This window comes from Polaribacter sp. HaHaR_3_91, assembly GCF_019278525.1.
Taxonomy (GTDB): domain Bacteria; phylum Bacteroidota; class Bacteroidia; order Flavobacteriales; family Flavobacteriaceae; genus Polaribacter.
In genome coordinates this window covers 2,747,672-2,800,000 of record NZ_CP058986.1, presented here as the reverse complement: position 1 = coordinate 2,800,000, position 52,329 = coordinate 2,747,672, and the positions used below count along the sequence as shown (strand labels likewise).

Below are 52,329 nucleotides of genomic sequence, written 5' to 3'. Positions count from 1 at the left end.
TATAAATTTTATCAAATAATTCTTTATAGATCTCTTTGATTATTGCACGCTTCATTTTCATTGTTGGAGTTAGATGTCCATCTTCAATTGACCATACCTCTGGTGTTAGTTCAAAACGTTTTATTTGCTCCCATTTACCAAAGTTTAAGTTACATTTATCTACTTCTTTCTGAATACGTTCAATTACAATATCCGAACTAGCTATTTCTTTGTTTGATAAACCAATGTTTAAATTTTTATGCTTAATCCATTCTTTGATAAAGTCGAAGTTTGGTTGTATAAATGCTGCCGGCATTTTTTCTCCCTCTCCTATAACCATTACCTGTTCTATAAATAAAGATTGCTTTAATTCACCCTCTAATAATGGTGGAACAACATATTTTCCTCCAGAAGTTTTAAACATCTCTTTTGTTCTACCAGTAATTTTTAAAAAACCTTCGCTATCTAGTTCTCCTTTATCACCAGTGTAAAAATATCCTCTTTTTAATACGTTTTCAGTTCTTTCTGCATCTTTGTAGTAACCCAACATTACATTTGGTCCTTTTACTAAAATTTCACCGGTTTCTGCAATCTTCACTTCTACATTATCTATTACTTTACCAACTGTACCAACTTTAAAACCTTTATTTCTTTGGTCATTTACTGAGATTACAGGAGATGTTTCTGTTAAACCATAACCTTCCATTATTGGCATGCCTGCTGCTGCAAATACTCTTGTTAATCTTGGTTGAAGTGCCGCACTACCAGAAACCATGATTTTTAATTCTCCTCCTAATGCTGCTTGCCATTTGGAGAAAATTAATTTTCTAGCTAATTTTAACTGAGTTTCATACCACCAACCATTTACACCATATGGTTCATATTTTAAACCTAAATTTACTGCCCAAAAGAACAATCCTTTTTTTACGCCGGTTAATGCTTCTCCTTTCAAAATTATTTTGTCGTAAATTTTTTCATATAAACGAGGTACCGCAGTCATTACATTGGGTTTTATTTCTTGTGCATTTTCAGATAATTTTTCAATTGATTCTGCAAAATAAATAGAAACTCCACAATATTGATATAGGTACAAAATCATGCGTTCAAAAATATGACAAATAGGTAAAAAACTTAAACCAATAGATTTTCCATAATCAAAAGGAACACGTTTTTCTGAACTTAAAACATCACTAACTATATTTCTATGAGATAGCATTACACCTTTGGGTTTACCTGTTGTACCAGACGTATAAATTAAAGTAGCTAAATCGTCTGTGTTTACATTGTTTTTTCTTTCTTCAACAAGATTTTGAGAGCTAGTATCTTTACCGGATTCTAATATTTCATTCCAGCTTTTTTCACCTAATATATCATCAAAAGTATAAATAGCTTTTAAACTTGTTTTACTTTTTATCTTATTAATCTTTGTTAGAACTTCTATATCTGATACAAAACAGTAAATAGATTCTGAATGATTTAACACATATTCATAATCTTCTTCTGAGATAGTTGGATAAATCGGTACATTTTGGGCACCAGTTTGTAATATTCCAATATCGCATATGTTCCATTCTGTTCTATTCGTAGATGAAATTACGGCTATTTTGTCGTTTGGTTTTACACCTAAGTTTATTAATCCTCTACTAATTTGGTTTGCTTGATCAATATATTGTTGTGTTGTAATAGATTGCCAATTACCACCGACTTTAGAACTAAATGCTTTTTCTAAATTATAGGTTTCTAATTGGTAATAAGGAAAATCGAATAATCTTGTAACTTCTACTGCCATATAATCATATTATAATTGAAGTAGGCAAATTAGGTATTTTAGATTGAATTAACAAATACTTATTATAAGAGTTTATTATTAAGAATAATTTAATTTTGATAGTACTATATATCTAAAATACTAATTAATAGATTGTTTGTTTATGAGTATTGTATTCTACTTATTATGGTTTATATATTCTTCAGGGTGAATCTATCCTGGTAATATTGATAATATTTTATTGTATAAAAAAAAGCTAGCTTTTATAAAAAAAAAGCTAGCTGAATACGGTTTTGGTTAGCCCCCTAATTCCAACCTCTTCCATTATGGGTGCAATTTATAATTTATTGTAGAAATTAAAGCAGGTATAAATACCTATTTTATGTTTTATAATGATTTATTGATGTTTTTACCCTTTATTTAGGTGTATTTCGAATCTATTTCATAGCCAAATTTCATGTTTTTTATGTTGAAACTACTAGATAATTTCATGTATTTAAATTTTGATATGTCGTCAAAGACAGAATTATTAAAACTGATATTATTAAAATTTATATATTTAAAGGTGCTATTACTTTTAAAAGTACTTGCTGATAAGTCTGTTTATTTTCATAGTTCTAATTTCACCAACTAGCTTTTTGTTAGAGTTTTCTTAAGGTTTGTTTTACAATTTAGTAATCTTGTTTAATATAATTTTTAAAATAGTTTGAGGTAAATAATTTAAAACCTTTAGAAAAGTGAGATTCATCATAATAATCATACATATAAAATAAGTCTTTCAAATCTATCTGATCTTTTTCATATTTTATCATTAAGTTAAAAAAACATTTTATTTTAATATATTTTCCAGGTATTATACCTACATTTTTTTTAAGCTAAATTCTTTCTAATTATTTTTTGACTAATAAGTATAAATTTGACTAAATTTTTAATGACTGGTTTCTGTTATTCTATGGAGAATCACATTTATATATTAAGTTGTTATTACTCTCTTTTAGTTTGTTTTAGAATTAATTAAAAGCTTTTAAAATGTTTTTAGCTATTTTTAGTTAGATGTATTCTTAAATTATTAAAAAAAGAATAAATATTTTATGAACTTTTAAATGCCTAAATAAATTATTTGAAATTTTTATTATAATGCTTTTAAATAAGAAAGCTTACACAAGTAATTTAAGTATTTTTGCAGCTTATAAATTTAATAGATTTTATGATTAAAAAGCACGTAAAACAGCTTTCATTTAGTTTAATATTATTAAGCCATTTAGGTTTTTTAGCAGCAATATTATATGAAAAACAACAGAACATTTATGTTTCTGTATTTGTTGTTTTGGTCATTGTATTACTTTTAATTAGATATAAAAAAACATCATTAAAAGCTAAAAATCATGATTTAGAACATGTGTTAACTGTTGCATTTGTTTTTTTTGGAGCAATTATTACATATGTTTTAAGTGTTTCATTTAAATTAAGCAGTGTTTTAGCAGCAAGTTTAGTTGGTTTGGTTGTTAGCTTTGTTCCTTCATTTTTTAAAAAGGATAATTTTATAAAAGGTATGCCTACTGCAGTTTATTGCGGAGCTTTTGTTGGAATGACAAATGTTGATATTGCACCAGATTATATATTTATAGCACTAGCAAGTGTTATAACTGGTTTTTTGTTAGTTGGTACAAAAGATGCTTTTCATGGTTTTGGTGGTAAATTAGGAACCTTAGCTTTTGGAGGTGTTACCCTTGCTTTTTTTATCACTTTTATAATTTCTAGATGGCTATAGATAACCTTATATTGTTAATAGTAGGAGGACTTTCTTCTGTAGTTACATTCCTTTTACAAGTAAAATTTAAACAAGGTCCGGTTAGGTCATCTTCTTTAGTTGGTGTTTTAGTAGGAGTGTTTGTTTTAGTGTTTCCTAATTTATTGTCAGCTTACTTAACAGAAAATTTGCCACTAGTTTGTTTTGGAGCTTCTTTTATAGGTATGGTATCCTCTAAAATTATGTCAGATTATTTGTTAATAGGTTTCTCAGGAGTCGTTTTTACACTTATATATTTTAATACAAGTAACTTTTTTAATGGCTTTGGTGGTGGTTTGGGCTCTGCAGCTTGTATTGCTCTATTAGTTACTTTAAGTATTCCTGTATTAAAGAAAAAAAGAAAATTAAGCAACGGATTTTTGTTATTAAGAAGGCAAATGCGCTCTAGAATGAAAAAGAAAAACTACAAATAAATAGATTAAAAAAAGCAGCTTTTAGGTGGTTCTAAAAACTGCTTTTATATATGATACACTAAATTGAATAGAACTTTTAATGAGATTTATAATGATGTTCTTTCGGTTTTCTTTCTCTAAAAGTACCCGCAAAAAGTAGTCCACCAATAATAGCCATTAATATAAAAGTAACTTCTTCAAATAAGTTTGCAGAAGCAGTAATAGATGGATTGAAAAATGAATTACTTAGTCCCATAAAAGATTTACTACCAGGAACTAGCATGATAATTCCTTGTGTTAAGTAAACAGATTTTGGTGTTTTAGAAATTCTACCAAATATACGGCTGATACCAACAACTGTTAAAGTACCAATAAAAGTACTTACCAATATTCCTAAACCAGACGATAAAAAAACGGTTATAAAAAAGGCAAAAATACCTGTTAAAATTCCAAAAAACATATCCTTTTTTCGCACTTGAAAAATGGGTAAAGTACATATAGAAAATATTGGTATTGCGCAAAAAATTGTCCATTGTGGCATATTAGATTCATAATGAGTTAAATCAATATCAAGTAAAGAAGTCATTAAGCCTAAGCCTAATATTACACCAAAAAATTGTTTAAATAAAACAACCATTGCATCAAAGAGTTTTGCGCCACCAGCAACCAAACTCTTAGAGGTTATTTCCTCTAATGCGGTTGTAATAGCCAACCCTGGAATAAAGATAATTATAGAAGCTAATATGGTTAAACCTAAATTAAAATCAGGGAAAATAAATGTTAATAGGCAAGCAAAAATAGTTACCACTAAAGCACATAAAGATTCTAAAACACTTTCTACATATTTAGATTTGTTTGCTAAATAAACAAATAGATAAGTAAGAGAACCTAAAAGTATTGAAAAAGCAAAAGAGATCCAATTGGTACCAATCATTAAGCTAAAAGAACCAGCAGCAAAGGCATAGGCTAAAGTTAAAATAAAATGATTTACCTCTTTTGTTTTTGCATGAATAATCTTTAATTCTTTGTCTATTTCATCCACTTCCATCCCTGAATCAATAACCTTATTGGTCAATTCATCAATTCTAGAAAAAGCACCTAAATTTAAAGATCCTGGGGGAATGCATTCAACATAATTATAAGAGTTCTTTTCATCATAAAAAACATAATTTACCCAAGTAGGTAAATCCATAAAACTCCCTGTAATGCCTTTTGTTTTGGCAACTTGTGTTAAATATGATTGAATTTTATAAGAAGGAATACCGTATATGTGTAACGCTTTTCCTATTTCAACTATAAATTGATATTTTTTTGGAACTCTCATTTTTATTAATTAGATAGGGTTGTTATTTTCTATTTTTAGAGCCAAAAAAAGGGCTTTAAAAAAGCCCTTTTGATCTACTTTTTTAAATAAATTATTTTGTCAACCAGTTTTTTGCATTTACAAATGCTTCTAACCAAGGCGTAATTTCATCTTTTCTATTTGTTGGGTAATTGGCCCAGTTCCATTGAAAAGTAGAACGCTCAATATGAGGCATTGTTACTAAATGTCTTCCAGACTTGTCACATAGCATTGCTGTGTTAAAATCAGATCCATTTGGGTTATTCGGGTATCCTGCGTAACCATATTTGGCAACAATATTATAGTTTTCTTCAGATTCTGGTAAGTTAAATTTACCTTCTCCATGAGAAATCCAAACACCTAATTCTGTTCCTGCTAAACTAGATAACATTACAGAATTGTTTTCTTGAATCTTTACAGAAGTAAAAGAACTTTCATGCTTATGAGAATCATTATGACCTAATTTCCCATGAACTTTATGTTCTGGGTTAATCAATTCTAATTCCATCCATAATTGTGCTCCATTACAAATACCAACAGACAACGTATCTTCTCTTTTAAAGAAGTTTTTTAAAGCAGTATTTGCTTTTTCGTTGTATTTAAATGCTCCTGCCCAACCTTTAGCAGAACCTAAAACATCAGAATTAGAGAAACCACCAACAGCACCAATAAACTGAATGTCTTCTAATGTTTCACGACCAGAAATTAAATCTGTCATGTGTACATCTTTAACATCAAAACCAGCTAGATACATTGCATTTGCCATTTCACGTTCAGAATTAGAACCTTTTTCACGAATGATAGCAGCTTTTGGTTTGTCTTTTCCTATTACAGGTAATTCCCCTGTAAAATTCTCAGGGAATTTATAAGTTAAAGGTTGATTTTTATAATTATAAAAACGATCTTGAGCTAAATTATTAGCGGTTTGTTTTTGATCTAATAAGAAAGAAGTTCTATACCAAACATCTCTCATTTCAGTAACATCAAAAGAGAAATTATCTTCGTTGTTTTTAATAGTAACTGTTCCTGAATTATTTGCTGCTCCAATATTAAAAAACTCAATATTATTTTCTGATAAAATCGTTTCTACAGAAGCATCTGCTTGAAAAACAATTCCTGAGTTTTCTGAGAATAATACTTTTATAGCATCCTCTTCATTTAATGCAGAAATGTTAAAATCTGCACCTAAATTTACATCAGCAAAACACATTTCTAATAAAGTAGTAATTAATCCACCAGAAGCAACATCGTGTCCTGCAGTAATTTTATCCGCTTTAATTAAATCTTGAATCGTGTTAAAAACAGTTTTTACATACTCAACATTGGTAACATCTGGCGCTTCATTTCCAATGGCATTTAAAGTTTGGTTGAATGAACTTCCACCTAATTTAAATTCGTCTTGAGAAATATTTATATAATAGATGTTTCCTCCATCAACATGCAAAAGAGGCTCTACAACTTTAGTAATCGCATTACAGTTACCTGCTGCAGAGATAATTACAGTTCCTGGAGCAATTACTTCTCCATCAGTATATTTTTGTTTCATTGATAAAGAATCTTTCCCTGTAGGAACATTGATTCCTAAACCTATAGAAAATTCTGAAACGGCTTTTACAGCTTTGTATAAACGAGCGTCTTCACCTTCATTTTTACAAGGCCACATCCAATTTGCAGACAATGAAACACTTTTTAAATTGTCTTTTAATGGTGCCCAAATTAAGTTGGTTAAAGATTCTGTAATTGCATTTCTAGAACCAGCTTCTGGACTAATCAACGCAGAAATAGGAGAGTGCCCAATACTTGTAGCAACACCTTCTTTTCCTTTATAATCTAATGCCATTACACCAACGTTGTTCAACGGAATTTGTAATGGTCCAACACATTGTTGTTTGGCTACTTTACCACCAACACAACGATCTACTTTATTTGTTAACCAATCTTTACAAGCAACAGCTTCTAACTGTAAAACTTGTTTTAAATAGATTTCTAAATTCTTTGTTTTATAACGAGGGTTTTTATATTTTCTGATAACAGTTTTATCTGTTAAAACAGTTTTTGGAGAAGAACCAAACATGTCTTCTAAGGCTAAGTCCATTGGTTTTACACCTGTAGATTTAGATTCGAAAGTAAAACGATCATCACCAGTAACTACACCAACATCGTAAATAGGAGAGCGTTCTCTATCTGCAATTTTATGTAAAGTTTCTAAATGTTTATCAGCAATTACTAATCCCATTCTTTCTTGAGACTCGTTACCAATAATTTCTTTTGCTGATAGGGTAGGATCTCCAATAGGTAAAGCATCTAAATCTATTTTACCACCTGTATCTTCTACCAATTCTGATAAACAATTTAAATGTCCACCAGCTCCATGATCGTGAATAGAAACAATAAAGTTTTCATCGCTTTCTACCATTCCACGAACTGCATTTGCAGCACGTTTTTGCATTTCCGGATTCGAACGTTGTACTGCGTTTAGTTCAATTCCTGAAGCAAACTCACCGGTATCTGCAGAAGAAACTGCAGCTCCACCCATTCCAATTCTGTAGTTTTCACCACCAAGAATTACAATTTTATCGCCTTCTTTTGGCGTGTCTTTTAAAGCTTGGTCTGCTTTTCCGTATCCAATTCCACCAGCTTGCATAATTACTTTATCGAAACCAAGTTTTCTTGCAGGAGAATCACTTACAGAAGAATTTTCTTCGTGTTCAAAAGTTAAAACAGAACCTGTAATTAAAGGTTGACCAAATTTGTTTCCAAAATCTGATGCTCCGTTAGATGCTTTTATTAAAATATCCATAGGAGTTTGGTATAACCAATCTCTTGCTTCAAATTTATTTTCCCAATATCTTGTATTCTTAATTGAATCTATAGACGCTTCTAAACGAGAATACGAAGTCATATAAACAGCTGTTCCGGCTAAAGGTAAAGAACCTTTTCCACCAGCCAATCTATCTCTAATTTCTCCTCCAGAACCAGTTGCTGCTCCGTTAAAAGGCTCAACTGTTGTTGGGAAATTGTGTGTTTCTGCTTTTAATGAAATTACAGATTCAAAATCTTTAGTTTGATAAAAATCTGGTTTATCCGCCGTTTTAGGCGCAAATTGTTCCACTTTAGGTCCTTTTACAAAAGCCACGTTATCTTTGTACGCAGAAACAATATCATTCGGAAATTGTTTAGAGGTTTCTTTTATCATATTGAATAGGGAAGTAGGTTGTTCTTCTCCATCAATAACAAATGTTCCGCCAAATATTTTATGACGACAGTGTTCTGAGTTTACTTGGCTAAAACCAAAAACTTCAGAATCTGTTAATTTTCTACCTATTTTAGTAGCAACACTTTCTAAGTATTCAACTTCTTCATCACTTAAAGACAATCCTTCTTGTGCATTGTAAGCAGCAATATCTTCGATGTCTAAAATTGCTTCTGGTTTAATTTCAATTGTAAATGAATCTTGATGTAAACCATTGAATTTTTCAGAAATCATTGGGTCAAAATCAGAAAATTCTTCTGTAGATGCAGTAAATTCTTCTATTCTAATGATGTCAGAAATCCCCATATTCTGAGTAATCTCAACAGCATTGGTACTCCAAGGCGTAATCATTGCGGCTCTTGGTCCAACAAAAAAAGCATCTATTGTTGTTTCTTCTATTTTTGGTTGATCGGCAAATAACCAAGTCAATTTAGCAATAGTTTCTGTAGTTAATTTTTCTGTTGTTTGAACAGCGAATACTTTGCTGTTTATATTTCCAAAGAAATGAATCATTATTATGTTTTATTTGGGTGTTGTTGTAAAAATGCAAATTTACTTTTTTTCAACTTAATTCTAATGAATTAATTCAGTGAAATTTAAGAGTAATTTACGTAGTTATAAAACATAAAAAAAAGGCGCCTTTTTTTACAAAGACGCCTTTTTCTATAAATCTAAATGTAAGCTTAATTTTTTATCAATTTTTTAGAAATAGATTGGTTGTCAGAATTTATTTTCACTAAGTATATTCCTTTGCTAAGACTAGAAACATCCATACTATTATTGTTTGTATTTACATTTAGTGTTTTAATTAATTTTCCTAAAACATTGTAAACCTTAACCTCTGCACTTTCTGTTAATTTAAAATACACTTTATTGCTGTCTGCTGGATTTGGGTACATTTTAAAAGAGTTAAATAGATTTTCTTTTGTACTTAAAGTAGAGTAGCATGTCCAAGTTAAATCGTCTATGATTACACGTTCACCTTCAGAGCTAGATTCATTTAGAACAACAGTTACATCTCCAGAAATATTAATATCTGAAATTGTTGTAGTTTGAATTTCATCACCATAAGGTAATGTACCTACTATATTTCCGTTCACTAAAACATTTAATGTACCAGAACCTCCTGAAAAAGCACGTAAAGTTGAAGCTGTTAAACTTCCTATTCCGCCTGCAAATGTAGATGAAGTAAGTGAACCCGTTTTACTGTCTCTAACATCAAAGGTAATTGCTCTACCATTTAATTCTTGATCTGTTCTAGCTAAAGTAGCAGTCCATTCTAAGCCATTATCACCTGTCCAAGTTCTAGTAGAATATGAGCTACTGTTAGTTGGTATCAATTCAAAAGTTTCTTCACCACAAGATGTTCCTGTATTTTCTGTTCCTGTTATAGCTTGTGTTATAGCTGATTGTTCAGAAGCATTTCCTGCAATATCTTTTGCAGAAACAGTTACATTATAAGTTGTTGATGCAGTTAAACCTGTAACCTGGTATTCTGTATTTTGTACTGTTTCTTTTAAAGATCCATCTATAAAAATATCATAACTAGCTACACCAGAATTATCTGTTGAAGCTGTCCAGTTTATTTTAAAACCAGAACTTATTTGATTAGAAATAGTAATATCTGTAGGTACTGATGGAGGTGTTACATCTGTTAATGTGGTAGCATTTTCAGCTACAGATTGAGCCGATTTATTATTTGCAATATCTTTAGCTAAAACAGTAATACTATAAGATGAATTTGGTGCTAAATTAGTTAAAGTGTATGTTGTACTTGCTGTGTTACCTTGTAATACCGCATTTGCATAAACTTCATATTTTGTTACTGCTTCATTATCTGTAGAAGCTGTCCAAGTTACATCTATAGTTGAAGTTGTAATATTGCTAAGAGAAACATCTGTAGGTACTGTAGGAGCTTCTGTGTCTGGAGTTAAATAGATTCCCCAAGAATCTAAAGCATTATCTCCTCCCCAAATTCTTGTAGCTAAGTAAGCATTGTCTATAAAAGGGTTTCTATTTCCTTGTGCATAAGTTTCATTAGAATCATGGTAGGTATTTCTTTGTCTTTCAAAATCTGATACAGGATCTTCTACATTCCACTCTAAGAATAAATCGATCATTTCATCATCTGGACCAACAAGGTTTCCAATACCAACACCAGTAGGTTTACATTGGTCACCATAGCGAATGTACATATACATCATCATTCTAGCAACATCTCCTTTCCATTCATCACCAGGATACCATCCTCCAGAAACTGGACCAGCATTTCCAGAACCATCTGCAAATTTTAGACTCCCCCTTTGACCATTAAAACCAACATCAGATGGACGTAAATGATGTGCATCTGCACCAGGTCCAGCAGTACCTAGATTAGGCGTTCCTAGAGACTTTGCATAGGTGTGTTCTCTATTCCAGTCATTAGAACCACCTCCGTTTTCATAGATACCTCTTGTTCTAGCAGTTGTGCCAGATGTAGAATAACCATAAATTAATAATACTTCTTGGTCATTTTCTGGGTTTACATCTGTTGCTTGTAAAGCTGGCCAACCATAAGAAAGTATGTTTGTATGAGCTGTTATTGTTTTATTAGCTAGTTCTTCTTTTAAATCTAGTTCATATTTTGTTAAATCTACATCGCTATAATAAGATTCTGCTTGAGCATTTATTAAGAATGAAGAGAATAATAAAAGTATAAGTAACGTTTTTTTCATGTGTTTTATGTTTTATTGAGTTTGAAAAATAATTTAATTTTTAATCAATTTTTTAGTGATAAATTGTTTATCAGAATTAATTTTAAGTAGGTAAACACCCTTAGATAAATCTGATATATCAATTTTATTTTTACTTTGAGTAACATTAACAGATTTTGTTAATTTTCCTAAAACAGTATAGATATGAATCGTAGCGTCTTCTGTAATATTAAAATAGATGCTATTTCCATCTGTTGGGTTTGGAAACATTTTAAAAGTTTTAAATGTATTTTTAGAAATACTCAAAGTAGAAGTAAAACTACCCAAACCGTCTGCAGTATTTGCAGGAAAAGGTGTCCATTCTCCTTGTAAATCAAAAGTTGTATTTGGTGCACTTATATCGCCATTTCTTCTTAATGTTTTGTTTGCTGCAAAATTAGCGCCGTTACCAAATTCTCCTATTATATCTATTAATATGTTATCTTTAAATAAACCAATGGCGTCATTACCTGTAAAGTTTATAGGTTGCCCCCAGTTCGTTTCTTCAATAACTGGTTGTACCAAATCTACCTGACCAATGGTATTTGTTTCTGAATAAGTTTGTAATTCTGGAATAGAGTTCTTTCCATTTCCAATTACAAAAACATCTCCGGGAACAATATTTTTAACAGTTCCGCTATCTAGTGCTAGTGGAGATACCCATTCGCCAGTATCATTTCTATCTAGTTTTATTACATAACCAGATAAACTTACTGTACCTCCAGTTAAATTAACAATTTCCAATGCTTTGTTTGTTCCTCCGTCTCCTTCAAAATATTCAGAGAAAAATAATTCTGAAGCAGAGCCACCAGATGCTCCATCTGTTGTAGTTGCATTTATGGCAGTACTTTGTGCCGATTTATTATCATCTTTATCTTTTGCTAAAACCATAATACTATAAGTAGTAGATGTTGCTAAACCAATAACAGCATAAGTAGTTGTAGTAGATGTTTCTTTAAAGTTTCCATCAATAAAAATATCATAACCGGCTACTTCGTTGTTATCTGAAGATGCAGACCAGTTTATATTAAAAGAACTATCTGTTATGTCTGTAATGGTTACGTTTGTAGGAATTGATGGTGCTTTAGTATCTGCTAAGGTTGTACCTACCACTTCATTACTTGCTTCAGATTTGTTAATTAAATCTTTAGCAATTACTTTAAAATTATAAGTTGTATTTGTTTCTAAACCTGTAATAGAGGCAGAGGTAGCTGTTGTTGTTTGTTTTGTTAAAACATTATTAACATACACTTGGTATTGTACAACGCCAATATTATCTGTAGAAGCAGTCCAAGAAATATCTATAGAAGTTAAGGTTTGGTTGCTTAAAGTAACATTAGTTGGCGCAGTAGGAGCTTCTGTGTCACTACTTGTATAAATTCCCCAAGTATCTTCAGCATTATCTCCTCCCCAAATTCTAGTAGCTAAAAACGGATTGTCTATAAATGGATTTCTATTTCCTTGAGCGTACGTATTAGAAGTATTTTCGTGATACGTGTTTCTCCTTTTTTCAATACCTGAAATGGGATCTTCTCTATTCCATTTTAAGAATAAATCAATCATTTCATCTGGTGTAAATTTAGTATCACCAACCCCAACATTTGTTGGTAAACATTGGCTGCCATAACGAAGATACATGTACATTATAATTCTAGAAACATCTCCTTTCCATTCGTCTCCAGGATACCAGCCTCTTGTGTCTGCTCCATCAGGGCCATTGTAAGTAATAGAAGAACGTCCTGAGTTTCCACTACCTAGTGCAAATTTGTAGTTATTTCTTTCTGAGTTTCTATTTTTGTCTGCGGGTCTTAAATTATGCGCATCTGTTCCTGCACCTGGGTTGTCTGTAATTAAACTTGGGTTAGCAAGCGATTTAGAGAATACGTGTTCTCTATTCCATACAAAAGTAGCACCTGTACCAGCATCTTGCAAAGAATTATCTCTAGTTTTGTCATTAGTAATATCGCTGTCAGTACCATCTTCCCAACCGTAAATTAAAACAACATTGTCTGGTTCTGCGGTATCTAGATCTGTAATTTTAGAAGCTTCCCAAACACCAGGTGTATAGGTTAACATATTAGAATGTGTACTAATAATTTTTGCAGCTAAGGCGTCTTTTAAAGCAATACCAGTTAGTTGTAAATTTACATCATCGTAATAATCTTCTTGAGAAAAAGATATAAAAGATGTAATTGTTAAAATAAAAAGAAGTAGTTTTTTTACCATATAAAATGAAATTAAGTTAAAAAATAAATACTTTCTTTTTCAGCAATTTAAGGGTTACATCAGCAATAAATATAACCCTTTGTTGTATTATTTTCTTTCTAAAAGTGCCATATAAAATCCGTCGAAACCAGAAATATGCGCTAACACTTTTTTATCAGACACAAAGGTAAAATCTTTTCCTGCATCTGATGTTAAGAAATGATTAACTTGCTCTTGGTTTTCTGATGGTAATACAGAACACGTAGCGTACACCATTTTTCCACCTGGTTTAACCATTGTAGAGTATTGTTGTAAAACGTCTTGTTGAATTTTTTTAATATTTTCTATAAATTCTGGTTGTAATTTCCATTTAGAATCTGGGTTTCTACGAATAACACCTAAACCAGAACAAGGAGCATCAATTAAAACTCTGTCTGCTTTACCTTGTAATTTTTTAATAGGTTTTGTAGAATCTATAACACGCATATCAATATTGTGTGCTTTGTTTCTCTTTGCTCTCACTTTTAATTTACGCAATTTACTTTCGTAAATATCCATGGCAATAATTTGACCTTTATTTTCCATTAAAGCAGATAAATGTAAAGTTTTACCTCCAGCACCTGCACAAGTATCAATAACTTTCATACCTGGTTTTACGTCTAAATAGGCAGCAACAAGTTGCGATGAAGCATCTTGAACTTCAAAATAACCACTATGAAAAGCTTCCGTTTTAAAAACATTAGCTCTTTCTGGTAAAATTAAAGCATCAGGGTGATTTGGTACAAATTCTGTATTTACGCCTTCTGCTTTTAATTTTTTCTGAAGAACTCCTCTAGTAATATTTAAAGTATTGGTTCTTAAAATTACACTTGCTTGTACATTTAAAGCTGCAATTTCTTTTGTCCAAATTTCTTCACCTAATTCTTTAGCACACATTTCATCCATCCAATCTGGAATAGATTCTCTATATTTTCGGGTTCTAGATAATTCTGCAAAACGTCCTTTAATTCTTCTTTCTGGTACATCACCAATTTGGTTCCAATCTGGTAAAGCAATTCCTCTTAGAATGCACCATACAGAGAACAACCTCCAAATATTATCTCTGTCATACGGAGCTTTTACTTCTGCAATTTCGCTATATAAACGATTCCAACGAACAATGTCGTATATGGTTTCTGCTACAAATTTACGGTCTCTTGCTCCCCAACGTTTATCTCGTTTTAAAGCTTTTTCTACTGCTTTATCAGCATAAACACCTTCATTAAATATATCTCTTATGCTGTCAATAACTGCAAAAGTTAAGTTTCTGTGTAATCTCATTATTTCTTTTGAATATAAGGCACAAATGTACAAAATCTGCCTTACGAATCATTAGTTTTGATTCATTTTTAACGTTAGATACGTTTTAATAAGGTTTAGTATTATTTATAGAGTTTTGTGTATTCTTTTATTATTGATAATTGTTATCATAAATGAATCTGTTTTAAATAAAAACAAAGGAAAGTTAAATAGATATCGATTTAACTTTCCTTTGTTCTAAGCAATTATTTAATGATTAATTTTTTAGCACTTTTTATGGTATATATACCATATGAAACGGCTATGATAATTAGTGTTAAAACGCCAGTATCGATTTCTAGACCTGGAGGTGGTGGTGGAGGATTGATTGGGGGAGTTTGGATGAGTACAATCATGAGTTGAGTTAGGTTGTTTAGTTATTGGTTGTGTGTCATTTATTTATCAAAATAGAACTTTCTTATCTATGATGCCTTTATCTGTATTTAACCTTACGATGTAAATATCCGTTGGTATTTGATTATTAATTGCTAATTGGTAAGAGTTTTTTGAGTTCTTTAATTTCCCCAAAAATTGGTTTTTTTACCAAGGGTATTATATAATTCTACTTTATATAAAGTTACTTCTGGTTTTTTAGAAATAATTACGTTTTGATTTTGAAAAGAAACTGCTATTTGACTATGTAATAATAAATCATCAGTATTTTTATACTCAAATCCTAATTTAATAATTGGTAATAATTCTGGAGTGCTTGTTGTTTTTAATTTATTAGTCCTGTAATCTTTTTTAACGAATTTTCTATTGTATTTAAAATAGGAACGCTTTCTTCACACAGTAAAGAGGCTGTTTTTATAGGTGTTATGTTCGCATAAGTTTGTGGAATGAACAACAATGATAGGGTTAAGGTTAAAAACAAAATTTCTTTTTTGTTTGTGAAGTATTCAGTTTTAAAAAAATCAGGTACTTGAAAAATTAATTCTAATAGGTTTTTATCTTTATTCATTTTTTTGGGGGATTAAATTAAATAAACATTGTCTAAATATAATAAAATAATGTTTATTCTGGTTGATTGTTTGGGTATAAATCATTAGATATTATTTAATTATTGTATATTTTTTAAAAAAGATAGATTTTATTGAGAATTTAATAATAAGAATGTCAAGAATAACTGTTACATATATTCTTAATCTGTACTGTGTGTATTTTAAGAGTTAATTATTTATTTCAAAGGAAATTTTAAACAAAAAAAAGCTGAATAATGTTATCATTATTCAGCTTTAATTAATAAACTTTATTCTTTTAACTCTTATTCTACAACTACTTTTTTACTTGTAATCCCCTTATTAGTGTCCATTTTTACAATATAAACACCTGTTGGTAATTGTTTGTAGATGTCTAGTTGGTAGTCACTTTTTTGTTCTTTAATATCCCAAAGAATTACTTTTTTACCAAGAATATTAAATAACGCTATGTTATTAATTTCTACATCATTGTTCTTAAAAATTACAATTTGGTTATTTTTATTGTCGGCATATACATTTGTATAGGTAGACAATAGCTCGTTTTCAATACTAAGTACAGCATCTTGTACAGTGGTAAATGCTAAAACAAATCTATCTGTGTAAGTACCTTTTTTTAACTGATATGTAGCACTAGCGTCATTTATTTTTTGTGTTTTACCTGTTAATTTGTCTTTTATATATATATCTTGATTGATGTTTTTTATTTCATCGATATTTATAGTAATTACACTATTTTGGTTCACAACAACTTCTAAAGGAACTTCTAATTCATTTGAAATTTGTTGTACACCTGCAATAACGTAGCTACTAGTGTTGTTAGGAAATTTCCAATAGAAGTCCGTTGGGTTAATATCATACATTTCAGAATCATATCCTTTTTCATGCTCAAACGAGTTTGTTTGGTTAAAAGAAATACCTATTTGGCGATGTAAATTGTTTCCTAATGTATTAGAATAATTCATACCCAACTTTAAGATTGGTAAGCCTAAGTTTGATGACTTTTCTGTTGTTTTCTTTTCACTTTTAAAGAATACAGATTCTCCAGATTCTTTTGTTATGTATTCTCTTTGGCTATTGTTAAAAACAATTTTTCCGTTTGTTGTATTACCTTCAATGAAAAAACCTTGTCCAACAGCAATATACGGTTCTGGAGTCTTGTATTTATCTGCGTATTCTTCGCCACCTGTACTCGGAGCACAAGATATTTGTCCGTCTTCATCTTTAAAAACTATTTTGTCAACAAAAATACTATGGCCATCAGTACTAGAAGTCAATGTAACATTACTACCAGCTTCCATGCATAAAGCAATTTTAAGCTCTTTATATAATAGACCAGTGTTAGGGAATGTAATTTCTCCTCTGTCTACATTGTTAATTTTAATTTTTAATGTTTTATCATAAAAAGATGCGTAGGTTATTCTTAATGAATCTACACCTCTAGAAATATTAGGAAACGTAATATGGTCTTCATTATTTAAAGAAACTACAGAGAAACCTATCATTGGTATTGATATTTCAAATCCATCTCCTTCAAGAGCATCTTCTGCTTCTAAAGTATAATTTACGGGTTCATTTTGGCTAGTAGCGTTTGCTGCAGTACCCATTGTTTTATTTTGAGTAGCGTAACCACCAATATAACCTGCAAAATTATGCCCTGCAGTTCCTTCATCCTCATCTTCTCCTACATGTTGCCAAAAGTATAAGGCACCTGTTATAGAATCTTCGTTATCTTCTATAAATTTTCTAGCATTCATTGCAGATGGAAAAGGATTACCAATTAAGTAAGATTGTCCAGGGTTTATTTCATTAATAGTATTAAACTCACCATCATTTGGTGTACCTACAAATGTGTAGTTTTGTTCTTGTCCGGGTCCTTTAAATATGTAACCATCTCCTTTATTTATAGCTCCGTCTTTATATTTATGCTCCCAATTAGATCTACCGTTGCTGCCTGCAGCATATGTGTATACCCAATAATCTGCTAAAGAAATATCAGTACCATTAACAGCACCATCATAGCCAGAAACATAAGTAATTTCTTTTGGAGTATTAGTTATTGTTCCGTTTCTAAGAACAGTTTCTAAAGTATAGGTGTTTTCTCCTAAAGTAGTTACTGGAGAACTCATATAGTTATAACGATACTTACTAGGTACTTCAGATTTTTGATCAACAAAAAGTAAACCAGAACCAGATACTGTACTTAAACTTGTATGTGTTTGTACTAATTGAGAAGTACCAGATAAACGTATGTTTCCATTTAATTCGATATCATTAGTAACTACTAATAGATTATTTGTTACTAATAATTCTTTAGAAGTGTCTATTTTTAGTTTTCTAGCACTTAATCTATCTGTTGTATGGTTGTAATCTTCATCTATTATAACATAACGAGATCTGTCAGGAAAACCATTATCCCAAGTTCCGTCTAAATTTCTAGTAGTTTCTTTAATTCTATGTAAACCAAGTAATGTGTTTGCATCGGTATTAGAACTTAGTATTTCTGATATTAATAAATCTTGCGGATGTCTTCTTTGGATAATATCTGTAGATATAGCACTATTTACTACATCATAAGTAGCTATTGCATCATCTATAAATACTACCCATTCAGTAGCGTCATAATCTTTATTAGTACTAGTCGTTTCATCTATTCTTACAAATGAAGTTTTGTTGGTAATATTTGAAACAACATCGTATCTGTTTGCCCATGAATAAGTTCCTGAAGCAGCTGAAAGTGTAATGATATCATTAGTTGTGTCATCTAAATCTGTTAACTCATTATTTGTAATTATTGTAGCTGTTGCATTTACATGAGAAACTGTATTTACTGAGTTTTTAAACAATACAGATTCGCCTACTTTTAAAACTGAGTCTACAATATCAGAGACATCTGGTGTAACACCTGTTTGATCGCCTGTAGTATCCTTATATAATTGAATTTTAATAGTATTAGCAGGGATATCTGTAGTTCCTATATTTGTAATTTCAATCCATTTTTCTATGCCAAATTGATATACTTGTGTTATCATAACATCTGCAGCTTCTGGTGCATCTCTATAATCAAGATCACCAGTAGTTGGATTAGTAGGGAGAAGTCATTGTCTTCATCACCAAAAGAATTTTCTAATGTTATTAGGTTTATTACAGTGTTATCTGGGTTTAAACCATCATTTACTGTAGCTCCAGTAATACTAGAATCATCATTGTCATCGAAGTTGTCATCTAAACCATCTTGGTCTACATCATTTCCGCTTAGGATATTGTCTGTATCTCCATTTTCAAAAATATCTGGAATACCATCATTATCTGTGTCTGTATCTAAGTAATCTGGAGTGTCTATACCATCTGTGTTTGTTGGTGTAAGACCAATTGTAGTAACGTTTTCATAAGTGTCATCTACACCGTTTTTATTGATGTCTGTTATTTGGCTACCAACTCCGCTTGGTGCAATATAATCTGCAGTAGTTTGTGCTTCTATATTATCTGGTATACCATCATTATCTGCATCAATATCCAAATGATTTAAAATACCATCATTATCTGCATCACCTTTAGGGTATGAGTTCGGGGTTCCGTTTCCATCAGTATCTTCTCCTGTTAATATTAAAACATTGTCTTTGTTTTCTGAAACACCATCTTGCCCAATATCTCCATCAACAGTATCATTAAAACCATCGTTGTCAGTGTCTACAAAGTCATCAGCTAAACCATCACCGTTTGCATCTTTACCTCCGGCTTCTATAACATCTGGAATACCATCGTTGTCAGAATCTAAATCTTGAGTATTTGGTATTCCATCTCCATCTGTATCTAGGTTTGCAATAGCGATTCCTCCATTATTTACATCATAATGATCATCTAAACCGTTACCATCTGAGTCATTTACTAAGGTACCGTCAGTATTTATATCATCTATTTTACCATTTCCGTCAGTATCTACTCCTCCAGCTTCTACTAAATCTGATATACCGTCGTTATCTGAATCTAAATCTAAAGAATTAGGAATACCATCATTGTCTGTATCTGCACAGTTATTAGCGAAAATAGTTACAAGATCTAAAGCAGCTCCTATACCTATAGATCCACCTGTAGGAGGTGTTGCCTGAAATTCTATTGTTGTTTCTGTGTCATTAGCAACAAAAGCAGTGCTATAGCGATACCATTTTTTAGGACCAATAATTCCGTTTACATTTCCTTCTGCAATACTACTTAGTGTTTTGTTGAAAATACTTACGTTAGAGGTGTTTTTAATGTTTAAATCTAAAGTAACTTCCTGTCCTATAGAATGGCCAATATCTTCTCCCCAATAAAAACTAAGGGTATACGTTGTACCGGGAATTGTAGTAATAGTTTGTGAAAGTATGTTACTAACTCCTCCTGCACTTTTATCGTTGTTACCAAGAACATCTAAGTATTGTTTTCCGTCATATGCATCTGCAAAGATATTAGTAGACCAACTTGGAGATTGACCACCAACCCAACCATCTAGGTTTTGAGTGTAATTCCATCCTTTTAGTGTATTTGTATTAAATGTAGTTCCTATAAATGTACCAGATGCATCTGTGTAACCATTAGGGAATTCTGTAACACTAGAAAAATCTTGAAGTTCGAAACTTCCGTTTATAACTAAGTTTCCACAACCTTCATCAGTATCTAAAATACCATCATTATCATCATCTAAATCAATACTGTCTATAACACCATCTTTATCTGTATCTATACAAGACGAGGTTCCAGAAATTGTAATTGTTAAATTACAATTAGCATCATTTATATCTGTAACAGTTACTGTTTTGTCTAAACCATCTGCACCGTTTGTTATTATAAAAACTGTATCGGTATTATAAATACCTGTAGTAGCAGTTGTACCTGATATTACATAAGAAGCACCTATGTTACTTCCTTTTAAATTTAATGTAAATTGTAAATCGTTTTCATTAGTGCAAGTACCAATTATAGTGTCTGGTTCTGTTAAAGAACAAGGTATTGTTCCGTCTAAATTAGCACAAGTTTCTTCTGTATCTTTTGGGTTTTTACAATCTGTACCCGTACAGTTATATGTTACTGTATTATCTATAGTTCCGTTTTGTATTGGAGTACCACTAAAAGAATATGAGAAATCTAAATTAGGACCAACATTACCTGAAATAGGGGATTGGCTACCAATTTTTATATAACCCGTTTTAGACTCTGATGTTAATGGACCAGTAACGTCTCCACCTCCTTGTATTTTTTGATTAACCTCTGCGTAGCCTTCATTATAAAGTTCTCCAGTTAAATTGATATCTCCATTTACATATAATTTTCCGTAATTTCTAAAAATAGCAGATGATACACCTAAAGATAAAGCACCACCTGTAATGTTAAAAGTACCAGTATTAACAACAAGTCCATTATTATTAAATGCTTGTTTTGATGTAAGTACACCACAGTTAACAAAAGTAATATTAGCACCAATTTGAGAGTTATTTGTAATAATCATTTCATTTTGATTTCTAATTTGACTAAGACCTACAGAAGATGCATTCATTTCTGTACCAATAATTACTTTACCAAGGTTATCAAATTCATTTTCAGTAGCGCCTCCAAACTGCAATGATTTACTGATGTTTATTGTACCTTCATTGTAAATTTTATTTTTAGCACCATTAAAACTAATAGTATTTAAAGCAGTAAGTTTTCCTTTACTACCTATTTCTATTGTAATATTAGCACTCAACTGTGGATTTTGATCGAAAATTAATTCACCGTTTTGTATTATAAAAGAAACATTTCCTGTTGAGGTTGCATTGGCTACTTTTAATGTGCTACCATCAGAAATACAAATTACTGCGCCATCGTTAAATTTTGCACCACTTCCGTTACTAACGCTAATATTACCTATAACACGGGTAACACCAGACGAAAAGGTATAACCATTACTTTGGTTACTATTTAAAGTGTAATCATAAGCATCACATTGTGCATTTGTATTGGAAATTGAAGATAATGCAACTACTAAAAATAATAATAAAGAAGATTTTAATTTAAAAGAAATTAATTTTTGAAATAATTTTCTTTTTTTTAGGGGGTTAATCATGTAGTAAATTTTAAAAGATATAATAGTTGCTCTTAATTAAGCACCTCTTATATGACCTACATAAGTTAAATAAGTCACATTTAAGTTTTTATTCATAAATTAAAAAGTGGATTATCTGTTAAATTATTACTTATTTCTAGTTATTTCTTATAGTTTCTTCTTTTTACCATGTAAATATTTGTTATATGTTTAAATAAAAAATATTTCATTTTTTTTTTGAAAATTGCATATTTATGCTTTACTAAGTTGGTTTTAACTTAGTAAAGTATTCGTGTAACAAAAAAAAAGCTGAATAACGATTTTGTTATTCAGCTTTAATTAATAGTATTCTATTGAGTTTATTTTACTCTATAACCACTTTTTATTAGTTTCACCTTTATTGGTTTTCATTTTTACAATGTATATACCTGTTGGTATTTGCGTTTTAATTTTTAATTGGTACGTATCTTTTTGTTCTTTAATATTCGATATACTTACTTTTTTACCAAGGATATCAAACAATTCTACTTTAGAAATTTCTACTTCATTGTTTTTAGAAATTACAATTTGTTTTTATTATCAGCATAAATACTAGTCTTTGCAGCTAATAATTCGTCTTCTACATCTAAACTACTATTAGGTGTAAAAGCAAGTACAAATCTATCAGGATGTACCTCTTTATTTAAAGTTAATGTAGCTTTACCTTCTGTAATATTATATGAAGTTCCGGTAAGTTTATTCTCAAATAAATTAGTTTATATGAGTTTTATTATATTTTATAAAATGAAACTTACATAGTATTCTAAAAGTATACTAAGTTAAGTAGGTTGTGAATCTTGGTTATTCATTAATATATGAATTTATTTTAATAAAAAACATTTTTTTATGTAATGAACTATATTTTTATAGACTAATGGTTTAAAATTATTTTAATATAGTTTTAAGTTTCTTTGAATTATAAGCAAAAAAAAGACTCAAATAGAAAAGAGATTAGTTTTGTGGGGACGCAACTAATAATTACATTAAAAGAAGAAAAATTTTCAGATAAAACTTCTGATAAATAATCTTTTCTATTTTAAGTCTTAAGATTTAGTCTTCTTATTAAGTAAAATAAGAAGACTAGGTTAAATTACTCTACTACTACTTTCTCATTCATAATGCCTTTACTGGTATTCATTTTAACAATGTAAATTCCCGTTGGTATTTGCTTTTTAATATCTAATTCATACCTGTTTTTTTGTTCTTTAATATTCCAAATACTTACTTTTTTACCAAGAATATCATAGAGTTCTACTTTATTAATTTCTATTTCATTGTTTTTAGAAATAATAATTTGCTTGTTTTTATTATCAGCATAAATATTTGTTTGGTTTGTTAAGAAATTATCTTCTAAACTAAGTGCAGTATTTTCTGGTGCAAATGCCAATACAAAACGGTCTGTATAAGTGCCTTTCTGTAACTGATACACAGCACTCGCATTATTTATTTGTTGTGTTTTACCTGTAAGTTTATCTTTTATAAATACTTCTTTGTTAATGTTATTAATATCATCAATGTTAATAGTGATGATACTATTTTTGCTTACCACAATTTCTAACGGTACTTCTAATGCATCAGATATTTCTTGTACCCCAGCAATTACATAATTGTTAGCATCGTTTGGAAACTTCCAATAGAAGTCTGTAGCATTGGTGTCGTACATTTTAGAATCAGATCCTTTTTCATAAGCAAATGAATTTCTTTGATTAAAAGAGATTCCTATTTGTCTATGGAAATTACTACCAACTGAAGTAGCATAATTCATACCTAATTTTAAAAGAGAAGAGTCATCATTATTTGTTTTTGCTGATGTTTTCTGTTGGCTTCTAAAAAACACAGATTCTCCAGTTCCTTTTGTAATGTACGCTCTTTGGCTATTGTTGAATTTAATTGTTCCGGTAGCACTACCTTCTACAAAAAATCCTTGTCCAACTGCAATAAATGATTCTGGGTTTTTGTATTTTTCTTTGTAGTCGATGCCTCCTGTGTTAGGGGTACATGCTGTTTCTCCATCTGTGTTTTCAATTATCAATTTATCAACCTTAATAAAGTTTTTATCGTCGATAGAGGTTAATGTAATGTCACTACCTGCTTCTACACATAAAGTTATTATTTTTTCTTCATAAAAATTACTAGAGTTCTCAAAAGTAATTTCTGTTCTATCTATGTTATTTACTTTAATTTTTAAATTTTTATCAGCATTAGACGCATAGATTATTCTTAATGTATCTATAGTATTAGAAATGTTTGAGAATTTAATATAGTCGGTTTCGTTTAGTGAAATGGATCTATTAGGCATACCTATTGCATCTACTAATCCTGAGTATTCTGCGTTTTCTGCTTCAAGCGGAATTGTTACAACTTCTTGCGGATTGGCTACATAGGCATTGGTAGCCATGTCTTTATTTTGAGTAGCGTAACCACCAATATACCCGCCAAAGTTATGACCTGCTGTTCCTGAAGTATTATTTTCTCCCACATGTTGCCAAAAATAGATGGTTCCTGTAATTGCACTATTATCATCTATAAACTTTCTAGCATTCATAGCAGAAGGGAAAGGGTTTCCTACTAAATAAGATTCGCCTAAACTTATTTCATTCTTTGTTTCAAAGCGACCGTCATTAGGTGTCCCAGCAAAGGTGTAATTTTGTACTTGTCCTGGGCCCTTAAAGATATAACCATCACCTCTTGTTATTTCTCCATCATGATATTTATGTACCCAATTAGATCTTCCGTTACTACCGGCTGCATAGGTATAAACCCAGTATTTTGCTATTGAAATACCACTTGCGTCTACACTACCGTCATATCCTTCAATAAAAGTAATGTCTTTAGGTGTATTAGGTGTTGTACCATCTTTAAGCACTGTTTCAAGAGAATAGGTGTCTGGTTTAGGGTTAATAAGCGTTCCTGAACTAGTAACTGGAGAACTCATATAATTGTAACGATATTTACTGTCTACTTCAGATTTTTGATCTACAAATAATGTACCTATAGTTCCTAAAATACTACTTGTAATAGTGCTAGTACTCGTATGTGTTTGCACTAATTGAGCATCTGCACCCGACAATCTAATGTCTCCGTCTAATACAATACCATTTGTAACCACTAACAGATTATCTGTTACTCTTAGTTCTTGATTAGAATTTACATCTAATTTTCTAGCACTTAATCTACTTGTAGTGTGATTGTAAAACTCGTCAACTACAACGTAACGAGATCTGTCTGGATAACCATTATCCCAAGTACCATCTGCATTTGTCTTTGTTTTTTTAATTCTATGTAAACCTAACAGCGTATTTGCATTCGCATTAGATTCTAATATTTCAGAGATTAACGGGTCTTGAGGATGTCTTTTAGTACTGGTAATGTCATCACCATAACCAGATTGGTATGTTGTTATTGCATCATCTATAAAAACGACCCATTCACTTGCATCATAATCTTTGTTAGGTGTTAATCTTTCATCAATTCTTACAAGAGAGGTTTTGTTGCTGATATTAGAAACAACATCGTATCTATTTGTCCAAGAAGAAATACCTGTAGAGCCTGAAAGTGTAATTATATCATTAAAAGTATCGTCTAAATCGGTTATAGCTGAATTTTCAATAATATTTGTAGTTTCAATATTTGTAATAGTGGTATTTCCGCTGTTTTTTAACAATACAGATTTTCCTACTTCTAAGATGGTATTTATCTTTATTGAAGAAGTACTTAAAGGAGTGATAGGAAGTGCTATCAAATCTGCAATTGTTTTGTCTTTATATAATTGAACATTAATTGTATTTGCAGGAATATCTGTTGTACCAACATTGGTAATTTCTATCCATTTTTCATTACCAAACTGATATACTTGTGTAATCATAGCATCTGCCATTATTACAACCGGAATAGAGGTAAGGTATAGAGTAGCTTTGTTGCATGTTATTGGAGAGCCGTTATCACATACTTCATATATTACAGGAACTGTTCCTATAAAATCTGGTTCTGGTACAAAAGTATATCTACCGTCAATATTTATTTTAATATTCCCAATACCTGCAATATCTATCGCTGTTCCGGGAGTAATTGTTGTTCCATTTATAGAAGCAGTAGTAATATTTTGATCGTCACTTTCTGGGTCAAAATCATTGTCTATTACATTTCCAGTCATGGTATCTCCTTGTGGAGCAGAATTAGCATCATCATTTGCAAAAGTTGTGTTTCCAAAATTAGAAATCACATCTATGTTAAGTATTGCTGTATCTGTACCACCATTTCCGTCACTAATGGTGTAGGTAATATCATTTACAGTACCTGTAAACCCTGTTTCAGGAGTAAAAGTGTACGTTCCTTCGTTGGTCATTGTTATGGTTCCGGCTACATCAACAGGGTTTCCGTTTAAGTCCTTTCCAGAAACTGTTTGCCCTGCTCCAGAAATTGGGAATGTTGTTACTGTAGTTTCAGTAGTAATAGTAGTACCACCAGAATTAGTAGTTACATCGGTAGTTATACTAATTACTGTTAATTCATCTCCATCAGGATCACTATCATTAGATAGTATTTTTCCATTAATAATAGGAGTATTTAATTCTGTTGTATTTACATCATTTTGCGCCGTTGGCGGATTATTACCCGACAGAATATTCGGAATAACTTCAATAGATAATAGTGCGGTATCAGAAATATTACCAGCACCAGTTCCTGTATAAGTTACAGGATCTATACTTCCTGTAAATTCTGCAGCTGGTTTAAAAGTATAAGTTCCATCACCGTTAATTGTTAACATACCAGCATTAGCCACTGCATTTCCGTTTTTATCTTTACCAGAAACTTGTTTAGGAGTTCCTAAAACAAAACCATCAGCGGTTACGCTTAATACACCTTGGTCGTTGGTTGTTAATTGTCCATCAACCTCAACGTCTTGTGGAGTTTGATTGATGTCATTTTCAGCAATAACAGCAGCAGGAATAGAAGTAAGGTACAAGGTTGCTTTGTCACATGCTTGTGGAATTCCATTATCACATTTAGTATACGTTACAGTTACTGTTCCAATAAAGTTAGGGGTTGGTATAAAGGTATAGCTACCATCAGTATTTATTTTAATATTCCCTATATCTGCAACATCTATAGCAGTTCCGGGAGTAATCGGTGTACCATTTACAGAAGCACCAGTAATCATTTGACCATCATTTTCTGGGTCAAAATCATTATCTATTACATTTCCAGTCATAATATCTCCTTGTGGAGCAGAATTAGCATCATCATTGGCAACGGTTGTGTTTCCGTAATTAGGAACCACATCTATTGTAAGAATAGCTGTATCTGTACCACCATTTCCATCACTAATGGTGTAGGTAATATCATTTACGGTACCTGTAAAACCATTTTCAGGAGTAAAAGTATACGTTCCATCGTTGGTCATTGTTATGGTTCCTGCTACATCAACAGGATTTCCGTTTACGTCTTTACCAGAGACTGTTTGTCCTGTGCCAGAAATAGGGAAAGTTGTTACTGTGGTTTGGGTAGTAATGCCGCCAGAATTTGTAGTTACATCGGTAGTAATACTGATTACTGTTAATTCATCTCCATCAGGATCGCTATCGTTAGATAGTATTTTTCCATTGGTAATTGGAGTATTTAATTCTGTTGTATTTACGTCATTTTGCGCCGTTGGTGGATTATTACCTGGCAGAACGTTTGGTATTACCTCAATAGATAATATTGCGGTATCGGTAGCTCCTTGATTACCAGTTCCTATGTAGGTTATAGGATCTATAGTACCTGTAAAATCTGTAGCAGGCATAAAAGTATAAGTTCCATTACCGTTAACAGTTAACATACCTGCATTTGTAATAGGATCACCGTTTTTGTCAATACCAGAAACTTGTTTGGCAGTTCCTAAATCAAAGTGAGAAACAGTTACGCTTACTACACCTTTATCATTGGTAATTAATTGACCTGATACAGAGGTGTTTTGTGGTGTTTGATTGATATCATCTTTAGCCACAATAGTAATTGGTAATGATGTAAGGTATAAAGTAGCTTTGTCACATACTTGTGGATTTCCATCATCACATTTTGTATATATTATAGCAATTGTGCCTACAAAACCTGTTATAGGGGTAAAAGTATAAGTACCATTTTCATTTAATGTTAGATCACCTACATCTGGAATGTTTGTTAATACATTAGTATTAATATTTATGCCGTTTAGAGTAGCACCAGTTACCTTGTGTAAATCTCCTTCCGGATCAAAATCATTATCTAATACATTTCCATTCATAGTATCTCCTTGCGGAGCAGAATTTGCATCATCATTAGCAAAGGTTGTGTTTTCAAAATCTGGTTTCACAGATAAGCTAAGAATAGCGGTGTCTTTTCCTTCATTTCCATCACTAATCGTGTAGGTGATGTCATTTACAGTACCTGTAAAACCTATTGCAGGTGTAAAAGTATATATACCATTTTCATCAAAAGTGATTGTACCAGCTACATCTACAAGGGTTCCGTTTAAGTCCTTTCCAGAAAGTGTTTGTCCTGCTCCAGAAATGGGGAATGTTGTTACTGTAGTTGGAGTAGTAATAGAAGTACCGCCAGAATTATCGGTTAGATCGGTGGTAATACTAATTAATTTTAACGTATCACCATCAGGATCACTATCGTTAGATAGTATTGTTCCATTGGTAATTGGTATATTTAATTCTGTAGTGTTTACGTCATTTTGCGCCGTTGGCGGATTATTTCCTGGTAAAATACTTGGAATTACTTCTATAGTTAATATTGCGGTATCTGTAACGTCATCTGCACCAGAACCGGTGTAAGTTATCGGGTTAATTGTACCTGTAAAACCTAATGACGGTGTAAAGGTATATGTACCGTCAGAATAAATAAGTAGGGTACCTGCATTGGTTACTGGATCTCCATTTTCATCAACACCTGGTACGTTTGTAATTGTTACAGTTCCTTGGGTTCCAGTAACTGCTGGAGGAACTAGATAATCAGTAGTGCCTACTTTTACAATCGTTACACTTGTTACATTTTCATCATTTGTTAATAATGCACCATCAACGGGTATATTTTTAGGTGTTTGATTGATATCGTTTACAGCATTTACAGCAGTATTACATTCAGTACTTTGAATATCTTTATTTGTAGAAGTACCAATTGCTTGCGATGCGCCTCCTGGTTGCCCATTGTTGTCAATTGCTTCTTTAAGTCTGTTGTTTGAATCTAAGTCCGAGAAGTTGTAATTACCATCTCCTTCTATAGCATCAGGACAACCATCATTGTCACTGTCTGTATCTAAATAATCTGGAATGTTGTCTCCATCGGTATCTTGATGCCTACAAGCGCTTAAATTACCGATCATTATATACCCATCGTTTTGTGTACCGTCTGCAAAAGTGTATGAGATGTTTATTTTATCTATGCCATTAACTTTGGTATGAATATCCATAAGAACATTATAGTCTGGTGGTGTTCCGCTACCACTAGCTTTAAAAACATTATTACCTAAGTAGGTATAACCTTCTGGAATGGTAAAATCGGAAGCTTTTAAAATATAAGTTGTAGCATCTGATAATATTAGATCTATGGTAACTTGTTCACTTTTTCCAGAACCTGACGTACCTTCATCTAAATCTCCTATTTGAAAAGCAAGATTATTTACGTTTTCTGCAAAATCTATGGTTGCAATAACTGGTATTCCAGCTGTTTGACCATTATGTCTTATACGCCATCCCGAAAAATTAGATCCAGTTCCATGGCTTCCATTTGATGTATTTGTATCATCTGCTAATGTCGCTGCAGATGCTATAGCAGCATTAAAAGTAGTGGTTCCAAAAGGATGAGGGTTTGTTACGGGAGTTGTTAAAGTTGGAGAAACAGTTCCAATTGGAGTTCTAGTCCAATCATTAGATAAGATCTCTATACATTGTCCTTCAACGGTATCTAATATACCATCGTTATCATCATCATTATCACAAATATCATTTATACCATCATTATCTGTATCTGGTAAATTAGGGTTAGTACAATAGTTTGCAATTCCAAAATTATTTTCACAATCAGAAACATCTGAATCGTTAAAAATAGCGTTCTTGGTAGCTGATGTAGTTATAGAATAATCGGCTGGTAAAGTTGTTTCATCAACTTTTACAAGATAATTTGTAGTTATTGGTAATCGATAATTTACTACAAGGCGTGGTGCTTTGCTTGAGCTACGATCAAACGATTGAGCTACTCTAGTTCCGTCACCTACCACTAAAATTGCAATAGCATTATTTGGAGTCCAATTAGGTCTATCTACTATTTTTTTGATAATGGCTCTAATATTAGGTGAGTTATAAGTTGAATTAGCAGTCCAAGATGGAACGGAAGTCCAAGGTACAGTAGCCGTCGTTTTAGTACGTGATGAAGTGTTATTTGTTGCAGTAGTAAATGTAGGAGCGTTATCTACAGCATCTGCAGAAAAAACAAGGTTGGTAGATCCACTATTAGATGTTTCTGCTGTAAATTCTATATAAGCATTGGTTATAATTGCACCTTTAGGGATATCCATGTTTTGAAATCTCATACCTACAGTTCGTGCAGTTCCACTAAAGGTTCCTAAATCTAGACTGGTACTTGTAAGAAGTGGTGTTCCTCCAGCTGAATCTTCCTCAACATCATCAGAACTTTGTGAAACCCTCTTAGAAACAGCATTAACAGTACCTGTTGGTATTGTTAATTCTACGGAATAATTTCCATTAGCATCTGTTATGCTTGTACTTTTTAGAGGTTCTCCAGTATCAACTAAATCATTTTTATTAGTGTCTTCATATAAATTTATAGTGATACCATTTTTACCTTTTTCACCAGTATCAAAATTAGCATTTAAGGAATCATCCATAAACACAGTACCGCTTATTTTGTTTTTTCCTGCACTAGCAATAGAACAACCTACTGGTACCCTTACTTTAGCAACATCACAGATATCTGGAAAATCGCTAGAGCAAATTCTATATTCAAACTCATCTACACCAGAAAAACCAGGGTTTGGGGTATAGGTAACTGTACCATCTCCATTGGTAACTACTGTTCCATTAGTAGGTTGTAATACGCCTAATGTTGAAACTGAAGAGGGATCTATAGTACATAAAAAACCGACATCATTATTATCAAGGTCAATAGTTACGGGTGTGTTTATTAAGGTTCCTTTTAAGTCATCATTTGCGAATAAAATTTGTTGTAAACATCTTGGTTCCAATACGTATCCCACATCTTGCGAAGGTGATCCTGTTGGTGTGGTAGTACCATTCGCATAAGGGTCTTGCCCCCAAACAGCAGCAAAAGGTACGTCGTTACAAGTGTAAATAGCTACTCCACTTTGGTCGTTACCTGGGGCATAAATTTGATAGGTTTCGAGCGCGTTTAACGAAATTACCTGATCATAAGGCAGGTTACAACCATTTGCGGGTGTATTTGGAGCAGTTGTTACGTTTCCATTATATTTTATATAGATGGTGGTACTTGCTGTTGGCGTAATCCAAATTGGATTATAGTTTGCTGTTAAATCACTAGATCCAGGTGCCCAAGCAACACTTGCAAAGGTTGTTAATCGATTACTAGCAATAAGGTTATAAGACCAATCGTAAGTAGATCCATCGGAATCAGCATCGGTTACAGAAATTGCGGTAAAAGCTTTACCACTTGCACTTTTAAATTTATAACCAGTGGCTACTCTTGGTAACGCTAAATAATTAGAACCATTAGCTGGTAACACAACACTACCAGAGGCATTTGTTCCAGAAGTATAGTTTACGGTTATAGGTGTGTCTAAACTATTTGTAAAAAAGACATAAACTGGTGCAGTGGATAACGTAGTATATACTGGTGTGTAGTAAGTGTCACTGTAATATTCACCAGGTAAAAGTGCTAGGTTACGTGTTCCATAAGTGTCAATTCCTCCAAATAGTAAATCAATCCCTACAGGATGGGTTGCGGTAACAATAGCACCAGATTTAATATCGTTAGCCTTGTTTATGTCACTAGCTTTTCCAGGTGTAGAAGCAGTTCCGTCATAAAACCAAACCTCTCCTTCATTTAGGGTGCGTGTTAAGTCAACCGTATTGTCACCATCGTAATCTAAGCTAACAACAGTACCATCGGTTGCTGCTCTAATAAATAAAGCAGTGTATTTAAATGCGGATGTGCTACCTAATGTAATGTTTTCTCCAAAAGGAATCACAAAAAGTTCACCGAAACGACTTGTATCAAATACATTTGTTTTTGCATTTTGAACATCAAATAATTGAGCATTTCCACCCTGAGGAGTGGTGTCTCCAGATATTTTTGATATGGCAACGTCAGACGAAGTTAACAGTTTGTCTTTTCCATCATACTTAATTTCTACTGAATTTCTTGGGTTATAAGCAAATGTTTCATCTATAAGTATGTATCCACCTGCTGGAATTATATCCGTTGGATATCCTGGAGCCGCACCATTAGTTAGATCTCCATCTCCCCATGTTTGGGTTGTAGATTGACTAGGTATATTAATATCTGTTTCATAGCCATCCTCCCAATGATCGTAGGTTAAGGTAGTATTAGGGTATGGGAATTTAATACTAAGTATGGTTCTTACATGATTAGTACTATTCATATAATTAGTACTAGCAGCACTAATAAGCGATTCTCTTAACATGTTTGAATCTTCCGGAAAAGGTAAATAAAATGTTTTATTATTCGTTGCTTCCAAACATGGGTCTCCCGTTACTGCTTCTACTGTAACAGTTACCACGGCTGTATCGCAAACTGCATTTGGGCCATTACTACAAACTTGGTAAGTAAAGGTTTCGGTACCAGCAAAGTTACCATTAGGCAAGTATAAAACTTTTCCGTTATCATCTACTTGTACGTTACCATTTACAGGCGGAACGGTTATGGATACGGTAGTAATATCTATATCACATTCATCATTGGCTAAAACATTAACCGGAATAGGTCTTCCTTGAAGCCCTGTTACAGCATCTGCATTTGCAATTATAGCTGTACTAGAAATTATTAAGTTTTTGGTTTTAGGACCATTACAACCGGCTGCTGTAGCGGTAATTGTTGCGTTTCCATTAAAAAGGGCACTCCAAGTAACTGCTCCTGTTGCAGAATTAATTGATCCTGCAAGAAGCGGACTTAATGAGTAAGTAATACCTGTTGTATGAGTTGCTGTAGCTGCATAAGTTGTTGTTGCAGCACCTTTACATCTACTCGTAGAAATGGCAGCCGAAAAAACTGGTGTTTCTACGTTAGGTGTAGTTGTAACAGTATGTGTAGACGTTTTTGGTCCGCCACAACCAGTTGCGTTAGCTGTTATTATTGATATACCTGACCAACCGGCAACATAAGTAACTATTCCATTAGTGGTGTTTATAGAATTACCACCTATTATACTTGCTGTGTCTAAACTATAACTAATGTTTGTTGCGTTCGCAGCTGTAGCTGTATAAGCTTTATTTTCGGCAGCTTGACAACGTGTAGAGGTTGCGCCTAAATTAAATACTGGAGCTTCAATAAGCGGTGAGCAGATATCAAAACTAAGTGGTTTTGTGGCTGTTCCTGTACCTTCGAATCCTTCTTCTGCGGTTGCAGGAATTGAGTATGTGCCTCCTAATCCTGTAGTGTTCCACACGTATTCATACGTTCTTGTACAATCTATTGTTGCTACAGAAGTTGCTGTTACTGGGGCTCCTAAAATATTAATTTTTAAACCCGTAATGTCATTATATCCAAACGGACTTGTTACTGTTGCTCTTAGATAAGTTGGAGTACCTGCACTAGCTCCTGTAATGATGTTACCACCTGGATAAGGTGCGTCATAAACAGCATAGGATGAAATGTCTATATACGTAGAAAGAGGTAAATCTATTTTTGAAGGTTTTGTTTGGCTATCGTAATCTATTTTAAACGTAACATTAGGCTGAGCTGTAGTTATTTTTAAAGTGATTGCTTGTCCTGCAGGTATGATTGCATTAGAACTCAAATAGCCACTCCAATTTAAGATACCACCACTATAATTAGGGTTTGTTAAGGTTACAATATTAGTAGTACCATACTGTAAAATAGCTGTTATGTTAGGGTTTGCTGGCATAGTACCACTATCTATATTTACATAAGTTGATACACCTATTGGAGTACCTGCGTCTATACCTAAAGGGCTACATAATACTGGGGTTTGAGTAAAAGATACCGTTTTTAAATTTGAGGTAGATAATGGGTTTAAAACAAGTGATACTTGCGCATATTCGTCCTCACCACCAGACCAAGACATGGTACCGTTAGCGGGTGCTGTTGCCGTACTTGCTGCACCAATTAGGTCATTATTATCTGGGCCTAAGTCCCATTGAGTTGTTTGTCCACTCCCTGCAAAGTGTGTGTGGTCGTGATAGTCTTTTTTCCAAACAATAGCATCTAGTGCCATTCCATTTGTTGGCACGGTAACGGGTGTAGAAAAAGAAGTAGCATCACCATAGTTTCTATTATATGAGCTTGTAGGGTTGCTTAAATTTACATTATTAAAACTAATGGCCCCAGCAGCAGCTAATTTACTTCCATCATCTGCAATATAAAAAGCTACAGTATGGGTTCCTATGACTGGATTTGCTATTCCCCACATTTCAACCTTATATTTTTCATTGTCTGTATATTCCCAATATAAAAAATCCATCTGGATGCTGTTATAGGTCATTGATGTGATATGAGAATCAAAGCCATCACTTTCATGAGACACTGCAACAATTAAATATTGATTGGCAGCGGTGGTATTATGTGTAAATGAATGGTTATTTTTTTTATCCGTTGTATTGGTGTACGTTGTTTTATTAGCTACAGAAACAGCAGGTATTGTATGCGAAATACTAGCCGAAGTAGCAGTCGTTGCATCATTTGTAGCTACGGGGTCTACTCTATCTAATGCATTAGTACTTGTTAGGTAAAGTTGTTTTACAGCTGTGGTTTGGGCAGTACTATTTGCTATAGCATAGGCCGTATTATTATTTAAAAAGTTAACAGAAGAATTAAAGTTGAATGTTTCTTTTGTAGGTTCGTCTCTGTAAATAAGAGGAGTATATACCGTTTTTGTAGAAGTGGTTAAGTTGTTTTCTACCACATTAGTATCTGTACTTACATTTACACTATTGTTAGTTGTTTGAAGTCTAACCTTATTTTTTAAGTGACGTGCATGTTTTGATTTTACATCACTTGTTGAACTTATATTTTGTGCAGCTAAATTTTGAAAAGCAAACAATGTAAAAACCAAAAAGGTATTACGGATTAAATTTAGTAAGCTACAATTAGAAGTAATTTTAAAAGAAATACTATTAACTTTGTTAGAATAAAATTGTTTCATAATTTTTAAAATTCTTTTTTTTCTTGATCAGTTTTTATTGTTCATAATTTAAAACCATGAACAGAAATTTATTTTAGCACGTAAAATCATAACCAAATTAATGATGAATATGGATATTTTTTTCGTAGCTGTTTTTACACCATTTTAAAGGTGTGTTTTTTTTGGGGGAAAATATTTTGTGGGGACCTTTCTATCTACATTATTAAATAGTAAAGCAAAATTATATATAGTAATTTAAATAGAAATTAATTTAAAAAAGTATTTTCTTCAAACCTCTTCAATATCACTACGCACTTACTACTCACTCGATGTTTTCTTATAGATATTGGTAATTTTATTGTGTTTATTTGTAAAATGTAGGACTCAATTTATTTTAAAATTAATTATTAAAATTGTTCTTTGAGGGTATTTAAAAAGAAAAAATGGTACCTTTTTTTAGTTGAAATTATTTAAATAAGCACAGTCTTTTTTTAGCTTTTGGTTTGTTTTTTCTGAGTCGCGTGAAACTGTATTTATTACAATTATTTTGATTTGAAGTGCTATATTTTACAAATTAAGGATATAAAAAAGATGCAACATAAATTTATGAGTGACATTTCAGGCTTCATAACTTAATTTAATATTTATAACTTACAGTATAATTATTAGGTTCTGTTTTGTATTAAATTTCTCTTATAATTTGAATGAGACAATTGTTATTTCTGTTTCTTAAAATAGAGTTCATAAAAATAGAGGAAATAAAAAACAGTGAAAATTTTCACTAGTTTAAAGTTACTACTTGATATTTTAGTCTTATTTTTTACCTGTAGAAAAGTTTGAAAAAGGGTAGGGAATACTCTTTTGCATAATTGCTTGTTTATTTAATGTATCGCTAAGGTTATGTTTGTGTTTTTTGGTAAAATATTAGATATTTAATAAGTAAAAGTTTGTTTTTATCAATAAAAAACTATATTATTGATATGTCTAATAAAATCTACTAAATTAGTTTTTAGAGTTTTATATAAATTAGATTTAAGATAATTGCTATGTTATTTTACTAAAATAGGGACAAACATCATTGTGTAGTTATTTTAGGTAAGAATTGTATTTTTAACCTTAAGTAATGATATAAATAAGTTTATGAATTTTTTAATCCCCCGAAAAAATGAAAAGAAAAACAACTCAAAAATGGTTCACTCTTTTATTCGTTCTAAGTATTTTAAATACTTCTGCAGAGAATAATAAGGAGGTGAAAAGACTTACTAACAAGTCTACAGCTACTAAAACAATACTTATTGTTGATACTATTGGTAAACCTCCGGAGAACCAAGTAGTAACTTTAATGAATAATCATACTTGTTTTAATATGGTTATCAAGGTGAATAGCAAATACCGTCTATTGCAAGTTGATAAGACAAAGCGTAGAAATCTAAGGGTAGCGTAATAGGTAATTGACTAGGTATAGTATAGTCCTGTAAAAAATTACCCTATTTATTATTTTATTAAAATTCATAACAAACACAATGTTTAGAATAATTATTCTGAGGATAAGATTATATATATAATTTTATCCTAGAAGAATAGCATACAAAAAGTTTATAAATTTTTTAATTCCCCGAAAAATGAAAACAACAACAACTCAAAAATGGTTCACCCTATTGTTCGTTTTAAGTATAATAAATATTTATGCTACGAATGATAAGGCAAATGGTCTTGAAGGTCCGCCTAAGACAAAAACAACAAAAATTTCACCAACAAAATTACTTGCAGTAAATACCCTTGCAGATTTACCCAAAAACCAAATTGTACCCTTGGTTAATGATCTTACTTATTTTGATGGAGTTATTGCAGATGGTTCTAATTCATGTATTGATCTTGGACTTGCAGGTCTGTTATGTACTTCTGATGCATGGTCTGGAGATGGAGCAAATGCGGTGGATAATAATATAACTACAAATTCTACATCAACGACTACTGTAGCAGTGTTAAACCCTAGTTCTTCATTAACAATTACAGCTCCTTCTGCATTAGGGGATTTTCCTGCAGGAACTTATGCAGGTTTTAATATTGGTACAGGATTAGATGTTTTAAGTACAATTACTATTAAGTTATTCAATGGTAATACTCAAGTAGGAGGTGATTTTACTCCTTCTAGTGATTTACTATCTTCAATTATAGGACTTGGTGCATCTAAGGTAAATATTGGTTTTGTAGCACCAGGAGATTTTAATAAAATGACTATTACCATTAGTGGTGTTCTTGGAGGTTTAACGGTTAATTATCCATTTGTAAAAATTTATAAAGAAGAAACTACAACACTTGATTGTAATGAAGAGAAAGTAATTGCAGGGCCTGATTATCCTATGGCAATAGATGAAGTGGGGGTTACAGGACTTAATCTTAGTTTAGGTGATGTTGTAGCAAATGCAGATTATGTAATTGATTCAGATAAAAATAATCATGCTACTTTAAATGCAGGAGCAATAGGTGTTAGTGTTGCTGCTTCTTCTTTTTTATCAGTAAAAAAACAGCCAGATTATGTAACAAGTGTAACTACTCCTTTTGCGGCAGGTACGTATGCTGGTTTTAATGTGACTTTAGCCAACTTATTAGATGTAGGTGTTTTAGATAATATTATAATTACCACTTATTTAAATGATGGAATACGAGAAACAAGTGTTGGAAACACCAATCTTATAAATGCACCACTTTTAGGTGCTGCGTCACAAAATAGAGGGTTTATAACTACTTTAAGTTATGATGAAATTAGAATTACTGTTTCTAAGCCTGCTGGTGTTACTTTAGGAGAGGTTCAAGTAAATTATCCTATTATAAAAGAATACTGTTCGGCAGCGGCTTTAACTTGTAATGAACAAGTAGCGTGGACAAATACCACTTATCCTGTAGAGGTTTATAATCCTGGAGATACAGGTTTAGTAAGTGCGGGTATTAGTATTGATGGCTTAGATAATATTATAAATTCAGATACAGATGACTATGCAGAATTAGGTTTAAATATAGATGTTTTAGGAGCTTTAGAAATAGGTGTTTATGATGTTTTAGACAATTATGCAGCTACAACAACGAATCCTTATTATGTGGGTTTTGTAATAGAGTCAGAATCACTAGTGGCAATAGATGTATTAAGTAATACTACTATTTCTACTTATCTAAATGGAACTTTGGTAGAGTCTAAGTCAGGAGGTACTCTTTTGGTAGGTGCGCCTTTGTTAGCTGCAGAAAACAAGCAGACTATTGGTTTTCCTGCTACGGGAATTTTTGATGAGGTAAGAATTAAGTTTGCAGCACCAGTCGCTGCTGTAGATTTAGGTACCATTAAAATATATAATAGTGTCATTCAAAAAATGTGCAGTACAACGTTAGAATGTAATACGTCTTACAATTTAAGTTCTCCAACATTTTCAACCTATATAGATTTTCAACAGACAGGTGTTTCGGGATTAGCATGTGTAGGTTGTAGTGTTGTTAATGCAGGTAATGTAATAACAAGTGACGATACAGATTATGCAACAATTAATGTTTTAGCAAGTGTCGGAGGCTCTGCTAGTTTAACTGTAAGAGATGCAACGAATAGTTTCCCTGCTGGATCATATGCTGGTTTCTCAATCAACTATGATGATGCTTTAATTAGTTTAAGTATTTTACAAAACAGTTTAACTATTACTACTTTAAGTTCTAGTGGGGCAGAGTTAGAGTCTAGTACCGTTGGTAATTTAATAGGGTTAGATTTATTGACAAATATTATTGGAGTATCAGGTTCTGGTGATCTTAATCTTGGCTTTAAAACGACACAGGCTTATTCTGGAATAAAAATTTCAGCTTCCACATTGGTAGGTGTAGCTTTAGATAATGAAATTAAGGTTTATGGCGCTTTCGTAGATACAAGAGGAGCTACAGAAGGAAGTTTTGCTACTTGTTTAATAGATACAGATAATGATGGTATTGATGATAGTTTAGATATTGATGATGATAACGATGGTATTATAGATATTATAGAAAACGGTAATTGTCCTATTGAAGATAAGGTTGAAATTGTCGAATTGTATAGTGAAGATTTTGGTACGGGTACAGGAAGATCAAGTAATCCGTATGTAGAAAATCATCTTTATGATACTAATGGTGCCATACCAGATGGTTCTTATGCTATTGTTTCTTCTAACGCTCCTGGTTTACCTGCTTACAACCGTACAGATCAAATTGGAGATATAGATGCAAATATAGATGAGTTTACAGGACCTGCAGGTGGTTCTACAAGTGGTAGATACTTATCCATTAATATGATAAATACAGGTAACACTGAGTTTTATCGTCATAGATTGAATAATTTAATTATTGGGGCAGATTATAGATTTCGATTAGATATGGCGGGTTTATGTAATGGTTGTGCAGATGCTCCTATATTCAGATTAGAAGTACAAGATACAAGTGGAAACGTTTTACAAACGGTTTCTTCAAGTTCATTGGGGGTTACTAATAATGATACTTGGGTAAGAGTAAACTTAGATTTTACAGGTACTACTGATGAAGTAGATATTGTAATTTATAATGACCAACCCAATGGTGGTGCAGGTAATGATGTTGGGGTAGATAATATTGTTTTTAGTGTTTTACAATGTCCAGCAGAATTTAATGATGAAGATAATGATGGTATTATTAATAGTTTAGATTTAGATTCAGACGGAGATGGTTGTCCAGATGTTATGGAGGCAGGAGTACCTGGTGTATTAAAGACAACAAATGTAACTAATGGAAACGGAACAGATGCTTCAGCGAATATTAGCGAACCTACAGATAATGCTATTTTAGATATTGCAGCTTCTGGTCAATCTGTGGGTAGTAACGGTTTAGTAGCAAGTATAGAAACAGATGATACTGCAAGGGCAATTACAACTTATCCTTCCAATTATTTAACTTATGCATTAAATAATAATATTAATGGCTGTGGAACAGCAATGATAACGCAAGTATTTCAGTCTGATGGAGAGCGTTGGATAGAAATAACAAACATAGATCCTAATAATATAGTTGCTCCAAATACAGCTAATGTTGCTTTCTATAAAGACAGAACATTAGATCCATCAGGCTCATTGTCTCCAACCGCTGCATTTGCTAATACAAGTAGTATTGATGGAGGGAAGTCTATATTAATATCCATGGGGTCTGTTACAAATAAATTATCTACTGCAACGGAGCATGTAAATACAGACGTTACAGACTTTAGTGGTGAAAATGATATTATTGTATTAACAAAAGACATTGATTATAAAGCTTGGGTTAATAGAACAGATGTAATAAGAAACATTGCAGATAGCACAAGTTATGTGCGCATAGATTCTGTATCTGTACCAAATACAAACTTTGAATCGAAAGAATGGATTGCTTTTATAAATGATGATATTACTACATATACAGATTTAGAAAGTGATGCTTCTATAGAACGTCATGCTCATGATCCATTGTTATCTGAGATTGCTTCTGCAAATATTGAGGCTAACATAAAACCAGGATTACATAGATTTGGTTTTACAAATAGAATAAGTGGAGATTGGTCTAATGGTTATCCAGATAGATCTAGAGAAGTGGTTGTTTCGGAAAGTTACGAACATATAGAGAAATTAAGTGCTCGTAAATTAGAAGTTAAAAGTAATACTGTGTTTAGTGTTACAGATCATTTATTAGTTGTAACTAATAACATTGTTTTAGACGGAGAAATTAGATTAGTTAGTACAGATGATACTAATAAAGCACAACTGGTACAAACACATGATGGAGTAAAACAAATTACAGGTTCTGGTAAATTATTGGTAGATCAAAAATCTATGGTACCTAGTATGTATAGATATAATTACATGAGTTCTCCTGTAAATACTGTTGGAGAAACTAATTATACCATAGAAAGTGTTCTAAAAGACGGTAGCAATGTCTTAAGTCATGGAGGTGTAATTGGTCAAGGACCGACTGATATTGCAAAAAACATAACTTTTATTGGTGGTTATAATGGTACATGGAGTACAGATCCTATATCTATAGCAGATTACTGGGTGTATACCTATGCTAATGGAGCAGGAGATAGGTCTAATTGGGAGCATAAGTACAAAAATCAAACAATTTCTGAAACGGATGGTTTTATTTTTAAAGGACCTGATCAAAAGCAAAATTATACATTTGTAGGTACTCCAAAAGATGGAGATATGAGTACAACAGTGGGAACTGATGAATCTTATTTAGTAGGGAATCCTTTTGCAGGAGCAATTAGTGCAAAGAAGTTTATAGAAGACAATACAGAAAGTGGAACAGGTTCTATTACTGGTAATTTATACTTCTGGGAACATGCAGCTGAACAAAGTGGATGGGGTACTGCAGGGCATAATTATGGAGGTTATGTTGGAGGTTATGCTCTTAGAAATATTTCTATGGGATTGGCTGCTAATCAGGTTTCCTCTAATAATGGTTCGGACTCGGTTTTAAGTTTAGTTGAAGCAGAAACTTGTGTTCACCTTAACGGAGCAATAGTTTATACTGATCCTGTTAATATAGGAGTTAGTGGTGCGCGTCTAACTGCCTATAATGAAGGTGTTTCTTTCGAGAGTTCTATTGATGCAGATAAATTTATTTTAAAGTATAAGAGTGTTGGTGGTATTTCATTAAGTATTCAAGTGAATCAAGGAGATATTCAAGAGCTTCAATTAGCTTCTTCAGGTGCAGATATGTATTTAGAGATTCAGTCTCTTACAGATGTTAAAGTAGGAGATACTGTAAAGGTGAAATACTCAAGTAATACTGTTGTAAGTTTATATTTAGATGCGTTTACTTTAAAAGGACGTGTTGTAAATGAAGGGGCTCCATCAGTTGGAACTGGAGAATATCAAATACCTGGGCCATATATTGCTATGGGGCAAGGGTTCTTTGTTGAAGGAGATTCAGATGGAGGTTCAATCGAATTTAATAATAGTCAAAGAGAGTATGTGAAAGAAGGAAGTGAGTCCATTTTCTTTAAAAGTGATACTCATTCTAAAAAAGAAAGTGTAAAAGCGGTAAGCAAACTTGCTATTATTAAATTAGGGATGGATTATATAAATGAAGAAGGTTTAGGACTACATAGACAGATAGGTATTTCTTTTAAAAATGGTAATTCTTTTGAGATTGAAAAAGGGTATGATGCAGCAATGTTAGATGTTGGTGAAACCGATTTTTATTGGAAATTCTCTAATGATGAAGGTAAATACGCTATTGCAGGAGTACAAAATATTTCCGATGATTTAGAAGTTCCTTTATACTTGTCATTAGCTCATGACGGAAGGGTAACTATAGGTATTGATGAATGGGAAGCTATTGATAGAGAAGTTTATATAAAAGATAAATTAACAAATGTGACGTACTTAATTAGTGATGGTCGTTTTTCTTTAACCCTTTCAAGCGGAAGTTATACAGATCGTTTTTTCTTAACATTTCAACAAAGTACAAACAGTACTCTGGATGTTGCAGACGATATAGCAATACTAAACAAAAGTATTACTGTTTTCATGGATAATGATACGCAAGAAATCGTTATTAATAACGAGAATAATGTTCAACTGAAAAGCGTAAAACTATTTAATTTATTAGGTCAAACAATTGGTTCTTGGAAAGATTTAGATCAAACAACTACGCAACAGAGGTTAAAAACAAATAAATTATCTGAAGCGATTTATATCATAAATGTTGAAACAGAAAAAGGAAAAATTTCTAAAAAAGTTATATTAAATTAGTGAGTGGGGAGAAATGACGTTTTGTAAATAGCAAACGTTGGGATTAATTATTTGTTTAAATAGTTCTATTGGTTTTTATTACAAAAATCAATGGGGCTATTTTTTTGTAAGAATATCAACGATTGCTTTTGTTGTGAAATACAAGAACCTTCAAAAAGTATTATTTTTTCTTTTATTCCTGTAGATTTCTGTATTTTCGTTTTTTATATTTCTATCAGTTGAATTTAAGCTATCCAATAACATATATTAAAGGAATTAGTGTACAGAGAGCAGCGCTTATGTACACCGAATTAGGTATAAAAACATGTAATGATTTACTCAACTTTTTTCCTTTTAGATATATAGATAAAACAGCTTTTTATGCTATAAAAGATTTACAGCCCAATTCTTCTGAAGTACAAATTGTAGGGAAAATTACACGCGTAAAATCGGTAGCTCAAAAAAGAGGAAGTAGGCTAGTAGCAACTTTTCAAGACGCTACAGGTTCTATGGAATTGGTTTGGTTTAAAGGTCAAAAATGGATTAAAGACTCTTTAAAAATTAATGAACTCTATGTGGTTTACGGTAAGTTGAACCATTATAACGGCAATTTTAGTATTCCACACCCAGAGTTAGAATTGGTTACGGAATACAAGAAAAAGTTGCAATCTAAAATGCAGCCTGTATATCCATCAACAGAAAGATTAGTGAACTCTGGTGTTTCAAATAAATTAATGCGTAGTTATGTTCAGTATGTATTACAGCAGTTTTTTGAAGTATTTACAGAAACATTATCACAAGAAATAATAGATGACTTTAAGTTGATGTCTAAGCGTGATGCTTTGCTGAATGCACATTTTCCTAAAAATCAAGAAAACTTAGCTCAAGCCCAAAATCGTTTAAAGTTCGAAGAATTATTTTTTATTCAGTTGCAGTTATTGAGAAAGAAACTCATTAATAAAACAAAAATAAAAGGCTTTGTTTTTGAAAACGTAAGTGATTATTTTAATACTTTTTATAAAGATCATTTACCTTTCGATTTAACAAACGCTCAAAAAAGAGTTTTAAAGGAAATTAGAAAAGATGTTGCTTCAGGTGCGCATATGAATCGTCTTTTACAAGGAGATGTTGGTTCTGGTAAAACGATTGTTGCTTTATTAAGCATGCTTTTAGCTATAGATAATGGTTTTCAGGCAACTATTATGGCGCCAACAGAAATTTTGGCAACCCAACATTATCATGCTATTTCAGAGATGTTGAAAGACATGGATATTAATATCGATTTATTAACAGGATCGGTTAGAATAAAAAAACGAAGAGAAATCCATGCGAATTTAGAAGACGGAACTTTACATATTTTGATTGGAACACACGCTTTGTTAGAAGATAAAGTGAAATTTAAAAACCTAGGAATTGCAATTATTGATGAGCAACATCGATTTGGAGTTGCACAAAGGGCTAAATTGTGGACTAAAAATTCTTTGCCGCCCCATATTTTAGTAATGACGGCAACACCAATTCCAAGAACTTTGGCAATGTCTGTATATGGAGATTTAGATATTTCTGTAATAGATGAATTACCTCCTGGAAGAAAGGAAGTAAAAACAGTACATCGATTTGATAAAAATAGATTGTCGGTTTTTAAATTTATGCGTGATGAAATTGAAAAAGGAAGGCAAGTGTATATTGTCTATCCGTTAATTCAAGAATCTGAAGCCATGGATTATAAAGATTTAATGGATGGTTATGAGAGTATTTCTCGAGATTTTCCAACACCAAAATATCAAATAAGTATTGTTCATGGAAAAATGAAACCTGCAGATAAAGAACATGAAATGCAGCGTTTCGTAAAAGGAGAAACACAAATTATGGTAGCAACAACTGTAATAGAAGTTGGTGTAAATGTACCTAATGCCAGTGTAATGATTATTGAGAGTTCAGAACGATTCGGGCTTTCACAATTACATCAATTAAGAGGAAGGGTTGGTAGAGGTGCCGACCAAAGTTACTGTATTTTATTGTCTAGTTATAAGCTATCCGAAGAAGGAAAAACACGTTTAAAAACCATGGTAGATACCACAGACGGATTTAAAATTGCTGAGGTAGATTTAAAATTGCGAGGCCCAGGAAATTTAATGGGTACCCAGCAAAGTGGTGTTTTAAACCTTAAAATTGCCGATGTTGTAAAAGATTCTAAAATTTTAGTTGCTGCAAGAAATACAGCAATTGCAATTTTGCAAGAAGATGGTAATTTATCGAAACCAGAAAATAAAAATATTAAAACAGCCTATTTAGAATTGTCTAAAAATTCTAAAATTTGGTCTAATATTAGTTAGTGCTTTATTGCATTTTTAAGTGTTGGATGCGGTTGTAATCTGGATAGTTGCTTTTTTTACCTGTTATTTTTCGTATATTTGATATTGTTTGTTTTAATCTAAAAAAAAATGAAATTGTATACAAAAGTAAAATGGGTTCTTGGAATATTAATGATTTTTATTTTAATTATTGCTACGAATCTAATCGATAGAAATAATTTTGTAAGAATAAAAGATTCTTTAGAAACTATTTATGAAGATAGGCTTGTTGCTAAAGATTTAATTTTTAAAATTTCTAAATCTGTTCAAGAAAAAGAATTGGCACTAGCTAAATTGGACTCTACGTTTTATTTAGGTAGAAATAAACAAGTAAATGTAGATATTGAAAAGGCTATTAATACCTTTGAAGGAACAAAATTAACCAAAAAAGAAGCTAAAGTTTTTAATGATTTTAAAAATAATTTAGCAGTTTTAATAGAGTCAGAAAACTCCACACCTTTTGAAAAAAGTTCTTATAATAGTAAGATATTAAATGTAAAAGAAAACTTATATGCATTGTCTGAAATTCAAATGAATGAAGGAAAAAGGCAAATGTCTATAAGTAAGAGGGCAATTGATTCAATAGAGCTTTTTACACAACTAGAAATATACGTATTAATTTTTCTAGGTATTGTAGTTCAGGTTATTGTAATTTATAAACCTAAAGAAAAATAAGTAGACTCAATTTTAAATTTTGTAAGGCAGAATAATAAATCTGATTTATTTTTTTAATAACATTTATATTAATCCTTTGTTTTTAGTAAAACTAAATAGTAATAAGAAAAACAAATACCTATTGCTACCATACCAACTCCAATAAGCAAAGGCGAATTATAGGCATAACCATACGTAATTGGCAATCCGCCGAAAAAAGCACCCATGGTATTTCCTAAATTAAAACTAGATTGACCTCCGGCAGCGGCAATACTTTCTGATCCTTCTGCAGAATCTATTAAAAGCATTTGTATTGGAGATGAACAACTAAAAGCAGCAACACCCGTAATAAATGCCATTGAATAACTCATAAATGGAATGTGGGCTGTAAAATAAATGATTATTAAACAGAGCATCATAAATATAAAAGAAACGGTTACTGTTTTTTGTGGCGTAATAATATCTGCTAATTTTCCGCCTAAAAGGTTTCCTATTATCATTCCCAAACCAACTAAAACCATTACAAACGGAATTCCGTCTTCATTAATTTTGGTAATTTCTGTCATAAGAGGTGCTATATAGCTTAACCAAGCAAATAAACCACCGGTTCCAATAGAAACCATACCGATTATAACCCATGCTTTTTTTGTTTTAAAATATGCTAGTTGACTTTTTTTACTAACTTGTGAAAGTGGTTGCATTTTAGGTATCCAGAAGTATATCGAAAGCATCGATAATAAACCAAATAAACTTATTATTAAATACGTGTATCTCCAAGAAAAATGATGCCCAATATAAGTACCTAAAGGAACTCCAATAAGGTTTGCAATTGTCATACCGGTAACCATAATAGCAATTGCCTGTGCTTTTTTACCAGGGTCTGCAAATTTTGCAGCTACTACAGAGCCAACTCCAAAAAACGCACCATGTGGCAAACCTGCCATAAATCTAGAAACGAGTAAAAGGGAATATATTGGAGAAACAGCAAATAATGCATTAAAAACAGCAAACAATAGCATTAAAAAAATTAATACTTTTCTAGGTGAATATTTAGCGGTAAATAGAACTAAAATGGGAGAACCAATAACAACGCCTAGTGCATATAAAGAAATTAAATGTCCTGCAGAAGGAATATCAATATTTAAGTCTTTAGCAATATCAGGTAAAATACCCATCATTGTAAACTCTGTCATTCCTATGGCAAAAGTTCCTAATGCTAGTGATAATAAACTCTTTTTAATCATATAATTTTTTTGACATCCTTTTTTAAAAGTTTGGCAAAAGTACTATTTGTTCTACTTCTTAGAAGCATGTTATAGAATAGTTTTATTTAATTTTAATGTTATTTTTTATTCTCAAAACTAAAACATTTAATTAGACACCACTTTTAACCCAATGATAGAAAAGATTAAAGTAGAAAGAAAAAAAAGTCGCCAAAAAGTAGCAGGTTCTTTAAAAACAAGAATTCCTAATAAAACTGTTCCAACAGCACCTATTCCGGTCCAAATGGCATACGCGGTTCCAATTGGTACCTCTTGTGTAGCTTTTAAAAGTAGAAACATACTAATAAATAAACATACTAAAAAACCAATGTACCAATAAGTGGTTTCTGTACCTGTACTTTCTTTTGCCTTACCTAGACAAGCAGCAAAAGCAACTTCAAAAAGTCCTGCTATAATTAATAGAATCCAATTCATTTATAAGGTATGTTTTTTGATACTAGTTATTCATGATGTTACAAAATTTGTATCTTCCATGAATAAAAGTGTAAATTTAATTATAATTTTTAAAGAACTTTATCTTAGTAAAGGAATAACATTCATATTTATTTTAACCAACTTTAAATGTTAGTAAACTTCTAACAAAATCCATTTCGTCATTCTTTTTAAAGTGTCTATCTTTATCGGCTGTAATTAGTCACTTATTTAATGGAACTGTACAAAGAAAATCAACTGAAAGTATACAACTCTTTAACAAAGAAAAAAGAGAATTTTAAATCTATAACAGACGGATACGTGGGTATGTACGTTTGTGGTCCAACCGTTTATAGCAACGCACATTTAGGAAATGTTAGAACCTTTATGTTCTTTGATGTTGTGTATAGATATTTATTGCATTTAGGCTACAAGGTGCGTTATGTGCGTAATATAACCGATGCAGGCCATTTAGAAAACGATGCGGATGAAGGCGAAGATAAGATTGCTGTAAAAGCACGTTTAGAACAAATTGAACCGATGGAGGTTGTACAGCGCTATACTGTAGATTTTCATGATGTTTTAAAAAACTATAATTTTCTACCACCAAGTATAGAACCTACTGCAACAGGACATATTGTTGAGCAGATAGAAATGATTAAAGAAATCATAGAAAAAGGTTTTGCATATGAGGTAAATGGTTCTGTCTATTTTGATGTACATGAGTATAACAAAAAAGAAAATTACGGAATTCTTTCTGGTAGAAAAGTAGAAGATTTATTAAATAATACAAGAACTCTAGACGGTCAATCTGATAAGAAAAATCCACAAGATTTTGCACTTTGGAAAAAAGCAGATGAAAAACATATTATGCGTTGGCCTTCTCCTTGGAGCGATGGTTTTCCAGGATGGCATTTAGAATGTTCCGTAATGAGCACAAAGTATTTAGGCGAAAGTTTTGATATTCATGGTGGTGGAATGGATTTAAAATTCCCGCATCACGAATGTGAAATTGCACAATCTAAAACATGTAGTGGTGTTACGCCTGTAAATTATTGGATGCACACAAATATGCTTTCTTTAAATGGACAGAGAATGGCTAAATCTACTGGGAATTTTATTTTACCTAATGAAATTTTATCTGGGGAAAACAACATTTTACCAAAACCATTTTCTGCAAGTGTAGTTCGTTTTTTTAACATGCAAGCCAATTACAGAAGTATTTTAGATTTTTCTGGAGATGCATTAGAAGCGTCAGAAAAAGGACATTCTAAATTGATGGAAGCTGTTAATTTCTTAGACAAGATTGAAGCAGGAAAAACATCTACTTTTAATGTTCAAGAATGGAAAAAAGCATGTTATGCTGCCATGAATGACGATTTTAATACACCAATGTTAATTCCACAATTGTTTGAAGCTGTAAAAGTTATCAATCAAATAAAAGAACATAAAGCAAGTTTAAAAGCAGAAGATTTAGCCGAATTTAAAACTACAGTAAATGCATTTGTTTTTGATGTTTTAGGGTTGATGAATGAAAATTCTCAAGACAATTCAGAAAAAATAAACGGTGTTGTAGAATTGTTGATTAAATTAAGAAAAGAAGCCAGAGAAAATAAAGATTGGGCCTTGTCAGATCAAATTAGAGATGAACTAATTGCATTAGGAATTCAATTAAAAGACGGAAAAGAAGGTACCACTTTTTTAATAAATTAAAAAGGTAATTACAAATTTCAAGTTTTTGAGTGTAATTGTCATTTCGAAAGAGAAACGATAGAGAAATCTCATCATCAAGATTTATTCATTTAATTCTTAAATTTTAATCATTGAAAAAAATATTATCTTTTCCATTTATATTGCTAGTTCGTTTTTATCAAGTAGCAATTTCACCATTTACACCAGCTACTTGTAGATACAGCCCAACGTGTTCACATTACACCATTGAGGCATTGCAAAAACATGGTTTGTTTTCTGGTGGATGGTTAGCGTTAAAGAGAATATTTAGTTGTCATCCTTGGGGAGGAAGCGGTTATGATCCTGTTCCGGATAAAAAAGAATAAATTAAATTGTCATCTCGAGCGCAGTCGAGATATTTTTATAATAGTAGATTTTATAATGAGGTTTCGACTGCGATCGACCAACATAGAATAAGAAATATATGAGCTTTTTAGCAATTACATGGGATCCTTCAATAGGAATAGATTTAGGTTTTTTTATCGTACGTTGGTACAGTCTAATGTTTGTAGCGGCATTCTTATTAGGTTTAAGACTAATGAAGAAAATTTATGTTGAAGATAAAATTCCTGCAGAAAAATTAGATGTATTATTTATGTATGTTTTTGTTTCGATGCTTGTAGGGATGCGTTTAGGAGATGTGTTTTTCTATAGCTGGTCTTATTATCAGAATCATTTATTAGAGATATTTTTACCTATTAAAGAAAGTGCAAACGATTCTTTATTAGGAATTATAAAAGGATGGAAATTTACTGGTTTTACTGGTTTTGCAAGTCATGGAGCCGCAATTGGAATTCCTATCGCGATGTATTTTTATGCAAAAAAACACTTACAAAAACCTTGGTTATTTATCTTAGATAGATTGGCAATTATGGTTGCTTTAGCAGGTTTTTTTATCCGTTTTGGAAACTTTTTCAATTCAGAAATTTATGGAAAAGAAACAGGTTCTAGCTTTGGAGTAATTTTTAAAGCAGCAGGAGAAACAGTACCAAGGCATCCAACACAGTTATATGAAGCATTCAGTTACTTAGCATTGTTTTTTGTGATGTGGCATTTATTCTGGAAAACAGATAAAAAAGAACAAACAGGATATCTTTTCGGTCTTTTTATGGTAGTACTTTGGTCTTTAAGATTTTTTATAGAGTTCTTAAAAGAAGCACAAGTAGATGGTAGAGAAGATTGGATTTTAAACTCTTTAAATACAGGTCAGGTTTTAAGTATACCGCTAGTTTTAATTGGTTTATGGTTAATGTTAAGGAAGAAAAAATAGTTTCATATCTAAATAATAAGTATTTTTTTGTAAGTTTATTGTTCAGTTTTTTCAATTCTTAATAGAATTAACTCAACTATGAAATTTACATCCCCTTTATTTTTTCTATTTGTATTACTGCAAATAACTATTAATGCCCAAAGTTTATCATACTCAGGTAGTGGTAGTTATAATATAACTTCTCCTACTCATGTTGGTGCATATGTAGTACCTACGCAAGAAATTAAACCTACGGGTATGATTTTTGGAGATAGTGGAACTAAGTTCTATATGATAGGTTCTGATGGAGATTATGTTATTCAATATTCGTTAAACACGGCATATGATATTTCATCTAGAGGTCCAATAGTTGGTTATTTTGATGTTTTTGTAGAAGAGTCTAATCCGCAAGATGTTATTTTTAATGCTACCGGAACAAAGATGTATATTCTAGGTGGAGCAGGAGATGATGTAATAGAATACGTAGTGCCTACTCCATGGAATGTTTCTAGTATTGATACGGGAATAAATATTCCGGTTTATTTTAACGCAGAAGCAGCTATTGATGCGTACTTAGTACCAGATAATCATGGAGATGAACTTTCTGGTTTTAGATTTAATGCAGATGGCTCAAAGTTGTTTATTGTAGATTATAGTTCAGATAAGGTTTTTGAGTTTGGTTTAGGTACTGATTATGATATTTCTACAGCTACAATTACTGATGATTTAGATATTAGTGGAGAAGAAACGCAAGCAAGAGCAATTGAATTTAATAATAATGGTAAAGAATTATATGTAATAGGTTATTCGGGCGATGATATAAATAGCTACAATTTAGTAACAGGTTATGATCTATCAACTTTTAGCACTAAAACAAATTCTATTAAGTTATTAGCAGAGGATAAACCTGAAGCATTTTTAATAAATAATGACGGAACCAAAGTATATGTGGCTGGTTTTGTAGATCAAGACATAAAAGAGTATGCTTTATCACCAACGTACGATTTTAGCACTATTTCAGTAACTCCTTCGGCATCAACTATATTTGTAACATTAGAATTAAATCCACTAGGGATGGTTTTTAATACGGATGGAACAAAATTGTTTGTAGTAGGTTCTACATCAGATAGAGTTTTAGAAATGAGTCTTTCAACTCCTTATGATATTAGTTCAGGAACTTTAGTGAATATTTTACTTATTGAATCTGAAGAAAAAGTACCAGAAGGATTGGCTTTTGATAATACAGGAACAATTCTATTTGTGATTGGTAGTGAAGATAGTGAAATTAACCAATATGCGTTATCCTCTCCATTCGATTTGTCATCAGCAACTTATTCAAGTACTTTTTCGCTAAATATAATTGCAACGGATAATGAAGATAGTCCAAGAGATTTATTCTTTAAAGCTGACGGATTTAAATTATTTATTTTAGCGGGTAGTACAGACCGAATTTATCAATTTACACTTGCTAACGACTATGATTTAACAACCTTAGCTAGTGATATTAATGGATTTTATTCTGTAAATTCTGTTGATACAAGAACCGAAGGATTTACATTTAATAGTGATGGGAGTAAATTTTTTGTAGCAGGTGATACAGGAGATAATATTTATGAATTTACGCTAACTAACAATTTTGATGTTACATCGGGTACAATAAC

The 52,329-nt window shown here is 31.8% G+C and carries 24 protein-coding genes (2 of these 24 only partly in view); 11 read left to right on the top strand and 13 right to left on the bottom strand.

All coding sequences use genetic code 11. The annotated features are described in order from the left end of the window. Window positions 1–1,768, bottom strand: partial view of a long-chain fatty acid--CoA ligase gene (locus H0I27_RS11725; protein WP_218730884.1) — the 5' portion only. Its footprint begins 8 nt before the window's first position; the window shows 1,768 of its 1,776 coding nt (coding positions 1–1,768); its start codon is at window positions 1,766–1,768; its stop codon lies beyond the left edge, outside the window. A gap of 1,186 nt (window positions 1,769–2,954) precedes the next feature. On the opposite strand from H0I27_RS11725, the gene H0I27_RS11720 reads away from it, so the two are divergent. Both H0I27_RS11720 and H0I27_RS11715 read left to right on the top strand, forming a co-directional pair. After that, window positions 2,955–3,518 carry a hypothetical protein gene (locus H0I27_RS11720; protein WP_218730883.1) on the top strand — a complete coding sequence of 188 codons (564 nt, stop codon included), beginning with the start codon at window positions 2,955–2,957 and terminating at the stop codon, window positions 3,516–3,518. Continuing rightward, window positions 3,509–3,970: a hypothetical protein gene (locus H0I27_RS11715; protein WP_218730882.1), complete on the top strand. Its 462-nt coding sequence runs from the start codon at window positions 3,509–3,511 to the stop codon at window positions 3,968–3,970. Before H0I27_RS11720 ends, H0I27_RS11715 begins: the two co-directional genes overlap by 10 nt. A 76-nt stretch (window positions 3,971–4,046) precedes the next feature. On the opposite strand, the gene H0I27_RS11710 is transcribed toward H0I27_RS11715, so the two are convergent. From H0I27_RS11710 to H0I27_RS11690, 5 genes are all read right to left on the bottom strand, one after another. Further along, complete coding sequence (locus tag H0I27_RS11710; RefSeq protein ID WP_218730881.1) at window positions 4,047–5,273, bottom strand: threonine/serine exporter ThrE family protein; 1,227 nt, start codon at window positions 5,271–5,273, stop codon at window positions 4,047–4,049. A gap of 91 nt (window positions 5,274–5,364) precedes the next feature. Further along, the gene (purL, locus tag H0I27_RS11705; protein ID WP_218730880.1) at window positions 5,365–9,057 is read right to left on the bottom strand and encodes a phosphoribosylformylglycinamidine synthase; all 3,693 of its coding nucleotides are present in this window, start codon (window positions 9,055–9,057) and stop codon (window positions 5,365–5,367) included. A 170-nt stretch (window positions 9,058–9,227) separates the two neighbouring features. After that, window positions 9,228–11,258, bottom strand: coding sequence for an endonuclease (locus tag H0I27_RS11700; protein ID WP_218730879.1), 2,031 nt, complete (start codon window positions 11,256–11,258; stop codon window positions 9,228–9,230). 33 nt (window positions 11,259–11,291) lie between these two features. Next, window positions 11,292–13,502, bottom strand: coding sequence for an endonuclease (locus tag H0I27_RS11695; RefSeq protein ID WP_218730878.1), 2,211 nt, complete (start codon window positions 13,500–13,502; stop codon window positions 11,292–11,294). Between the two features lie 87 nt (window positions 13,503–13,589). Further along, entirely contained in the window at window positions 13,590–14,801 is a 1,212-nt protein-coding gene (locus H0I27_RS11690; RefSeq protein ID WP_218730877.1) for an RsmB/NOP family class I SAM-dependent RNA methyltransferase, read from the bottom strand. Between the two features lie 231 nt (window positions 14,802–15,032). On the opposite strand from H0I27_RS11690, the gene H0I27_RS11685 reads away from it, so the two are divergent. Continuing rightward, the gene (locus H0I27_RS11685; RefSeq protein ID WP_218730876.1) at window positions 15,033–15,182 is read left to right on the top strand and encodes a hypothetical protein; all 150 of its coding nucleotides are present in this window, start codon (window positions 15,033–15,035) and stop codon (window positions 15,180–15,182) included. A 355-nt stretch (window positions 15,183–15,537) separates the two neighbouring features. On the opposite strand, the gene H0I27_RS11680 is transcribed toward H0I27_RS11685, so the two are convergent. The 5 genes from H0I27_RS11680 to H0I27_RS11660 all read right to left on the bottom strand — a co-directional run bounded on the left by H0I27_RS11680 (window position 15,538) and on the right by H0I27_RS11660 (window position 35,259). Then, entirely contained in the window at window positions 15,538–15,780 is a 243-nt protein-coding gene (locus H0I27_RS11680; protein WP_218730875.1) for a hypothetical protein, read from the bottom strand. Between the two features lie 303 nt (window positions 15,781–16,083). Beyond that, a complete protein-coding gene (locus H0I27_RS11675; RefSeq protein ID WP_218730874.1) occupies window positions 16,084–18,828 on the bottom strand; it encodes a T9SS type A sorting domain-containing protein in 2,745 nt (914 codons plus the stop codon). Continuing rightward, on the bottom strand, window positions 18,825–21,878 hold the full coding sequence (locus H0I27_RS11670) for a hypothetical protein (RefSeq protein ID WP_218730873.1): 3,054 nt from the start codon (window positions 21,876–21,878) through the stop codon (window positions 18,825–18,827). The genes H0I27_RS11675 and H0I27_RS11670 overlap by 4 nt, the downstream gene beginning before the upstream one ends. Window positions 21,879–22,226: 348 nt before the next feature. Then, window positions 22,227–22,379 carry a T9SS type A sorting domain-containing protein gene (locus H0I27_RS17750; protein WP_368407319.1) on the bottom strand — a complete coding sequence of 51 codons (153 nt, stop codon included), beginning with the start codon at window positions 22,377–22,379 and terminating at the stop codon, window positions 22,227–22,229. Between the two features lie 607 nt (window positions 22,380–22,986). Next, the gene (locus H0I27_RS11660) at window positions 22,987–35,259 is read right to left on the bottom strand and encodes a tandem-95 repeat protein (RefSeq protein WP_218730872.1); all 12,273 of its coding nucleotides are present in this window, start codon (window positions 35,257–35,259) and stop codon (window positions 22,987–22,989) included. A gap of 1,144 nt (window positions 35,260–36,403) precedes the next feature. Here H0I27_RS11660 and H0I27_RS11655 point away from each other — a divergent pair. From H0I27_RS11655 to H0I27_RS11640, 4 genes are all read left to right on the top strand, one after another. Beyond that, a complete protein-coding gene (locus H0I27_RS11655; protein WP_218730871.1) occupies window positions 36,404–36,682 on the top strand; it encodes a hypothetical protein in 279 nt (92 codons plus the stop codon). Between the two features lie 178 nt (window positions 36,683–36,860). After that, window positions 36,861–43,007, top strand: coding sequence for a T9SS type A sorting domain-containing protein (locus H0I27_RS11650; protein ID WP_218730870.1), 6,147 nt, complete (start codon window positions 36,861–36,863; stop codon window positions 43,005–43,007). 218 nt (window positions 43,008–43,225) lie between these two features. Beyond that, on the top strand, window positions 43,226–45,322 hold the full coding sequence (gene recG, locus H0I27_RS11645) for an ATP-dependent DNA helicase RecG (RefSeq protein ID WP_218730869.1): 2,097 nt from the start codon (window positions 43,226–43,228) through the stop codon (window positions 45,320–45,322). A 108-nt stretch (window positions 45,323–45,430) separates the two neighbouring features. Then, window positions 45,431–46,015, top strand: coding sequence for an MCP four helix bundle domain-containing protein (locus H0I27_RS11640; RefSeq protein WP_218730868.1), 585 nt, complete (start codon window positions 45,431–45,433; stop codon window positions 46,013–46,015). Between the two features lie 68 nt (window positions 46,016–46,083). Here the strand turns inward: H0I27_RS11640 and H0I27_RS11635 are convergent, their stop codons facing one another. Further along, complete coding sequence (locus tag H0I27_RS11635; RefSeq protein WP_254713085.1) at window positions 46,084–47,238, bottom strand: MFS transporter; 1,155 nt, start codon at window positions 47,236–47,238, stop codon at window positions 46,084–46,086. A 126-nt stretch (window positions 47,239–47,364) separates the two neighbouring features. Next, window positions 47,365–47,691 carry a multidrug efflux SMR transporter gene (locus tag H0I27_RS11630; RefSeq protein ID WP_218730867.1) on the bottom strand — a complete coding sequence of 109 codons (327 nt, stop codon included), beginning with the start codon at window positions 47,689–47,691 and terminating at the stop codon, window positions 47,365–47,367. Window positions 47,692–47,922: 231 nt separating this feature from the next. Here H0I27_RS11630 and cysS point away from each other — a divergent pair, with 231 nt between their 5' ends. From cysS to H0I27_RS11610, 4 genes are all read left to right on the top strand, one after another. Next, on the top strand, window positions 47,923–49,401 hold the full coding sequence (gene cysS / locus H0I27_RS11625; RefSeq protein WP_218730866.1) for a cysteine--tRNA ligase: 1,479 nt from the start codon (window positions 47,923–47,925) through the stop codon (window positions 49,399–49,401). A 110-nt stretch (window positions 49,402–49,511) separates the two neighbouring features. Beyond that, the gene (gene yidD / locus H0I27_RS11620; protein ID WP_218730865.1) at window positions 49,512–49,745 is read left to right on the top strand and encodes a membrane protein insertion efficiency factor YidD; all 234 of its coding nucleotides are present in this window, start codon (window positions 49,512–49,514) and stop codon (window positions 49,743–49,745) included. Between the two features lie 98 nt (window positions 49,746–49,843). After that, window positions 49,844–50,689 carry a prolipoprotein diacylglyceryl transferase gene (gene lgt, locus H0I27_RS11615; RefSeq protein WP_218730864.1) on the top strand — a complete coding sequence of 282 codons (846 nt, stop codon included), beginning with the start codon at window positions 49,844–49,846 and terminating at the stop codon, window positions 50,687–50,689. 78 nt (window positions 50,690–50,767) lie between these two features. Continuing rightward, window positions 50,768–52,329 carry the beginning of a T9SS type A sorting domain-containing protein gene (locus H0I27_RS11610; protein WP_218730863.1) on the top strand. 2,206 nt of this gene lie beyond the right edge of the window, so 1,562 of the gene's 3,768 nt are visible here — the first part of the coding sequence; its start codon is at window positions 50,768–50,770; its stop codon lies beyond the right edge, outside the window.

Bases quoted from the DNA above. Each gene is read 5' to 3' on its own strand.
- H0I27_RS11720 (WP_218730883.1), top strand. From the start codon at position 2,955: ATGATTAAAAAGCACGTAAAACAGCTTTCATTTAGTTTAATATTATTA.
- H0I27_RS11715 (WP_218730882.1), top strand. From the start codon at position 3,509: ATGGCTATAGATAACCTTATATTGTTAATAGTAGGAGGACTTTCTTCT.
- H0I27_RS11710 (WP_218730881.1), bottom strand. From the start codon at position 5,273: ATGAGAGTTCCAAAAAAATATCAATTTATAGTTGAAATAGGAAAAGCG.
- purL (WP_218730880.1), bottom strand. From the start codon at position 9,057: ATGATTCATTTCTTTGGAAATATAAACAGCAAAGTATTCGCTGTTCAA.
- H0I27_RS11700 (WP_218730879.1), bottom strand. From the start codon at position 11,258: ATGAAAAAAACGTTACTTATACTTTTATTATTCTCTTCATTCTTAATA.
- H0I27_RS11695 (WP_218730878.1), bottom strand. From the start codon at position 13,502: ATGGTAAAAAAACTACTTCTTTTTATTTTAACAATTACATCTTTTATA.
- H0I27_RS11690 (WP_218730877.1), bottom strand. From the start codon at position 14,801: ATGAGATTACACAGAAACTTAACTTTTGCAGTTATTGACAGCATAAGA.
- H0I27_RS11685 (WP_218730876.1), top strand. From the start codon at position 15,033: ATGATTAATTTTTTAGCACTTTTTATGGTATATATACCATATGAAACG.
- H0I27_RS11680 (WP_218730875.1), bottom strand. From the start codon at position 15,780: ATGAATAAAGATAAAAACCTATTAGAATTAATTTTTCAAGTACCTGAT.
- H0I27_RS11675 (WP_218730874.1), bottom strand. From the start codon at position 18,828: ATGATAACACAAGTATATCAATTTGGCATAGAAAAATGGATTGAAATT.
- H0I27_RS11670 (WP_218730873.1), bottom strand. From the start codon at position 21,878: ATGATTAACCCCCTAAAAAAAAGAAAATTATTTCAAAAATTAATTTCT.
- H0I27_RS11660 (WP_218730872.1), bottom strand. From the start codon at position 35,259: ATGAAACAATTTTATTCTAACAAAGTTAATAGTATTTCTTTTAAAATT.
- H0I27_RS11655 (WP_218730871.1), top strand. From the start codon at position 36,404: ATGAAAAGAAAAACAACTCAAAAATGGTTCACTCTTTTATTCGTTCTA.
- H0I27_RS11650 (WP_218730870.1), top strand. From the start codon at position 36,861: ATGAAAACAACAACAACTCAAAAATGGTTCACCCTATTGTTCGTTTTA.
- H0I27_RS11640 (WP_218730868.1), top strand. From the start codon at position 45,431: ATGAAATTGTATACAAAAGTAAAATGGGTTCTTGGAATATTAATGATT.
- H0I27_RS11635 (WP_254713085.1), bottom strand. From the start codon at position 47,238: ATGATTAAAAAGAGTTTATTATCACTAGCATTAGGAACTTTTGCCATA.
- H0I27_RS11630 (WP_218730867.1), bottom strand. From the start codon at position 47,691: ATGAATTGGATTCTATTAATTATAGCAGGACTTTTTGAAGTTGCTTTT.
- cysS (WP_218730866.1), top strand. From the start codon at position 47,923: ATGGAACTGTACAAAGAAAATCAACTGAAAGTATACAACTCTTTAACA.
- lgt (WP_218730864.1), top strand. From the start codon at position 49,844: ATGAGCTTTTTAGCAATTACATGGGATCCTTCAATAGGAATAGATTTA.